The sequence below is a fragment of the Streptomyces sp. NPDC001922 genome, assembly GCF_042891165.1.
Lineage (GTDB): Bacteria > Actinomycetota > Actinomycetes > Streptomycetales > Streptomycetaceae > Streptomyces.
In genome coordinates this window covers 115,344-173,014 of record NZ_JBIASV010000012.1, presented here as the reverse complement: position 1 = coordinate 173,014, position 57,671 = coordinate 115,344, and the positions used below count along the sequence as shown (strand labels likewise).

The 57,671-nt window shown below is 73.1% G+C and carries 44 protein-coding genes and 1 riboswitch (2 of these 45 cut by a window edge); of the genes, 18 read left to right on the top strand and 26 right to left on the bottom strand.

What is annotated here, in order from left to right; translation table 11 throughout:
- The 5 genes in view from ACFYYR_RS23195 to ACFYYR_RS23175 are tightly spaced (at most 55 nt apart) and all read left to right on the top strand, a layout consistent with a single transcriptional unit that may run on beyond the window.
- Nucleotides 1-9,867, top strand: partial view of an amino acid adenylation domain-containing protein gene (locus ACFYYR_RS23195; RefSeq protein WP_388856660.1) — the 3' portion only. It extends 2,409 nt beyond the left edge of the window; the window shows 9,867 of its 12,276 coding nt (coding positions 2,410-12,276); its start codon lies beyond the left edge, outside the window; it ends in the stop codon at nucleotides 9,865-9,867.
- The gene (locus ACFYYR_RS23190) at nucleotides 9,864-11,207 is read left to right on the top strand and encodes a hypothetical protein (protein ID WP_388856657.1); all 1,344 of its coding nucleotides are present in this window, start codon (nucleotides 9,864-9,866) and stop codon (nucleotides 11,205-11,207) included. Before ACFYYR_RS23195 ends, ACFYYR_RS23190 begins: the two co-directional genes overlap by 4 nt.
- Nucleotides 11,208-11,262: 55 nt before the next feature.
- A complete protein-coding gene (locus ACFYYR_RS23185; protein WP_388856654.1) occupies nucleotides 11,263-12,054 on the top strand; it encodes an alpha/beta fold hydrolase in 792 nt (263 codons plus the stop codon).
- A gap of 11 nt (nucleotides 12,055-12,065) precedes the next feature.
- A complete protein-coding gene (locus ACFYYR_RS23180) occupies nucleotides 12,066-12,872 on the top strand; it encodes an alpha/beta hydrolase (protein WP_388856651.1) in 807 nt (268 codons plus the stop codon).
- Nucleotides 12,869-14,197 (top strand): cation:proton antiporter, encoded by a 1,329-nt coding sequence (locus ACFYYR_RS23175; protein WP_388856648.1) that lies wholly within the window; start codon nucleotides 12,869-12,871, stop codon nucleotides 14,195-14,197. The genes ACFYYR_RS23180 and ACFYYR_RS23175 overlap by 4 nt, the downstream gene beginning before the upstream one ends.
- A 344-nt stretch (nucleotides 14,198-14,541) precedes the next feature.
- On the opposite strand, the gene ACFYYR_RS23170 is transcribed toward ACFYYR_RS23175, so the two are convergent.
- Nucleotides 14,542-15,870, bottom strand: a complete 1,329-nt coding sequence (locus ACFYYR_RS23170) for a class I SAM-dependent RNA methyltransferase (RefSeq protein WP_388856645.1) — start codon at nucleotides 15,868-15,870, stop codon at nucleotides 14,542-14,544.
- 199 nt (nucleotides 15,871-16,069) lie between these two features.
- Nucleotides 16,070-18,121, bottom strand: a complete 2,052-nt coding sequence (locus tag ACFYYR_RS23165) for an APC family permease (protein ID WP_388856642.1) — start codon at nucleotides 18,119-18,121, stop codon at nucleotides 16,070-16,072.
- Between the two features lie 338 nt (nucleotides 18,122-18,459).
- Here ACFYYR_RS23165 and ACFYYR_RS23160 point away from each other — a divergent pair, with 338 nt between their 5' ends.
- From ACFYYR_RS23160 to ACFYYR_RS23150, 3 genes are all read left to right on the top strand, one after another.
- The gene (locus ACFYYR_RS23160) at nucleotides 18,460-20,055 is read left to right on the top strand and encodes an SDR family oxidoreductase (RefSeq protein WP_388856634.1); all 1,596 of its coding nucleotides are present in this window, start codon (nucleotides 18,460-18,462) and stop codon (nucleotides 20,053-20,055) included.
- A 112-nt stretch (nucleotides 20,056-20,167) separates the two neighbouring features.
- Nucleotides 20,168-20,836 carry a potassium channel family protein gene (locus ACFYYR_RS23155; protein ID WP_388856631.1) on the top strand — a complete coding sequence of 223 codons (669 nt, stop codon included), beginning with the start codon at nucleotides 20,168-20,170 and terminating at the stop codon, nucleotides 20,834-20,836.
- Nucleotides 20,833-21,510, top strand: coding sequence for a potassium channel family protein (locus ACFYYR_RS23150; protein WP_388856628.1), 678 nt, complete (start codon nucleotides 20,833-20,835; stop codon nucleotides 21,508-21,510). The genes ACFYYR_RS23155 and ACFYYR_RS23150 overlap by 4 nt, the downstream gene beginning before the upstream one ends.
- Before the next feature lie 171 nt (nucleotides 21,511-21,681).
- On the opposite strand, the gene ACFYYR_RS23145 is transcribed toward ACFYYR_RS23150, so the two are convergent.
- The 4 genes from ACFYYR_RS23145 to ACFYYR_RS23130 form a co-directional block, all read right to left on the bottom strand.
- Entirely contained in the window at nucleotides 21,682-22,416 is a 735-nt protein-coding gene (locus ACFYYR_RS23145) for a DUF3159 domain-containing protein (RefSeq protein WP_388856625.1), read from the bottom strand.
- 3 nt (nucleotides 22,417-22,419) lie between these two features.
- Complete coding sequence (locus ACFYYR_RS23140) at nucleotides 22,420-22,818, bottom strand: OB-fold nucleic acid binding domain-containing protein (protein WP_388856622.1); 399 nt, start codon at nucleotides 22,816-22,818, stop codon at nucleotides 22,420-22,422.
- Between the two features lie 32 nt (nucleotides 22,819-22,850).
- Complete coding sequence (locus ACFYYR_RS23135) at nucleotides 22,851-23,615, bottom strand: response regulator (RefSeq protein WP_388856619.1); 765 nt, start codon at nucleotides 23,613-23,615, stop codon at nucleotides 22,851-22,853.
- 164 nt (nucleotides 23,616-23,779) lie between these two features.
- Entirely contained in the window at nucleotides 23,780-26,326 is a 2,547-nt protein-coding gene (locus ACFYYR_RS23130; RefSeq protein ID WP_388856616.1) for a DUF4118 domain-containing protein, read from the bottom strand.
- A gap of 193 nt (nucleotides 26,327-26,519) precedes the next feature.
- On the opposite strand from ACFYYR_RS23130, the gene ACFYYR_RS23125 reads away from it, so the two are divergent.
- Entirely contained in the window at nucleotides 26,520-27,062 is a 543-nt protein-coding gene (locus ACFYYR_RS23125) for a GNAT family N-acetyltransferase (RefSeq protein ID WP_388856613.1), read from the top strand.
- An 81-nt stretch (nucleotides 27,063-27,143) separates the two neighbouring features.
- Here ACFYYR_RS23125 and hemC read toward each other — a convergent pair whose 3' ends face one another.
- The 4 genes from hemC to ACFYYR_RS23105 all read right to left on the bottom strand — a co-directional run bounded on the left by hemC (nucleotide 27,144) and on the right by ACFYYR_RS23105 (nucleotide 30,249).
- The gene (hemC, locus tag ACFYYR_RS23120) at nucleotides 27,144-28,079 is read right to left on the bottom strand and encodes a hydroxymethylbilane synthase (RefSeq protein ID WP_388856610.1); all 936 of its coding nucleotides are present in this window, start codon (nucleotides 28,077-28,079) and stop codon (nucleotides 27,144-27,146) included.
- A gap of 283 nt (nucleotides 28,080-28,362) precedes the next feature.
- The gene (locus ACFYYR_RS23115) at nucleotides 28,363-29,151 is read right to left on the bottom strand and encodes a DUF3710 domain-containing protein (RefSeq protein WP_388856607.1); all 789 of its coding nucleotides are present in this window, start codon (nucleotides 29,149-29,151) and stop codon (nucleotides 28,363-28,365) included.
- 1 nt (nucleotide 29,152) lies between these two features.
- Nucleotides 29,153-29,668, bottom strand: coding sequence for a dUTP diphosphatase (gene dut / locus ACFYYR_RS23110; RefSeq protein WP_351505082.1), 516 nt, complete (start codon nucleotides 29,666-29,668; stop codon nucleotides 29,153-29,155).
- Entirely contained in the window at nucleotides 29,665-30,249 is a 585-nt protein-coding gene (locus tag ACFYYR_RS23105) for a PaaI family thioesterase (RefSeq protein ID WP_388856604.1), read from the bottom strand. Before ACFYYR_RS23105 ends, dut begins: the two co-directional genes overlap by 4 nt.
- Before the next feature lie 59 nt (nucleotides 30,250-30,308).
- Here ACFYYR_RS23105 and ACFYYR_RS23100 point away from each other — a divergent pair, with 59 nt between their 5' ends.
- Nucleotides 30,309-30,752, top strand: coding sequence for a DUF3093 domain-containing protein (locus tag ACFYYR_RS23100; RefSeq protein ID WP_388856601.1), 444 nt, complete (start codon nucleotides 30,309-30,311; stop codon nucleotides 30,750-30,752).
- A gap of 99 nt (nucleotides 30,753-30,851) precedes the next feature.
- On the opposite strand, the gene ACFYYR_RS23095 is transcribed toward ACFYYR_RS23100, so the two are convergent.
- The 4 genes from ACFYYR_RS23095 to ACFYYR_RS23080 all read right to left on the bottom strand — a co-directional run bounded on the left by ACFYYR_RS23095 (nucleotide 30,852) and on the right by ACFYYR_RS23080 (nucleotide 34,290).
- On the bottom strand, nucleotides 30,852-31,694 hold the full coding sequence (locus tag ACFYYR_RS23095) for a hypothetical protein (protein WP_388856598.1): 843 nt from the start codon (nucleotides 31,692-31,694) through the stop codon (nucleotides 30,852-30,854).
- 14 nt (nucleotides 31,695-31,708) lie between these two features.
- Nucleotides 31,709-32,008, bottom strand: a complete 300-nt coding sequence (locus tag ACFYYR_RS23090; RefSeq protein WP_098754027.1) for a DUF4193 domain-containing protein — start codon at nucleotides 32,006-32,008, stop codon at nucleotides 31,709-31,711.
- Between the two features lie 356 nt (nucleotides 32,009-32,364).
- On the bottom strand, nucleotides 32,365-33,633 hold the full coding sequence (locus ACFYYR_RS23085) for a sensor histidine kinase (protein WP_388856595.1): 1,269 nt from the start codon (nucleotides 33,631-33,633) through the stop codon (nucleotides 32,365-32,367).
- Between the two features lie 3 nt (nucleotides 33,634-33,636).
- A complete protein-coding gene (locus ACFYYR_RS23080; RefSeq protein WP_351505072.1) occupies nucleotides 33,637-34,290 on the bottom strand; it encodes a response regulator transcription factor in 654 nt (217 codons plus the stop codon).
- 375 nt (nucleotides 34,291-34,665) lie between these two features.
- Between ACFYYR_RS23080 and ACFYYR_RS23075 the strand changes: the two genes are divergently transcribed.
- Nucleotides 34,666-34,839, top strand: coding sequence for a hypothetical protein (locus tag ACFYYR_RS23075; protein ID WP_351505070.1), 174 nt, complete (start codon nucleotides 34,666-34,668; stop codon nucleotides 34,837-34,839).
- A 233-nt stretch (nucleotides 34,840-35,072) separates the two neighbouring features.
- Here the strand turns inward: ACFYYR_RS23075 and ACFYYR_RS23070 are convergent, their stop codons facing one another.
- Together ACFYYR_RS23070 and ACFYYR_RS23065 are read right to left on the bottom strand one after the other, a co-directional pair.
- Complete coding sequence (locus ACFYYR_RS23070) at nucleotides 35,073-35,873, bottom strand: inositol monophosphatase family protein (RefSeq protein ID WP_388856591.1); 801 nt, start codon at nucleotides 35,871-35,873, stop codon at nucleotides 35,073-35,075.
- Nucleotides 35,870-37,015 (bottom strand): ferrochelatase, encoded by a 1,146-nt coding sequence (locus ACFYYR_RS23065; protein ID WP_388856588.1) that lies wholly within the window; start codon nucleotides 37,013-37,015, stop codon nucleotides 35,870-35,872. Before ACFYYR_RS23065 ends, ACFYYR_RS23070 begins: the two co-directional genes overlap by 4 nt.
- A 108-nt stretch (nucleotides 37,016-37,123) precedes the next feature.
- Here ACFYYR_RS23065 and ACFYYR_RS23060 point away from each other — a divergent pair, with 108 nt between their 5' ends.
- From ACFYYR_RS23060 to sepH, 3 genes are all read left to right on the top strand, one after another.
- A complete protein-coding gene (locus tag ACFYYR_RS23060; protein WP_388856585.1) occupies nucleotides 37,124-38,389 on the top strand; it encodes an MFS transporter in 1,266 nt (421 codons plus the stop codon).
- Nucleotides 38,349-39,668: a D-arabinono-1,4-lactone oxidase gene (locus ACFYYR_RS23055; RefSeq protein WP_388856582.1), complete on the top strand. Its 1,320-nt coding sequence runs from the start codon at nucleotides 38,349-38,351 to the stop codon at nucleotides 39,666-39,668. Before ACFYYR_RS23060 ends, ACFYYR_RS23055 begins: the two co-directional genes overlap by 41 nt.
- Before the next feature lie 478 nt (nucleotides 39,669-40,146).
- Nucleotides 40,147-41,190 carry a septation protein SepH gene (sepH, locus tag ACFYYR_RS23050; protein WP_388856579.1) on the top strand — a complete coding sequence of 348 codons (1,044 nt, stop codon included), beginning with the start codon at nucleotides 40,147-40,149 and terminating at the stop codon, nucleotides 41,188-41,190.
- A 77-nt stretch (nucleotides 41,191-41,267) separates the two neighbouring features.
- Here the strand turns inward: sepH and ACFYYR_RS23045 are convergent, their stop codons facing one another.
- Nucleotides 41,268-42,104 carry a sulfurtransferase gene (locus ACFYYR_RS23045; RefSeq protein ID WP_388856576.1) on the bottom strand — a complete coding sequence of 279 codons (837 nt, stop codon included), beginning with the start codon at nucleotides 42,102-42,104 and terminating at the stop codon, nucleotides 41,268-41,270.
- A gap of 260 nt (nucleotides 42,105-42,364) precedes the next feature.
- On the opposite strand from ACFYYR_RS23045, the gene ACFYYR_RS23040 reads away from it, so the two are divergent.
- On the top strand, nucleotides 42,365-43,129 hold the full coding sequence (locus tag ACFYYR_RS23040; protein ID WP_388856573.1) for a VOC family protein: 765 nt from the start codon (nucleotides 42,365-42,367) through the stop codon (nucleotides 43,127-43,129).
- A gap of 49 nt (nucleotides 43,130-43,178) precedes the next feature.
- Here ACFYYR_RS23040 and ACFYYR_RS23035 read toward each other — a convergent pair whose 3' ends face one another.
- On the bottom strand, nucleotides 43,179-45,881 hold the full coding sequence (locus ACFYYR_RS23035) for a hypothetical protein (RefSeq protein ID WP_388856570.1): 2,703 nt from the start codon (nucleotides 45,879-45,881) through the stop codon (nucleotides 43,179-43,181).
- Nucleotides 45,882-46,333: 452 nt separating this feature from the next.
- Between ACFYYR_RS23035 and ACFYYR_RS23030 the strand changes: the two genes are divergently transcribed.
- Entirely contained in the window at nucleotides 46,334-47,098 is a 765-nt protein-coding gene (locus ACFYYR_RS23030; protein ID WP_388856567.1) for a GNAT family N-acetyltransferase, read from the top strand.
- Between the two features lie 99 nt (nucleotides 47,099-47,197).
- On the opposite strand, the gene ACFYYR_RS23025 is transcribed toward ACFYYR_RS23030, so the two are convergent.
- Nucleotides 47,198-48,352, bottom strand: a complete 1,155-nt coding sequence (locus ACFYYR_RS23025; protein ID WP_388856564.1) for a hypothetical protein — start codon at nucleotides 48,350-48,352, stop codon at nucleotides 47,198-47,200.
- 36 nt (nucleotides 48,353-48,388) lie between these two features.
- On the opposite strand from ACFYYR_RS23025, the gene ACFYYR_RS23020 reads away from it, so the two are divergent.
- On the top strand, nucleotides 48,389-48,880 hold the full coding sequence (locus tag ACFYYR_RS23020) for a MarR family winged helix-turn-helix transcriptional regulator (protein WP_388856561.1): 492 nt from the start codon (nucleotides 48,389-48,391) through the stop codon (nucleotides 48,878-48,880).
- A gap of 82 nt (nucleotides 48,881-48,962) precedes the next feature.
- Here ACFYYR_RS23020 and ACFYYR_RS23015 read toward each other — a convergent pair whose 3' ends face one another.
- The 4 genes from ACFYYR_RS23015 to ACFYYR_RS23000 form a co-directional block, all read right to left on the bottom strand.
- A complete protein-coding gene (locus tag ACFYYR_RS23015) occupies nucleotides 48,963-49,646 on the bottom strand; it encodes a thymidine kinase (RefSeq protein ID WP_388856558.1) in 684 nt (227 codons plus the stop codon).
- Between the two features lie 68 nt (nucleotides 49,647-49,714).
- Complete coding sequence (locus ACFYYR_RS23010) at nucleotides 49,715-50,914, bottom strand: alkaline phosphatase family protein (protein WP_388856555.1); 1,200 nt, start codon at nucleotides 50,912-50,914, stop codon at nucleotides 49,715-49,717.
- A complete protein-coding gene (locus ACFYYR_RS23005) occupies nucleotides 50,914-51,501 on the bottom strand; it encodes a DUF5998 family protein (protein WP_351505042.1) in 588 nt (195 codons plus the stop codon). Before ACFYYR_RS23005 ends, ACFYYR_RS23010 begins: the two co-directional genes overlap by 1 nt.
- A 169-nt stretch (nucleotides 51,502-51,670) precedes the next feature.
- Nucleotides 51,671-54,478 (bottom strand): GNAT family N-acetyltransferase, encoded by a 2,808-nt coding sequence (locus tag ACFYYR_RS23000; protein ID WP_388856551.1) that lies wholly within the window; start codon nucleotides 54,476-54,478, stop codon nucleotides 51,671-51,673.
- Nucleotides 54,479-54,596: 118 nt separating this feature from the next.
- Between ACFYYR_RS23000 and ACFYYR_RS22995 the strand changes: the two genes are divergently transcribed.
- Nucleotides 54,597-54,878 carry an HPr family phosphocarrier protein gene (locus ACFYYR_RS22995; RefSeq protein WP_388856548.1) on the top strand — a complete coding sequence of 94 codons (282 nt, stop codon included), beginning with the start codon at nucleotides 54,597-54,599 and terminating at the stop codon, nucleotides 54,876-54,878.
- A gap of 269 nt (nucleotides 54,879-55,147) precedes the next feature.
- Here ACFYYR_RS22995 and ACFYYR_RS22990 read toward each other — a convergent pair whose 3' ends face one another.
- The 3 genes from ACFYYR_RS22990 to ACFYYR_RS22980 all read right to left on the bottom strand — a co-directional run.
- Nucleotides 55,148-55,855 (bottom strand): GntR family transcriptional regulator, encoded by a 708-nt coding sequence (locus ACFYYR_RS22990; protein ID WP_351505036.1) that lies wholly within the window; start codon nucleotides 55,853-55,855, stop codon nucleotides 55,148-55,150.
- 208 nt (nucleotides 55,856-56,063) lie between these two features.
- Complete coding sequence (locus ACFYYR_RS22985) at nucleotides 56,064-56,858, bottom strand: M23 family metallopeptidase (RefSeq protein ID WP_388856544.1); 795 nt, start codon at nucleotides 56,856-56,858, stop codon at nucleotides 56,064-56,066.
- A 13-nt stretch (nucleotides 56,859-56,871) separates the two neighbouring features.
- Nucleotides 56,872-57,030: riboswitch (cyclic di-AMP (ydaO/yuaA leader) on the bottom strand.
- 327 nt (nucleotides 57,031-57,357) lie between these two features.
- On the bottom strand, nucleotides 57,358-57,671 hold the final stretch of the coding sequence (locus ACFYYR_RS22980; protein ID WP_388856954.1) for a M16 family metallopeptidase. The gene runs 1,054 nt beyond the window's last position; the window shows 314 of its 1,368 coding nt (coding positions 1,055-1,368); the start codon falls outside the window, past its right edge; the stop codon is at nucleotides 57,358-57,360.

Here is a 57,671-nt window from a genome sequence, read left to right as displayed (position 1 = left end):
TGCGGCGCGACCACGGTCATCGCCCAGGCCCAGGAAACCCTGGACGCCAAGGCCCTGAGCGGGCTGATGGAGCGGCATGCGATCACGGTGATGCAGGGCACCCCCGCCACCTGGCAGCTGCTGCTGGACGGAGGCTGGCAGGGCACCCCCACCCTGAGGAAGATCCTCTGCGGCGGTGAGGCGCTGCCCCGCGACCTGGCGGACCGGCTGCTCGCCGCCGGTGCCCCGGGCTCGGTGTGGAACATGTACGGCCCCACCGAGACCACCGTGTGGTCCACGGTCTGGGAGGTGGCTGCCCGGGCCGAGGAGGACGGCATCCTCCTCGGCAGCCCCATCGACCGTACCCAGGTCTACGTGCTCGACGAGCACCTGTCGCCGGTACCGCTCGGCTTCCCCGGAGAACTGTGCATCGGCGGCGCCGGAGTGGCCCGCGGATACCGCAACGACCCTGGGCAGACCCGGCTCCGCTTCGCGGACAACCCCTTCCACCCCGGCACCCTCTACCGCACCGGCGACCTTGCCCGCTTCGCCGAACCCGGCAGGCTGGCGCTGCTCGGACGCAACGACCGCCAGGTCAAACTGCGCGGCCACCGCATCGAGTTGGCCGATGTCGAGGCGGCCGTCAGCCGCCATGAGTCGGTCCGCCGCGCCGTGGTGGTCGGCCGGGACGAGCAACTGGTCGCCTACTGCGTCCGCGACGCTCCGGACGGCGATCCGGTCCGTACCCCTGCGGACCAGAGCGCCGCCCTGGCCGAGTGGGCCACCGCCTGGGACCGCGCCTACGAAGCCGGTACCGACACCGCTCCCTCCGATATTGGCACCGATCCCGCCACCGCCGACGCCACGTTCAACCTCGCGGGCTGGCGCAACAGCTACGACGGCCTCCCCTTCTCCAACGGAGAGATGCGCGACTGGCAGCGGAGTTCCGTCCGGCGGATCCTCTCCCACACACCGGAAAACGTCTTCGAGATCGGCTCCGGCAGCGGCCTGATGCTGTTCAGCCTGGCACAGCACTGCCGCACCTACCATGCCGTGGACGCTTCCGCCGCAGCCGTCGAGATGACCCGGCGGCACCTGGCCTCCCTGCCGCACGTGACCTGCGAGCAGCGCGCCGCCCACGCACTCCCCCAGGTGGCCGACGGCGCCTTCGACACTGTGGTCATCAACTCGGTGGCCCAGTACTTCCCCAGCGCCGACTACCTGACCTCGGTGCTGGAGTGGGCGACCAAAGCGGTCACCAGGGGACGGGTGTTCCTCGGTGACATACGCGACCTGTCGCTGCTGGACGTCTTCCACGCCGACGTGGCGCACTTCCGCGCCGACGGGGAGGCCGGCCGGATCTCCGCCGAGGAACTGGCCCGCCGCACCGAGCGCGGGATGGGCGCCGAGCGCGAACTGGTGCTCAGCCGCGACTACTTCGCCAACCTGCCGCACCTGTTCCCACAGATCACCCGCGTCGACATCACCCTGCGCGACGGTCGCTACGTCAACGAGATGACGCGCTACCGCTATGACGTCACCCTGCACATCGGCGAGGACGCCCAACCCACCACCCCGGCGGCGGAGAAGGACTGGCAGGCCGACGGCCTCGACCTGGCCGCGCTCCGCGCCGAGCTGGGTTCCGTCGCCGACCGCCCGTTCCGCCTCAACGGCATCCCCAACGGGCGGCTGGGCGAGGTGTGCGGCCGGATCGCCGCAGCCCTGGAGAGCACGGGCGCGAGCACCCCGGTGGTGCCCACGTCCTGGATCGACCCTGCCGACCTCGCCGGCCTCGCCCATGAGGCGGGCCTGGAACTGGCTCTGCTGCCCAGCCGCTCCGGCGGCACCTGGCGGTGCGACGCCGTGTTCTGGCGGCCCGGCCAGACCCCCGACCTCAGCCCGCACCCCGCCGAGGCGCCGGCCCGCGACGCCCTCACCGGGTACGCCAACACGCCCGCGGTCGGCGAACCGCCCAGGACCCCACTGCACCGCGTGCTGCGCCCCTGGCTGGCCGAGCGGCTGCCGGAGTACATGGTGCCGGCGTTCATCGTGGAGCTGGACGAGCTCCCGCTGACCCCGAACGGCAAGATCGACGAGAACGCGCTGCCGGACCCCGTGGTGGAGGTCGACGCCTCCGCCAAGCCCGCCACCGAGCTGGAGCGGGACATCATGGCCATCTGGTCGGACGTGCTCGGCCACGACCGGATCGGCGTCAACCAGAACTTCTTCGAGATCGGCGGCAACTCGCTGCGGGTCGTCCGGGTCCAGACGCGGCTGGAGGAGCTGCTGGGACGCCCCGTCTTCGGGGCCAAACTCTTCGAGCACTTCACCGTCAAGACCCTGGCCGCCTACCTGGCCGGCGGCACCACGACCGGCCGGGAGGTCGTGCCCGAACGCCGCCGCGCCGTCCACGACGAGCCCATCGCCATCATCGGCATGGCCTGCCGCCTCCCCGGCGACGCCAACACCCCGGAGGAGTACTGGGAGCTGCTGGAGCGCGGCGGAGACGGGATCGTCGAGGTCCCGAAGGACCGCTGGGACGCCGAGGCCCTGTACAACCCCGACCCGGAGGTGCCCGGCACCTCGTACTGCAGCCGGGGCGGGTTCGTCACCCCCATCGACCTCTTCGACGCCCCCTTCTTCGGCATCTCGCCGCGCGAGGCCCGCTCTCTCGACCCCATGCAGCGCATGGTGCTGGAGACCACCTGGGAGGCGTTCGAACGCGCCGGATACACCATGGACCGGCTGCGCGGCAGCCAGACCGGCGCGTTCGTCGGCGTCGGCAAGAGCTCGGCGTACCACGAATACGGCCTCACCATGGCCGGCGGGCTGACCGACCTGGACGGCTACGTGGGCCCGGGTTCCGCGGGCGGCACCATGTCCGGCCGGGTGTCGTACGTGTTCGGTCTGGAGGGCCCGACCCTCACCCTGGACACGGCGTGCTCCTCCTCCCTGGTCACCACCCACCTGGCCTGCAATGCGCTGCGCAACGGCGAATGCGATCTCGCGGTGTCGGCCGGTGCGAGCCTGATGCTCACCCCCGAACTGCACGTCGAGTTCAGCCGCCTGCGCGGCATGTCGGCGGACGGCCGCTGCCGGTCGTTCTCGTCCGACACCGACGGCACCGGCTGGAGCGAGGGCTCCGCCGCGGTCATCCTCAAGCGGCTTTCCGACGCCCAGCGCGACGGCGACCCCATCCTGGCCGTGCTGCGCGGCACCGCCGTCAACCACGACGGCCACAGCGCCAGCCTGACCACGCCCAGCGGCCCCGCCCAGCAGCGGGTCATCCGCACCGCCCTGGCCGCGTCCGGGCTCCAGCCGGACGACATCGACTACCTGGAGGCGCACGGCACCGGCACCAAGCTGGGCGACCCCATCGAGGGCACCGCGCTCTCGGAGGTCTTCGGCGGCAGCCACTCGGACGGGGAACCGCTGTGGGTCGGTTCGGCCAAGTCCAACCTCGGCCACACCCAGGCCGCCGCCGGTCTGGCCGGCGTGATGAAGGTCGTGCTGGCCATGCGCCACGACACGCTTCCCCAGACCCTGCACGTCGCCGAGCCCACCTCCGCCGTGGACTGGAAGGGCGCCGGTATGGCGCTGGTCCAGGAGCAGCGCCCGTGGCCGGCGAAGGACGTGCCGCGCCGCGCGGGTGTCAGCTCGTTCGGCATCGGCGGCACCAACGCCCACGCGATCGTCGAGGAGCCGCCGCGGCCCGCCGCGCAGGACGCCGAGGAGGGCGCGCCCGCGCCGCTGCCGCCCACGGTGCCGTTCGTGGTGTCCGGCCACACCGACGCCGCCCTGCGCCGGCAGGTGGAGAATCTGCACCTGCACATGGGCATGAACATCCAGGACCGCCTGGGTGATGTGGCCCGCTCCCTGGCGACCACCCGCAGCCACTTCCGCCGCCGGCTGGCGCTCTCCGTCAGGGACAAGGCCGAACTCCTCGACAAGCTGGCCTCCTTCGCCCGCACCGGGGAACTGCCCGCAGAGTCGGTGCGCACCGGCAACCACACCGAGGAACCCCGGACAGCCCTGCTCTTCACCGGCCAGGGCAGCCAGCTTCCCGGCATGGGCAAGGACGTCTATGACGTCCACCCCGTCTTCCGCGAGGCACTGGACGAGGTCGCCGCCCGCTTCACCGAGCTGGAGAGGCCTCTCCTGAAGGTGATGTGGGCCGACTCAGGCAGCGAGGACGCAGCCCTTCTGCACCGCACCGACTTCACCCAGCCCGCCCTGTTCGCCCTGGAGGTGGCGCTGTGGCGGCTGTGGGAGAGCTGGGGTGTGCGGCCGGAGCTGCTGCTCGGCCACAGCATCGGCGAACTCGCCGCCGCCCATGTGGCGGGGATGTTCGACCTGGACGACGCCTGCCGGCTGGTCGCGGCCCGCGGCCGGCTGATGCAGGATCTGCCCGCCCGCGGCGCCATGGTGTCGCTGGAAGCCGGCGGCGAGGAGGCGGAAGCCGCCATCGACGCCCTCGGGCTGCACGGCAAGCTGGACGTCGCCGGACTCAACACGCCCACGCAGACCGTGCTGTCCGGTGACACCGACGCCGTCGAGGCGATCGCCGCCCACTTCGCGGAGCAGGGTCGCAAGGCCAAGCAGCTGACGGTGTCCCACGCCTTCCACTCGCACCACATGGACGGCATGCTCGCCGAGTTCCGGGCCGTGGCGGAGACCGTACGCTTCCGCCCTCCGGTGATCCCCCTCGTCAGCAGCCTCACCGGCGAGCTCGCCGCGCCGGGCGAACTGGAGCAGCCCGGCTACTGGGTCCGCCAGGTGCGCCACGCGGTCCGCTTCAGCGACGGCATGCGCAGCCTGCGCCGCGAGGGCGCGAACACCTTCCTGGAGCTCGGCCCGCGGCCCGTGCTGTCCGGCCTGGGGGCGTCCTGCCTGGCCGACGAGGGACCGGTGTCCTGGGTGCCGTCCTGCACCCCGGGCAAGAACGGCGCCTCGGTCATCCAGCGGGGCCTGGCCGAGCTGCACGTGCGGGGCGTCCCGGTCGACTGGGACGGCTACTTCGCTCCCTTCGGCGGCGGCCGGGTGGCCCTGCCGACGTACGCCTTCCAGCGGGAGCGGTTCTGGTTCGAGCCGCCGCTCTCCCGCGAGGTCGGCGCCGGTCTCAACCCCACCGGCCACGCGCTCCTCGGCGGCGGTGTGGAGATCGCCGGCACCGAGCTGTCGCTGTTCACCAACGTGGTGGCGGCGGACCAGCCGGTATGGGTGCAGGAGCACCGGGTGATGGACGCCGTCCTGATGCCGGGCACGGCGTTCTTCGAGGCCATGCGGGCGGCGGGCGACGCCGCCCACCAGGGCGAGTGGGACCTGTCGGACGTGGTGATCGCCTCGCCGCTGGTGCTCGGCTCCGGGGTGTCGGTGCGGATGCAGGTCACCGTGGGTCCGGCGATCGGTGAGACCCGTCCCGTCCAGGTCTACAGCGCGCCCGAGGGTGAGGACGGCGCCTGGCAGTTGCACGCCGAGGGCCGGATCACGCCCGCGGACGCAACCGGTGCCGGCACCGCGGTGACGGTACCGCCCCGGGGCGCCGAGTCCCTGGACGCGTCCGCCCTCTACCGTGACCTGGACGCCCTCGGCTACGGCTACGGGCCGACCTTCCAGGGCATCAAGGAGGCTTGGCACGTGGGCGGGGAGGTGTGGGCCAGGGCCGCGTTGCCGGAGAGCGCGGAGCAGTCCGCAGTCGGCTACGTCCTGCACCCGGCCCTGCTGGACTCGGCCATGCACTCGCTGCTGCTGACCCAGCGGCTGCTGAACCGGACGGGCGACGACCTCTTCGTTCCGTTCGAGGCCGAGCGCCTGTCGCTGCGGGTGAAGGGCCTGGCGGAGATCTGGGTCCGGGTCGCCGACTTCGAGCTGGGTGACGGCGAGTTCTGGGCCTCGCTCGACATCCACGACAGCGACGGCGCCCATGTCGGCCGGCTGCACCGCCTCCACGCACGGCGGGTGGACCGGGCGGTGCTGCGCCGCCTGGCCGCGACCGGGGTGGACCGCTTCCAGTTCGACGTCACATGGCGCCACATCGACACCGAGAACGTCGAACTGGGCGGCTCCTGGGGCATGATGTCCCCGGCCGGGGACGTGCCGTGGGCGCGGGAGGTCAGGACCCTCCTGGCTCGGGCCGGTATCCAGGTGATCAAGGTCCGGTCGCTGGAGGACGCCGAGGACCTGGACGGCCTGGTCTGCCTGTGGGACTCCGACGCGGAGGTGCCGTCCCAGGCCCACGCGTTCGCCGCCAGGGCACTGGAACAGCTCCAGGAAGCGGTCGGCACGGAGTTCCGCACCCCGCTGGTCTGGGTCACCCGCCACGCGGTGGGCACCGGCGCCGACGACATGGTCTCCGGGCTGGGCGCCGCCCCGCTGTGGGGCCTGATGCGGACCGCCCGCAACGAGCACCCCGAACTGAGCCTGCGCCTGATCGACCTCGGCGAGGAGGAGGCGGACCGCAAGGACCTCCCCGCCGCGTTGATGCTGGAGGCCGAACCGGAGTGCGCGCTGCGCCACGGCGAGGTGCTGGTGCCGCAGCTGCTGCGGGTGGGCTCGGCCCAGGATCTGGAGATCCCGGCCGATGGCCGCTGGCAACTGGAGATCGCCGCCAAGGGCCGCCTGGACGAGCCGCTTACGGTCAAGTCCCTGCCGGAACGGGCCCTCGCACCCGGCGAGATCCGCGCCGAGGTGAGGGCCGCCGGGGTGAACTTCCTCGACGTGCTCAACGCCCTGGGCATGGTGGAGATCCCCGCGTTCGGCCTGGAGTTCGCCGGCGTGGTCACCGAGGTCGGCGGCAGCGTCGACCAGGTGAAGGTGGGCGACGCCGTGCTGGGCCTGGCCCGCGGCTCCTTCGCCTCCGAGGTCGTCGCGGACGCGCGCCAGGTGGTGCGTATGCCGGAGCACCTCGGCTTCGAGGAGGCCGCCACCATCCCGATGACCTTCCTCACCGCCTGGTACGGCCTGCACGAACTGGGCGCCCTGCAACCGGGCGAGCGGGTGCTGATTCACGCCGCGGCCGGTGGCGTGGGCATGGCGGCGGTGCAACTGGCGCGGCTCCACGGCGCCGAGGTCTACGGCACCGCCAGCGAGCCCAAGTGGCCCGCGCTGCGGGAGCTCGGTCTGGACGATGCCCATCTCGCTTCCTCGCGCGACCTGGGCTTCGTGGAGCACTTCGGCAAGAGCGCTCCCGGCGGCGAGTCCGGCGGAACCTTCGACGTGGTGCTGAACTCCCTGGCCACCGAGTTCATCGACGCTGGCCTGGGCATGCTGGGCAGCGGCGGACGGTTCCTTGAGATGGGCAAGATCGATGTGCGCGAGCAAGCCGCCATTGACCAGAGCCACCCGGGCGTGAGTTACACCGTCTACAACCTGCCCGAGGCGGGGCCGGACCTCATCCAGCGGATGCTGGTCTCCATCGCCGAGCTGTTCACGCAGGGCAAGCTGGCGCCGCTGCCACTGCGGGCCTTTCCCATGACCCACACCTCCGACGGCCTGCGCTTCATCGCCCAGGCGCGGCACGTGGGCAAGGTGGTGCTGGTCCCGGCCACGCAGCGGCAGTTCGTCCGGCCGGACGGCGCGGTGCTCGTCTCGGGTGGCGCCGGCGACCTCGGCCGGCGCGTGGCCAGGTGGCTGGCCGGTACCCACGGCGTACGCGACCTGGTGCTCGCCTCCCGCCGCGGGATGGAGACCCCCGGCGCGCAGTCCCTGGTGGACGAGCTCGCCGAGCTGGGCGCCACGGCCACCGTGGTGGCCTGCGACACGGCCGATCGCGACGACGTCGCCGCGGTGATGGCCCTGTTCGGTGAGAAGCGCCCGCTGCGCGGCGTGGTCCACGCGGCAGGTGTGCTGGACGACGGCGCCCTGACGGCCCTGACGCCGGAGCGGTTCGACGCGGTCTTCCTGCCCAAGGTGGACGGCCTGTGGCATCTCCACGAGCTGACCCAGGACATGGAGCTGGACTTCTTCATGATGTTCTCCTCCATCGCGAGCGTCATGGGAGCACCCGGCCAGGGCAACTACGCCGCCGCCAACGCCTTCCTGGACGCGCTCGCCCACCTGCGCCGGGCCAAGGGCCTGCCGGCCACCTCGGTGGCCTTCGGCCCATGGGAGGGCGACGGCATGGCCGCCGGGCTCAGCGAGTTCGACCGGGCCCGCTTCGCCCAGCTCGGCCTGGACCGGCTGGCACCGGACGAGGGCCTGGAGCTCTTCGAGCTCGCCGTCGGGAGCGGCCGCGCGCTGACGATGGCCGCCGCGCTGGACCTGAACCGCGTGCAGCACTACTTCGAGAACCGCGGCGGCATACCGCCGCTGTTCCGCGCGCTGCTCAGCGGCAACGCCGACGGACGCTCCCGGGCCGGCGGCGGAACGGACCTGCGCAAGCTGCTGGGCGAGGCCGCGCCGGAGGAGTACCCGGCCGTGGTGCTGGGGGTGGTCCGCGAGGAGGTGGCGAAGACCCTGGGCTTCGCCTCGCCGGAGGCCGTGGACGTCGGTGTGTCGCTCCAGGACATCGGCATCGACTCGCTGACCGCGGTGCTGATGCGCAACCAGCTCGTGGACCTGACCGGACTCGCCCTGCCCGCGAAGATCGCCTTCGATCACCCCAACCTCATCTCGCTGGGCGACTTCCTGCTGGCGAAGCTGCTGGAGGCGGGGCTGGACGCGGCGCCCGGGACCGCCACGGGCACAGCGGCCGGCGAGGCGGCCGAGGTGGCCGAGGTGGCCGATGCCGCGGACGTGTCCACGGCCCGGAAGGGCTGCCTGCACCCTGACCTCCGCTTCGGCAACGCCACCGCGGCGCCGGTACGCCCGGAGGCGGTCTTCGTCACCGGCGCCACCGGATTCGTCGGCGCCCACCTGCTGCACGAGATGCTCGCGTCCGAGGTGGTCGCCTACTGCCTGGTGCGGGCGGACGACGCCCGCCAGGCCATGGAGCGCCTGGTCGCCACCCTCGACGGCTACGGCCTGTGGAAGGAGGAGTTCGCGCCGCTGCTGAACCCGGTGGTGGGCGACCTCGCCCAACCGCTGTTCGGCATGGACGAGGAGGGCTTCGACGAACTGGCCGACCAGGTGGACGCCATCTGCCACTCCGGTGCCCTGGTGGACTGGATGCGGCCGCTGGAGGACTACACCGGCCCCAACGTGGTCGGTACGCACGAGGCGCTGCGCCTGGCCTCGCGCGGCCGCGGCAAGGCGTTCCACTTCGTCTCCACCTTCGCCACGCTGCCCAAGTACCTGGGGTACGAGGTCACCGAGGACGACCGGGAGTACGGCTACCTGACCTCCAAGTGGCAGGCGGAGCAGATGGTGGCCGCCGCCCGCTGGCGCGGCGCGAAAGCGTCGACGTACCGGCTGCCGTTCGTGGGCGCCTCGACCCGCACCGGGCACTTCCGGCTCGACCGCGGTGACTTCCTGCACAACGTGATCACCGGCAGCCTCGAGATGGGGAGCTTCCCGTCGCTGGCGGCAGACCTCACGGCGGTGCTGCCGGTCGACTACCTGTGCCGGACGATCGCCGAGGCGATGACCAGTGACCTGGCGCGCATCGGCAGGGACTACGACTTCGTCAACTCCGGGGCCCCCTCCTTCGACCGCTTCTTCGAGATGGCCGGTGCTGCCTGCGGCGGGGAGGAGATCGTGCCCTTCGACGAATGGCGCCGGCGGGCGCTGGCGTTCGCCGCCGGGCATCCGGCAAGCCCCCTGGCCCGGATCGCCGCCCTGGTGGACGGCCTGACGGCGGAGGGCCTGGCGGACATGTTCGCCGCGCTCCCCGTGGGAGGCGCCGTCTTCGGCGCGGAGGACTACCCGTCCCCGCCCATAGACGAGGACTTCGTCCGCACCTATGTGGACCGCATCAGCACTTCGGACCGAGCGGAGAACACGACCTCATGAGCGACGCGACCCAGGCGGCAGACGTGACGGTGGACGACGAAGCCACGGTCACCGGCACCTACCAGAAGACCGGCACCTTCCTGCACTCCACGGCGGCGGTGCACGCCGAGCAGTTGTCCCCGGTGCTGGACAAGTACCAGGTGGACAAGGGGGAGATGGAGTCCCGGCTGCCTCCGCACCGGGCGCTGAACCCGAGCTGCTTCCACCCCGAGGCACACCCCACCGAGGTCGTCCGGATGAACCTGGACGACGACCTGGCGGACCACCTGGCACGCCAGCTGCGGTGCCAGGCGGTGATCCAGGAGAGCTTCGCCGCCGCCTCGATCGGCAGTTACTTCCCGGTCTCCACCATGTTCGAGAACTGCGTGCTGTTCGTTCCCTCGGCGAAGCGCTTCTACGACCTGAACCAGGACATCGTCCAGGAGCACTTCCCCGAGGTGGAGACCGCGGTGGTGAACGCCTTCATCGTGCCGGCCGAGAAGCGGCCGTACGGCACGCACGCGGCCAGCTCGATCGCCCTTCAGATCCCGTCTCTGGTGAAAAAGCAACTCGGCTTCCCCACCGAGTACCGCAGCTTCCACACCGCGCTGACCCCGACACCGCTGAGCCGGCAGCCCTTCGTGATCTTCGAGGAGGCCGAGCTGGAGGCCCCGAACCTCCATTTCGTCTACGAGAAGATGCTGGAGTGCGGGCTGGAGGGCGAGGAGAAGGACGCCGTCGACAAGGCGCTCTACCTCTTCCTGGAAGGGAAGCTGTCCGAGATCGACCTGCCCTCGGTGCGGGACTTCCTCATGGCGATGTACTGGGCGAAGACGTACGCCGACAAGCCGTCTCCCGGCTACTACTGCGACAGCCGGGTGGGCGACGCGCTGGTCTTTGACAACTACCGGGCACACGCCGACAGCACCCTGCCCCGGACCACCAAGGACCGCCTCACCATCGACCTGCGCTGCTTCAACAAGGTGCACTACCCGAAGGGGATGACCAGCGGCCTGGACTTCATCGTCGATCCGGACGAGCGCGCCCACCAGACCAGGCGCAAGTGGGCGTCGATCGAGTTCCTCCTCGCCACGCTCGGCTACGAGAGCGTCGACGAGTTCCTGCGCCTGGTGTTCGGCGGGACCCGGAGCGCGGCGGACATCGATCCGTTCGGCCTGATGACCGACCTCCAGTTCGGCATCTACAACAAGTCCGAGTACCACCTGCTGGACCAGAACCTCGACGACCACTACGAGCGGGTCGAGGCCCTGTACGACCGCATCGTGAAGGAGGGGGAGTACGTCCTGCCGGAGCGAGCCAGGCAGTGCCTCGCGGCGCTGAGCGAACAGCCCGGCAGCTGAGGTCCGGGAAGGACGCGGTCGAAGTGAGCCACCGACACCGATTGAGGAATGCGCTGTGAGCCGAACCGAATCCGTGGACGACCTCGTGGAGCGCTTCTACACGGTCGTGAAGCTGCCGCACGATCCGTTCGCGAAGGCGTTCCTCAATCGGTGCCGTTCGCACACCGTCAAGGTGAACGGCCGCTTCTACAAGTACTTCCAGAGCGGCAGCGGCCCGACCGTCCTCCTCGTCCACGGCCTGAACACCAATCTGGGCAGCATGGTGGCCATCGCCGAGGAACTCCTCGCGCAGGGTTACCGGGTGGTGCTGTTCGACGTGCCCCCGCACGGGGAGGCACTGGGCACCACGGTCGATCCCACCGAGATCCGCGCCCTGCTGCGTGCCCTGTACGACAGGCTCACCGGCCTGCACGCGGTGGTCTGCCACTCCATGGGCGGCCTGTGGGCCCTCACCGCGTGGCACGCCGGGGTGGCCGCCCGGACCGTGGTCTCGATCTCCTCCCCGCCCGCCAAGATGTTTCTGGTCGAGAGGTTCGCCGAGATGAACGCTCTCGACGACGACCGGGTCCGGGGGCTGGTCGGGGAGATCGAGAGAAGGTTCGGCAAGGCGGTGTGGGACGAGTATTCGGCGCTTGGGGCCGCCCAGGCAATCGACGTTCCCGGGCTGGTCATCCACGGCACGGCCGACGACTACGTGCCGCCTGTGCACGCCGGGGAACTGCACGCGAGCTGGCGGAACTCCACCGTGGAACTCGTCAAGGGCGCCGGCCACTTCGACATCGTGGAATCACCCGAGGTCCGGAAGATCATCTCCGCGCACCTGCGGAGTGTGGAAGAAACAAGGTAAGGGGCGATCAATTGAGCACCGACATCACCGAAAAGCTGCGCCGGCTGGCCTTCACGCCGATGCGGACGCAGCCTCCGAACTCCACCCGGCCGATTCTGGAACTGGCTGCCAAGGAGGTCGAGGTCGTCGACGGCGACAAGGTGGTCCACTACCTCTGGGGCGAGGGCGAGCGGCGGATTCTGCTGGTCCACGGCTGGGCCGGCAACGCCGGGCACCTGACCGTCCTGGCGGACGCGCTCGTCCAGGCGGGCTGCGAGGTGGTCGTCGCGGACCTCCCCGGCCACGGCGAGTCGGAGGGCGCGGAGTCCTCCGTCATCCACTTCGCCAAGGCGGTCGAGGCGGCCGACGAGCGGTTCGGCCCCTTCCACGCCGTCGTCGCCCACTCGCTGGGCGCCGCGGCCACGACCTACGCCATGTCGCGCGGGGTCACGCTGAAGCGGGCCGTGTTCGTCAACCCCATCAGCAGCTACACCAGTCTTTGGCGCCGCTCCGGCGAGGTGATGCAGGTATCGCCGGAGGCCATCGGACTGGTCCGCTCGCGTTCGGAGGAGTGGCTCGGCATCTCCTTCGACGCCATCGAACCGGCTCTCGCGGCACGGGACTTCACCAGCCGGTTGCTCGTCGTCCACGACGAGATCGACCCGGAGTCGCCAATCGCCGACAGCGAGGCGCTGGTGACGGCCTGGGGCCAGGCCGAGCTGATGCGGGTGCGGGACCTTGGCCACACCAAGGTGCTGCGCGACGACGCCGTGGTCCGCCGTGTCGTCGGCTTCCTGACGGCGGACGGTGCGACGGTCGATGGAGCGGCCGGCCGGTGACGCTCCCCTTGGCCGCGCACGCGACCGCCGTACTCGGCGCCTTCCTGGTCGTCGGACTCCTGGGGCGCCGGCTCGCCCGCCGGATCGGGCAGCCCGGCGTCGTCGGCGAGATAGCGTTCGGCATGCTGCTCGGGCCGGCGGTGCTCGGCTTGGCCTGGCCGAAGGCGCAGTCCGTCCTGTTACCGGACGGCGTGCTGGGGCCGCTGCGCGACCTCGGGCACGCCGGACTGGTGCTGTTCCTTGTGGGCGTCGCCCACGAACTGCGGCTGGACGCGTCCCGCCTGCGGGACAGGGCCATCGGCTGGACGGCGCTGGGCACCCTCGTGCCCTCCCTGGTGGCCGGCGCGGCGTTCGGCGGCTGGCTCGTCTGGTACGACCGGCCCTCCTTGCGGGGGACCGCGCCCACCCTGGCCTTCGTGCTGCTGCTGGCGACCACCATGGCGGTCTCGGCGGTGCCCGTGCTCGCCAGGATTCTCGCCGACCGCGGCCTGACCACCACCCGCGCCGGACGGCTCTCGCTGACGTCGGCGGCCCTCGTCGACGCCGTCGCCTGGCTGCTGCTGGCCGTTGTGATCGGCATCGCCCAACCCGGCTCGGGCGGCGTCGCGACCGCGGCCACCGTGCTGGTGGTCGGAGCGCTCGCGGCCACTCTGGGCCGCCGCCTGCTGAAGACCCCTCAGGCCGAGCGACTCTGCGCCCGGTGGCCCTGGCCGGCGGCCGTCGTCCTGGGCGTCTGCGTGCTCCTGGCGGCGGACGTGGCCGAGGCCCGCGGGCTCACCGCGATCTTCGGCGCGTTCGTGGTGGGGCTGATGATCCCGCCCGACTCGCCGCACTGGGACGCACCGGTCCGCTGGGTGTCCACGCTGGGCCTGTGGCTGGTGCCGGTCTTCTTCATCGCCACCGGGCTGAAGATATGGACGGACTCGGGCGGCATCCTCTGGCTGGTGACGATCCTGGCGACGGTCCTGGCCGTGCTCTCCAAGATCGGCGGCGGTTACGCGGTCTCCCGCCTGGGCGGGGAGGGGCGCGTCGAGGCACTTCGCGTCGGCGTCATGCTCAACACCCGGGGGCTCACCGAGATCGTCCTGCTCCAGGCCGGGTACAGCGCCGGAGTGCTCACCTCCGGCCTGTATCTGGCGCTGCTGGTGATGGCGGTCGTCACCACCTCAATGACCGGCCCGCTCCTGTCGCTGATCGACCGCCACCAGGGAGCGGACGCGCCGCCGGCGCCCCACAAAGGCGGGCAGGCCGCGGCCACACCGGGGAAAAGACCCGGTCAGGTGCCCTTTTCGGAAGGCTCAACGAGTGTGACGCACCCGACGTGATGGGGCATCGGAAACCAGGCCAGGAGGGCCCACACCGTCAGGCCAATTCACGGGGCAGCGAGCCTGAGGCAGCTCAGCTGGGCGAATGCCCTTCTCAGCTCCCAAGCGGTTCACCACGGCCCTTTCCGCCAGTCCTCACGCGGCGCGTGACCGTCCGTCTCTCAGCTGCGGAAACAGCCCCGGTCACGCCAAGCGGAGCTCTGCGGACGAATGGCGAAAAGCAGCGGAAGCGCACTCACAGCCATGGTGCGCCGGCGGCGCCCCTTCGAACCGTGGCTCTCCGACCATGACCCGGGGGTGTCACAGGGGCGGAAGGCACTGACGCGCACGCTCAAAACCGCAGGTCAGGCGCCTTTTGCCATCGGCTTCAGAATCGCCACGCACTCCACATGGTGCGTCATCGGAAACAGATCGAACGCCCGCAGCGACACCGGCTCATACCCCTCGCTCCGGAAGTACCCCAAGTCCCGGGCCAGGGCCGCCGGGTCGCACGCGACGTACGCGATGCGGCGGGCGCCCAGGCCGGCCAGGTGGGCGACCGTCTGCTTGCCCGCGCCCGCGCGCGGGGGGTCCAGGACGATCAGGTCCGCTTCGGTGATGCGGGTGCGCGGGAGGATCTGGTCGACCTTGCCGTGTTCGATGCGGACGCGGTCCAGGTCCTCGAGGTTGTGGCGGGCGTCCTCGGCGGCGCGCTTGCCGGACTCGATGCCCAGCACCGCGCCCTGGTCGCCGACCCGTTCGGCCAGGGCGCCGGCGAACAGGCCGACGCCGCAGTACAGGTCGAGCGCCATCTCGCCCTTGCGCGGCATCAGGCCCTGCATCACCGCTTCGACCAGCAGGTCGGCGGCCTTCGGGTGGACCTGCCAGAAGCCGCCGGAGCCGACGCGCCAGGTGCGGCCGGCAGCGCGTTCGCGGACGAAGGGGCGCCCGTGCACGCGGTGCACGCCCTTGTCCTTCTCGTCCACCCGCATCACCGATACGGGCTTGTCCAGCTCGACGATGGGCAGCCGTCCGCCCGGCGCCGGAGTGAGAATCACCTGGCGGTCGTGCGAACCGGTGGCCGCGATGGCTTCGACGCCCGCGATCTGCGGCCACTCCCGCTTCTCCACGCCCAGTTCGCTGACGCCGGGCGCCGCGATCATGCAGTGGTCGACCGGCTGCACCTCGTGCGAGCGGTGCTTGCGCAGCCCCGCCCGGCCCTCGGCGTCCACCGCGTACTGCACCCGGGTCCGCCACTGGGGAACCTCGCCGCGGGCCACCTTGTCGCCGGGCGCCGGTTCGACCGTGCCGTCCCAGCCCGCCTCCTCGGGGGTGAGCCCGGCGAGCCGGCTCAACTGCTCGGTGATGACGGCGACCTTCAGCCGGCGCTGCGCGCCCGGGGCGGCGTGCTGCCAGTCGCAGCCGCCGCACTGGCCGGGTCCGGCGTACGGGCAGGGTGCCTCGACCCGGTCCGGGGATGCCTCCAGCACCTGCACCGCGTCGGCGCGCAGGAACCGCGAGTCCTCCTGTCCCTCGGTGACGCGGGCCACGACCCGCTCGCCCGGCAGCGTGTGCCGGACGAAGAGGACCCGGCCCCCCGGCGTCCGGGCGATGCAGTGCCCGCCGTGGGCGACGGGGCCGACCTCGACCTCGTACTCCTCGCCGATCAGCGACTCGGTGGCTGGGTTCGTCACGGGGGAAGGTGCTCCTGAGCTGGTGGGATGCGGGCCCCGGGAAGAGCCGGGACGGTTGGCTGTGGACCGCAGCCGTCCAGTCTACGGCCCTTCGGCCCGCCGGCCTCACCCGGTCGACCGGCGGGCGGAAACCCGCTCGGCCGGATCCCCCTCGGTCCTCAGCCGATCGGCCCCGGTCCCGGACCGGCTCGGCCCGAGCTCACTTCCGCCCGGCCTTCTCCTTGTCCCGTTCGCTGGTGACCGGTCCGCGCCGCACCGAACCCGGCGCGTTCCACTCCGCGCGCTTGCGGGCCCGGAGCTTGGCCGCCTCCGAGGACTCCAGCTGGTACGGCACCGAGGTCACCATGACGCCCGGGGTGAAGAGCAGCCGGCCCTTGAGCCGCAACGCGCTCTGGTTGTGCAGCAGGTGCTCGTACCAGTGGCCGACGACGTACTCCGGGATGAAGATGCTGACCGCGGTGCGCGGGCTCTCCCGGCGGAGCCGCTTGACGTAGTCGACGACCGGGCGGGTGATCTCCCGGTACGGGGAGTCGAGGACCTTCAGCGGGACGGCGATGCCGCGCCGCTCCCACTCCTCCCGCAGCGCCTTCGTCTCCTCGGGGTCGACGTTGATGGTGAGCGCCTCCAGCTTGTCCGAGCGCATCAGCTTGGCGTACGCGAGGGCGCGCAGCGTGGGCTTGTGCAGCTTGGAGACGAGCACGATGGAGTGCACCCGGGAGGGGCGGCCGGCGTCGTCGCCGGGCTCGTCCGGGGCGGCGATCTCCGCGGCGACCCGGTCGTAGTGGCGGCGGATCGCGGTCATCGTCACGTAGAAGATCACCATGCCGAGCAGGGCGACCCAGGCGCCGTGGGTGAACTTGGTGAGCAGCACGACGACCAGCACCAGGCCGGTGAAGAAGGCGCCGAAGGTGTTGATCGCGCGGGAGCGGATCATGTGGCGGCGCTTGGCCGGGTCGGTCTCGGTGACCAGGTGCCGGTTCCAGTGCCGCACCATGCCGGTCTGGCTCAGGGTGAAGGAGACGAACACACCGACGATGTACAGCTGGATCAGCCGGGTCGAGTCGGCGCCGTAGATCCAGACCAGCAGCACCGCGGCACCGGCGAGCAGCACGATGCCGTTGGAGAAGGCGAGCCGGTCACCGCGGGTGTGCAGCTGCCGCGGCAGGTAGCGGTCCTGGGCGAGGATCGAGCCGAGCAGCGGGAAGCCGTTGTACGCGGTGTTGGCGGCCAGGAACAGCACCAGCGCGGTGGCCGCGGCGAGCAGCACGAACATGAACGTGCCGTCGCCGAAGACGGCCGCGGCGACCTGCGAGATGACGGGGTTCTGGGTGTAGCCGGAGCCGACCGGGGTGCCGTTGCGCAGCAGGTCGGTGGCCGGGTTCTCGGCCATCTTCACGTCGGTGGCCATGGCCAGGCCGATGATGCCGCAGAACATGGTGACGGCCAGGGCGCCCATGAGCAGCAGCGTCGTGGCGGCGTTCTTGCTCTTCGGCTTGCGGAAGGCGGGCACACCGTTGCTGATCGCCTCGACGCCGGTGAGCGCCGCACAGCCGGAGGAGAAGGCCCGCAGCAGCAGGAAGAGCAGGGCGACGCCGCCGATTCCGGCGTGCTCGGCCTTGATCTCGTAGTCGGCGGTGGGGGCGTTCATGTCCTCGCCGAGGACGAACCCGCGGAACGCGCCCCACGCGATCATCAGGAAGACGCCCGCCACGAAGACGTAGGTGGGGATGGCGAAGAGCTTCCCGGACTCCTTGACCCCGCGCAGGTTCATCAGGGTCAGCAGCACGATCATGCCGACGGCGCAGAGGGTCTTGTGCTCGACGAAGAAGGGGATCGCGGAACCGAGGTTCTCCACGCCGGAGGAGATGGACACCGCGACGGTCAGGACGTAGTCGACCAGCAGGGCGCTGGCGACGGTCAGCCCGGCGCGGGGGCCGAGGTTGGTGTTGGCGACCTCGTAGTCGCCGCCGCCGCTCGGATAGGCGTGCACGTTCTGCCGGTACGAGGCGACGACCGTGAACATCAGCACGACGACCGCGACGGCGATCCAGGGACTGAAGCTGTACGCCGACACACCCGCAACGGAGAGTACGAGCAGCACCTCGCCCGGTGCATAGGCCACGGACGACAGCGGGTCGGACGCGAAGACCGGGAGCGCGATGCGCTTGGGGAGCAGGGTTTCACCCAGCCTGTCGCTGCGCAGCGCCCGGCCGATCAGGATCCGTTTGGGTAGGTCGGTCAGTTTGGACACGCAGAGGATCGTAAGCGTTCGGTCTGACGCGTGCCCACCCGCGTCCCGGCGAACCACCGGCCGGGTCGCGGTGAACCACCGACCGCGTCCGGTGGGCGACGTTGCGCGTCCGGTGACGGGCGGTCCGGGACCCGACGCGTCGCCCCCGGCGGCCGGTGAACGACCGCCTCCGCGCGGGGGCGCGCCCCGTTCCGGTGGCCCCGCACCGCAGGCGGAACCGCACGCCACGGAGAGCCGCCCCCACCACGAGGAGCGGCCCGCCCGCGCCCCCGTCGCACCACCCGCGCCCCCCGGCGCTTCGTTCGCTCCCGGCGGGCAACGGGCGCAGCATGGATGACATGGCGGACTCCCCTGCCGATCGCGCCGTCGATCGTTCCCGCGGCCCCTCCGAAGACGGCCACTCCGAGACGGATGGCCCGCTCTCCTCCGACCGGCCCCTGCGCTGCCTGGTGACCGGGGCGACGGGCTACATCGGAGGCCGGCTCGTGCCCGAACTGCTGGACGCGGGCCACACGGTCCGCTGTCTGGCCCGCTCGCCCGGGAAGCTGCGCGACCACCCCTGGTCGGGGCAGGCCGAGGTGGTGCACGGCGATGTGACGGACGCCGGGTCCGTGCGGTCCGCCCTGACGGACGTCGATGTCGCCTACTACCTGGTCCACGCGCTGGGGACGGGGCGCGGCTTCGAGCGGACCGACCGGGAGGCGGCCCGGACCTTCGGGGAGCAGGCCCGGGCGGCGGGCGTCCGGCGGATCGTCTACCTCGGCGGACTCACCCCGGAAGGGGTCCCGGAGGCGGAGCTGTCACCGCATCTGCGGTCCCGCGCCGAGGTGGGCCGGGTGCTGATGGAGTCCGGGGTGCCGACGGCGGTGCTGCGGGCCGCGGTGATCATCGGTTCCGGATCGGCCTCGTTCGAGATGCTGCGCTATCTGACCGAGCGGCTGCCGTTGATGGTCACACCGAGCTGGGTGGACACCCGGATCCAGCCGGTCGCCGTCCGGGACGTGCTCCGCTACCTGGTGGGCTGTGCGCGGCTGCCGCCGGAGGTGAACCGGACGTTCGACATCGGCGGGCCGGACCGGCTGACGTACCGGGAGATGATGCAGCGGTACGCCGCGGTGTCCGGGCTGCGGCGGCGGCTGATCCTGCCCGTTCCGGTGCTCACCCCCCGGCTGTCCGGGCTGTGGGTGGGGCTGGTGACGCCGGTACCGGGGTCCATCGCCCGGCCGCTGGCCGAGTCGCTGCGGCACGAGGTGCTCTGCACCGAGCACGCCATCGCCCGCTGGGTGCCCGACCCGCCGGAGGGCCTGGCCGGGGTCGACCGGGCGCTGCGGCTGGCGCTGCAGCGCATCCGGGAGGCGGACGTCGCCACCCGCTGGTCCTCCGCCTCGGTGCCGGGGGCGCCGAGCGATCCGCTGCCCACCGACCCGGACTGGGCGGGCGGCAGCCTCTACAGCGACCGGCGGGAACGGGCGGTGGCCGCACCGCCGGAGGCCCTGTGGCGGGTGGTGGAGGGCATCGGCGGGGAGAACGGCTGGTACTCGTTCCCGCTCGCCTGGGCCGTCCGCGGCTGGCTGGACCGGCTGGTCGGCGGCGTGGGGCTGCGGCGCGGCCGGCGGGACGCGCAGCGGCTGCGGGTCGGCGACTCACTGGACTTCTGGCGGGTGGAGGAGCTGGAGCCGGGCCGGCTGCTGCGCCTGCGGGCGGAGATGCGGCTGCCCGGCATGGCCTGGCTGGAAATGACGATCGACCGGGACGGTCCGGGCGGCAGCGTGCTCCGGCAGCGGGCCGTCTTCCACCCCCGCGGTCTGGCCGGTCACGCGTACTGGTGGAGCGTGTCGCCGTTCCACGCCGTGGTGTTCGGCGGAATGGCCCGGAACATCGCGACGGCCGCGGAGAGCAACCGTGAGGGGCTCGGATCCGGTCATGACGGGTAGCGTTACCGGCGACGGTTCTGACGAGCAGCTGGCCCCGATGTGGGCGCGGAAGGATGATGGACGATGTTTGCGCAGGTCACAGCGCTAGGGGAAGGTGCAAGGTAGAGACCTCATGCACATCGTGATCATGGGCTGCGGGCGGGTGGGTTCCGCCCTCGCGCAGACTCTTGAGCAGCAGGGCCACACCGTCGCGGTCGTGGACCAGGACCCCACCGCGTTCCGGCGCCTCGGCTCCGGGTTCGGCGGACGCCGGGTGACCGGTGTCGGCTTCGACCAGGACACCCTGCGGGAAGCGGGCATCGAGGAGGCCGGCGCGTTCGCCGCCGTGAGCAGCGGCGACAACTCCAACATCATCGCGGCCCGGGTGGCGCGCGAGATGTTCGGCGTCGAGAACGTCGCGGCCCGCATCTACGACCCGCGCCGGGCCGAGGTCTACCAGCGTCTCGGCATCCCGACGGTGGCCACGGTCCGCTGGACCGCGGACCAGATGCTGCGACGGCTGCTGCCGTCCGGCGCCGAGCCGCTGTGGCGGGACCCCAGCGGAGCGGTGCAGCTCGCCGAGGTGCACGCCTCCCCGGCCTGGGTGGGCCACAAGGTGAGCAAGCTGCAGGAGGAGACCGGGGTCCGGGTCGCCTTCCTCACCCGGCTGGGTGAGGCCATGCTGCCGACCTCGCAGACGGTGCTGCAGGAGGGCGACCTCGTGCACGCCATGCTGCGCAGCGACGAGGTCGAGAAGGTCGAGGCGGCGTTCGCCGAGGGGCCCGAGGAGGAGCACCGATGAGGGTCGCCATTGCGGGCGCGGGCGCCGTGGGCCGCTCGATCGCCGGTGAGCTGCTGGAGAACGGGCACGAGGTGCTCCTGATCGACAAGGCGCCGACCGCCATCTCGGTGGAGCGGGTGCCGCAGGCCGAGTGGCTGCTCGCCGACGCCTGCGAGATCACCTCGCTGGACGAGGCCGCGCTGCAGCGCTGCAACGTGGTCATCGCGGCGACCGGCGACGACAAGGTGAACCTGGTCGTCTCGCTGCTCGCGAAGACGGAGTACGGGGTGCCCCGGGTGGTGGCCCGGGTGAACAACCCGAAGAACGAATGGCTGTTCAACGAGTCCTGGGGCGTCGACGTCGCGGTCTCCACGCCGCGCCTGATGTCGGCGCTGGTCGAGGAGGCGGTGAGCGTCGGCGACCTGGTCCGGCTGCTGCGCTTCAGCCACGGCGACGCCAACCTGGTGGAGCTGACGCTGCCGCCGGAGTCCGCGCTGGCCGGGACCCGGGTGGGCGACGTGGACTGGCCCGAGGACACCTCGCTGGTCACGATCATCCGCGGGAACCGGGTGCTCACGCCGAACCCCGAGGACGCCCTGGAGGCCGGTGACGAGCTGCTGTTCGTCGCGGCGCAGGCGCGCGAGGAACAGCTGGAGGACCTCCTCTCGGCACGGCGGCAGCCCGCCGAGGGCTGAGGCAGCCGGCCGAAGGCCGGGACCCGGCGGCACGAGCCGTCGGGGTCCGGCGACGTTCGGAACGACAGCGGCCCGGAACGACAGCGGCCCCGAACGACAGCGGCGGGGCCCGGAACACCTTCTCACTGAGGTGTTCCGGGCCCCGCCGTCCGTTCGTCCGGCGACCCGGGGTCAGTCCGCCGCGGCGGCCCGGGCGCGCTCCTTCTCCGCGGCCTCCTCCGCCTCCATCTCGGCGAACACGTCGATCGGCGGCGGCGCCTTGGCCAGGAAGATCCAGGTGAGGTAGACCGCCAGCAGGAACGGCGGGATGCCGAGGGCGACCTTGACCCAGCCGAGCTGGGTGGCGTCCCCCCACCAGTAGAGCGGGAAGAGGATCGCCGACTTGGCGAGCAGGATCAGGCCCCAGGCGTAGCTGGCCTTGGTGTAGGCCCGCTTACGGCCCGGGTTGCGTTTGCGCCAGGAGAGGTTCTCCTTGAACACCGGTCCGAGGATCAGCCCCAGCAGCGGGTAGCCGATCATCGCGGTGACCAGGTACGCCACCGCGAGGCCGAGGGTGTAGAGCATGCCCGGCAGGTAGAAGTTCTTGGCGTCGCCCGACATCATCGCGAACACGGCGCCGAAGGCGACCCCGAAGACACCGCTGAAGGCGTGCTTGAGGGTGTCCCGCCGGGCCAGCCGCGCGATGCCGAGCAGCAGCGAGAGCCCGAGCGCGGCGATGGCCGAGATGTGGATGTCCCGGTTGACGGTGTAGATCGCCACGAACACCAGGCCCGGCACGGTGGTCTCCACCATGCCGCGTACCCCGCCGAACGCCTCGAAAAGGGCCGCCTCGGTGACGGCCTTGGACTCGGGGTCCTGATCAGTGGCCCCGGGGTCCTGATCGGTCTGCTTGTCCGGAGTGGTCACCGGCTACTCCTGTCCGAGCGGTCGGAGTTCGTACTTCGGATTGAAGAGCACCCGGCGGCCGTGGCTCATCGAGATGCGGCCCGAGGCAATGAGCTTGCGCCCCGGCTCTATGCCGACGATGGACCGGCGGCCGAGCCAGACGACGTCGAGCGCGTCGGAGCCGTCGAAGAGCTCGGCCTCCAGGGCGGGCACACCGGCCCGGGGGCGCAGGGTGACGGTCCGCAGGGTCCCGGCGACCTTCACGATCTGCCGGTCGTCGCAGTCGGAGATCCGGGTGCAGCCCTCGGCGCGGGCGTCCTGCCGCAGCTCGTCGGCGTGCAGCTCCTCCTGGGTGGAGGACAGCCGGTCGAGCATCCGGCGGAATCGGCCGGGTGGCCTCTCGGATCGGGGAACAGCACTCATACGGGAAGCGTACCGGGGCCGGGCCCGGCGGATCACTGCTCGAAGCGGTATCCCATGCCGGGTTCGGTGACGAAGTGCTTCGGGTGCGAGGGGTCGGCCTCCAGTTTGCGGCGGAGCTGTGCCATGTAGACCCGGAGGTAGTTGGTCTCGGTGCCGTACGCGGGCCCCCAGACCTCCTGGAGGAGCTGCTTCTGCCCGACGAGCCGGCCGGGCTGCCGGACGAGGACCTCCAGCAGGTGCCACTCGGTGGGCGTCAGCCGGACGTCCCGGCCGTCCCGGCGGACCCGCTTGGCGGCCAGGTCGACGGTGAAGGTGTCCGTCTCGACCAGGGCGGTGTCCGCGGCGGGCCCGGTGGGCTCGGCGCGGCGCACGGCGGCCCGCAGCCGGGCCAGCAGCTCGTCCATGCCGAAGGGCTTGGTGACGTAGTCGTCGGCCCCGGCGTCCAGGGCCGCCACCTTCTCGTCGGAGGTCTGCCGCGCGGAGAGCACCAGCACCGGCACCCGGGTCCAGCCGCGCAGCCCCCGGATCACCTCGATGCCGTCCATGTCGGGCAGGCCGAGGTCGAGGACGACCACGTCGGGCCGGCGGGAGGCGGCGAGCCGGAGCGCGGTCGCCCCGTCCGGTGCGGCGTCCACCTCGTACGCACGGGCCCGGAGGTTGATCACGAGCGCGCGGACGATCTGCGGGTCGTCCTCGACCACGAGCACCCGCCGCCGGGCGCGGGGCGGCCCGTCGTGCGTCGCGGTGGTCGGCCCGTCGTGCGTCGCGGTGGTCGGGTCGCCCCCGTGCTGTGCCATGGCCGTCGCCTCTCTGCCGTGGACCGTCCTCGGACGGGCCCCTGTCCCCGCCTGCTGCCTCTCCTGCGCCGGTGTCCCGGGCCCCGGCGCCCGCCCGGTCTTCCGCACCGGCCTCTCCCGGGTCTCCCGGGCCGCGGTCCCGGGCGCGGGGCGCTCCCGCGCCGTCATGGAGCGGCCCCGGCCGGCAGCTCCGCGGGGGCCGCCGGGCGGCCGGGAGCGGCCCGCAGGGCCAGCACCATCGTCATCCCGCCGCCGGGGGTGTCCTCGGCGGCCAGCGTGCCGCCCATGGCCTCGGCGAAGCCGCGGGCCACCGCGAGACCGAGGCCGACCCCGGCGCCGCGCGGCGCGTCCCCGTACCGCTGAAAGGGCTCGAAGATGCGGTCCTTGCCGGTGTCCGGCACGCCCGGGCCGCGGTCCACCACCCGCAGCTCGACCCGCTCCCCGAGCGCGCTCGCGGCGACCAGGACGGGCCGGCCGGGCGGGCCGTACTTGACCGCGTTCTCCACCAGGTTGGCCACGCTGCGCTCCAGCAGCCCGGGGTCCACGTGGACCATGGGCAGGTCCTCGGGGATGTCGAGGACGACGCTGCCGTCCGGCACCCCGCCGAGGGCCATGGGCACGACCTCGTCCAGATCGGCCTCGCGGATCAGCGGGCTGACGGTGCCGGTCTGCAGCCGGGACATGTCGAGGAGGTTGCCGACCAGGTGGTCGAGCCGGTCCGCGCCCTCCTCGACCCCGGCGAGCAGCTCGGCCTCGTCCTCCGCGGACCAGGCCACGTCCTCCGAGCGCAGCGAGCTGACCGCTGCCTTGATGGCGGCGAGCGGGGTGCGCAGGTCGTGCGAGACGGCGGCGAGCAGCGCGGTGCGGATGCGGTTGCCCTCGTCCAGCTCCCGGGCCCGCTCCGCCTCGCCGAGCAGCCGCTGACGGTCCAGGACGACGGCGGCCTGGGCGGCGAAGGCGGCGAGCACCCGGCGGTCCGCCGCCGGCAGGACCCGGCCGCTGAGCACCAGCGCCATGTGGTCGCCGACGGGCACGTCCACCTCCGCGTCCTCGGGCCGCACCGGCGGCGGACCGTCGCCGACGCCGGCCACGCGCGTCCACGGCTCGGTCCCGCCGGCCCGTTCGAACAGGGCCACGGCGTCCATGCCGAAGGTCTCGCGGACCCGCTCCAGCAGGGCCTCCAGGCTGCTCTCGCCCCGGAGCACGCTGCCGGCCAGATAGGACAGGATCTCGGATTCGGCGCGCAGCCGGGCGGCCTGGTGGGTGCGCCGCGCGGCCTGGTCGACGACCGAGGCGACCGACGCGGCCACCGCGAAGAAGATCACGATGGCCACCAGGTTCTCCGGGGCGGAGATCGTCCAGGTGTGCCGGGGCGGGGTGAAGTAGTAGTTGAGCAGCAGCGATCCGGCCGCCGCCGAGGCCAGTGCCGGCAGCAGCCCGCCGAGCAGCGCCGCGCCCACGGTCAGCGACAGGAACAGCAGCATGTCGGTGGCGAGCCCCGGGCCGGTCGGCAGCCCGGTCAGCAGCAGGCTCAGCAGCGCGGGACCGGCCACACCGACCAGCCAGCCGCCGACGATCCGGGAGCGGCCGAGGCGGGCACCGCGGGCGGCGGGCAGCCCGCGCCCCCGGGCGGCCCGGTCGTGGGTGACGATGTGCACGTCGAGGTCGGGGCCCGAGTCACGGGCGACGGTCGCGCCGACGCCGGGCCCGAGGACGTACTGCCACGCCTTGCGGCGGCTGGAGCCCAGCACGATCTGCGTGGCGTTGACGCCGCGGGCGAATTCGAGCAGGGCTTCCGGGACGTCGTCGCCGACGACGTGGTGGTAGGTGCCGCCGAGGTCCTCGACGAGGGTGCGCTGGGTCTCCAGCTCCTTGGGGGAGGCCGAGGTGAGCCCGTCGCTCCGGGAGACGTAGACGGCCAGCACCTCGCCGCCGGCCCCCTTCGCCGCCAGTCGCGCCGCGCGGCGGATGAGGGTGCTGCCCTCGGGGCCGCCGGTGAGCCCGACGACGATGCGCTCCCGGGCCTGCCAGGTGGAGCGGATGCGGTGCTCGCTGCGGTACTGGCGGAGGTACTCGTCGGCCCGGTCCGCGGTCCACAGCAGCGCCAGCTCCCGCAGCGCGGTCAGGTTGCCCGGCCGGAAGTAGTTGGACAGGGCCGCGTCCACGGTGCCGGAGCCGTAGATGTTGCCGTGCGCCATGCGGCGGCGCAGGGCGTGCGGCGACATGTCGGCCAGTTCGATCTCGTCGGCGCGGCGCACCACCTCGTCCGGGACGGTCTCGCGCTGCCGCACCCCCGTTATGGACTCGACCACGTCCCCGAGCGACTCCAGGTGCTGGATGTTGACGGTGGAGATCACGTCGATGCCGGCCCGCAGCAGCTCCTCCACGTCCTGCCAGCGCTTGGTGTTGCCCGGCCCCGGCATGTTGGTGTGGGCCAGTTCGTCCACGAGGACCACCGCCGGCCGCCGCCGCAGCACCGCCCCGAGGTCCAGCTCGGTGAAGACGCGGCCGCGGTACTCCCGCTCCCGCCGCGGGATCTGCTCCAGGCCGTGCAGCAACGCCTCGGTGCGGGGGCGGCCGTGGTGCTCCACGAGGCCGACCACGACGTCCGTGCCGCGCCCGGCGCGCCGGTGCGCCTCCGCGAGCATGGCGTACGTCTTCCCGACGCCCGGTGCCGCGCCGAGATGGATCCTGAGCTTGCCGCGTCCCATGGCTCCACTGTCTGCGTCGGCGACGATCGGTCCGTGCCGTCGACTGTAGAGCGACAGCGGGGGATGAACCGGACCGGATGCCGCGATGGCACCCGGTATTGACGCAACCCTGACGCGGACCGCCCGGCACCCGCCCGACCAGCCCCGATCCGCTCCGCAAGATCAGTAGTACCGGAGGCCGCCGGCTGCAAGGATGATCGCCATGACAGAGGTACGGACGGCCCACAGCGCCGACCTGGACGCGGACGCACGCAAGGCGATACGGATGCTGCTGGATGCCGCGTTCGAGGGCGATTTCTCCGATGTGGACTGGGACCACGCGCTGGGCGGCGTGCACGTCCTGGTGCGGGAGGACGGCGAGCTGATCGCGCACGGCGCCGTGGTGCAGCGGCGGCTGCTGCACGCCGGCCGGGCCCTGCGCACCGGCTACGTGGAGGGCGTCGCGGTCCGTGCCGACCGGCGCGGGCAGGGCCACGGCGCCCGGGTGATGGCGGAGCTGGAGCGGGTGATCCGCGGCGGGTACGCCCTGGGCGCGCTCTCCGCCGCGGACGACGCCGCCGGGTTCTACGCGGCCCGCGGCTGGCAGGCCTGGCAGGGCCGGACCTGTGTGCTCACGCCGTCCGGCATGGAGCGCACCCCGGAGGACGACGGCAGCACCTACGTGCTCCCGGCGGGGGCGGCCCCCGGCCTCACCGGGGTGCTGGTGTGCGACTGGCGGGACGGCGCCGTCTGGTAGCCCGCGGAAGCAGAGCCCCGGCGGTCCGGGCGGTCGCCGCCCGGGGCCCGCTCACCGGCCCCGGTGCGGCAGGGCGGCCGCTCAGTGCGGAATGGTGTCGATCAGCTCCCGGGCCCCCTGCCGCAGCAGCGCCACGGCCACCGAGGTGCCGAGGGTGGCGGGGTCGAGCGGACCGGCCCACTCGTGCGCGTCCAGCACGGTCTTGCCGTCCGGGGAGAACGCCCGGGCGCGCAGCGAGAGCCGCCCGTCCCGCTCGGCCCGCGCGTACCCGGCGATCGGCGAGTTGCAGTGGCCCTGGAGGACGTGGAGGAACATCCGCTCCGCGGTGGTCTCGCGCCAGGTGCCGTGGTGCCCGAGCCCGGAGACCGCGTCGATGGTCGCGGTGTCCTCCTCCCGGCACTGCAGGCCGAGGACCCCGGCGCCGATCGGCGGGCACATCGCCTCGACCGACAGGATCTCGGTGATCCGGGAGGTCAGCCCGATCCGCTCCAGCCCGGAGACGGCGAGCAGCAGCGCGTCGGCCGCGCCCGCCTCCATCTTCTCCAGCCGCCGGTTGGCGTTGCCGCGCATCGGCACGCACTCCAGGTGCGGGTGGGAGACGGCGAGCTGGGCGACCCGGCGCACCGACGAGGTGCCGATCCGGGTCCCCGCCGGAAGCTGATCCAGCGTCAGCCCGCCGGGGTGCACCAGCGCGTCGCGGATGTCGTCGCGCTCGAGGTAGGCCGCGAAGACCGTTCCGGCCGGCAGCGGCCGGTCCGCGGGCACGTCCTTCATGCAGTGCACCGCGAGGTCCGCCTCACCGGCGAGCAGCGCGGCGTCGACCTCCTTGGTGAAGGCCCCCTTGCCGCCGAGCTTCGACAGATCGCCCATCCACCGGTCCCCGGAGGTGGTGACGGGGACGACCTCGGTGCGCATTCCGGGGTGCAGCTGGGCCAGTTCGGCGCGGACGCGCTCCACCTGGGCCAGGGCCATCGGTGAGGAACGCGAGACGATACGGATCAGTTCGGCGGACGGCATGCGGACACGATAGAGCGTCAGCTCCGCTCCCCCGGCACCGGCCGGGGGCCCAGTGCCGGGGGAGCGTCCGCCGACGCGCGGAAGGGCAGGGCTCCGGGGCATGTCCTGCCCCCCGTGGTCCGCTCGGGACCGGTCGCCCGGCCCGGACGGAGCGTTACCCGACCGGGTGACCCAGCGGTCGGTCCGGGCCACTGGCGCGACGGGCGGGCACAGGCCGCGCATACGCAGGCGGGCCGGCCCCGGGGACTCCCGGAACCGGCCCGCACCACGCGCGCATGCCGGGTCAGCGCACCTCGGTGATCTCGGGGCCGCGGGTGAGCCGGTCGACGCCGCCCGCGAACCGCGAGCTCTCGTCGGCCTGCTCCTGCTGCACGCCCTCGGGCACCATCTGCGCGTCGTTCGGCAGCTTGAGCACGATCGGGTCGCGGGGCGCCATCGGCGCGTCACCGCGCACCACGACCGAGTCCTTGAAGACCTGCTCCAGCAGACCGGCCGCCTCCGGCTGCACCGCGCCCTGACCGGAGATCACACCGCGCAGGAACCAGCGCGGTCCGTCGACCCCGATGAAGCGCACCATCTGCACGCCGTTGGTGCCGTCCGGCAGCTGGACCGGGACCTGGGCGCGCAGCTCCCAGCCGAGCGGGCCCTCGACCTCGTCGACCACACCGCCCTGCTGGGTGATGCCGGTGGCGATCTCCTCGCGCACCTCGCCCCAGATGCCTTCCTTCTTGGGTGCGGCGAACGCCTGCAGCTGGACCGCACTGTCGCGCACCACGACGGTCGCGGCGACGATCGCGTCACCGGCGACCTCGACCCGCAGCTCCATGCCCTCGACCCCGGGTACGAGGATGCCGCCGAGATCCACTCGCCCCTCGGCGGGGTCCCGCACCTCCGAGATGTCCCAGGGGCCGTCCGGGCGCGGTGCCGGCGGCAGGCTCACCCGGCGCTGCCCGGTGTCCTCCGCGGCGTCGTCCGGCTCGAACTCGTCCGAGCCCACGCCGTCGGCCGGGCCGCCGGCTGTGCCCGCAGCATTCCTGGCGTCTGCGCTTTCCTTGCGACGACGTCCGAACACGTCACTGTCCTTCCCGGTCGGTTACGACCGCTGCGAAATCATGTCCCCCGACAGGGCCGCCCACCGCGGCATGGCCGCCGGTGGAGCCGAAGCCCCCTCCGGCCCGCGCGGAGCCGGGAAGTTCCGCGACCTCATGGAAGCGCACCTTCTCGACCTGCTGGACAACCAGTTGGGCGATGCGGTCGAAACGCTCGAACCGCACGCTCTCGCGCGGGTCCAGATTGACCACGATCACCTTGATCTCTCCACGGTACCCGGCATCGACCGTCCCGGGCGCATTCACCAGGGCGACGCCGCAGCGGGCGGCCAGGCCGGAACGCGGATGGACGAAGGCGGCGTACCCGTCCGGCAGGGCGATCGACACCCCGGTCGGCAGCACGGCCCGCTCACCGGGGGCCAGCTCGGCCGCCTCGGTGGTGACGAGGTCGGCGCCGGCGTCCCCGGGGTGGCCGTAGGCGGGGAGCGGGACCTCGGCGTCCAGGCGCCGGATCAGGACATCGACAGGGAGACGGCTCACGGATTCACCTCGAACGCACGTGCGACCTTGGTCTGGTCGGGATCCTCGAGCGCGGCCTTGATCTCGGCGGGCCGGCCGTGCTCGATGAAGTGGTCCACCTTCACCTCGATGAAGAGGGCGTCGGCCCGCACCGCGACGGGCCCCTCGGGGCCGCCGATCCGGCCGACCGCCGACGAGTAGATCTTCCGGCCCGCCACCGCGGTGACGTGCGCGTCGAGGTACAGCACCGTGTCCACCGGCACCGGCCGGACGAAGTCGGTCTCCAGCCGCCCGGTCACCGCGATCACCCGCAGCAGCCAGTTCAGCGAGCCCAGGGTCTCGTCCAGGGCCGTCGCCAGCACACCGCCGTGCGCCAGCCCCGGGGCGCCCTGGTGGGCGGGCTTCACCGTGAAATCGGCGGTGACGCTCACCCCCTGCCCGGCACGCGCCGCCAGATGCAGGCCGTGCGGCTGGCTCCCGCCGCAGCCGAAGCACTGGTCGTAGTGGGCTCCGAGGAGCTCTCCGGGGGCAGGGGCGTCGGGGTGCCGTACCGGCGGTTGGGCGTCGGCCGGCGGCCTCAGCGATGCAGTTGGTCCACTCACGAGTGCTGACCCTACCCGCGCGCGCCTGCGGACAGCGGTGCCGTGCCAAGCTTGTGCCCATGCAGTCCTTCGACGAACGCCTCACCGCCCCCCGATCGTGGTGGCTCGTCGCCACGCTGGCGGGGGTCTCCCTGGGGCTCATCCTGCTCCCCTTCGGCATCCTGCCGATGCTGGGCGGGGTGATCGGCGGTACGGCGCTCGCCATGGCCGCGGTGAGCTCGTACGGCTCGGCCCGGATCCGGGTCGTGGCGGGCTCACTGGTCGCCGGAGACGCGCGCATTCCGGTCGAGGCCCTGGGAGCCGCCGAGGTGCTGAACGCCGACGAGGCGGCCGCCTGGCGCAGCTACAAGGCCGATCCGCGGGCCTTCATGGTGCTGCGCAGCTACATTCCCACCGCACTGCGGGTGGAGATCACGGATCCGGCGGACCCCACGCCGTACGTCTATCTGTCGACCCGGGACCCGGAGGGGCTGGCCGCGGCGCTCTCGGCCGTCCGCGCCTGACGCCGCGTTCCGGCGGGCCGGGTGCCCGAGCCGACGCACGGAGCATGCCCGCGTGGAATGCGCCGAGCCCCAACGGCTCGGGCGTCGAGCTCCGGGGGCTCAGGCGTCCCGGTCCGGCCGCCGCGGGGCGCCGGGCTCCGGTTCGGGGCGCGGGTCGGGGTGCGGGTGCTGGAGCGCCTTGGGGCTGCCCAGCTCGTCGACGCCCTCGGCCTCCCAGGAGGGGCCCGGTGCGGGCAGCCGGCTCCAGGGGACCTGCCGGGTGCGGAGGTCCTTGCGGATCTTCTCGGCGAGCCGCTTGGTGCTGCGCCGGTTCATCATCGCGCCGACCGTGGCCCCGACCATGAACGGAATCAGGTTGGGCATGTTGCGCACGGTCCGCTTGAGGATCTGCTGCCGCAGCTCCCGCCGCATCTGACCGCCGAGGGCGACGTTGAGGCTCGACGGCTTGGACACGTCGACGCCGCGCTCCTCGGCCCAGGAGGTGAGGTAGGCGGTGGCCCGCTGGGTGCGGCTTCCGGCGACCGGCAGGCCGTACACCTCGTGCAGCTCGGCGATGAGTTTGATCTCCACCGAGGCGACGCCGACCACCTCGGTCGCGAGCTCGGCCGGCATGGCGGGCGGCACCGGCAGCATCGCGGCCGCGCCCACACCCGCACCGACGGCGGCCGAGCCGCGGGTGGCGGACGTCACCAGCCGGTCGGCGATCTGCTCCGGGCCCATGCCCGGGTACTGGCGGCGGAGCGTGGCCAGATCGCGGACGGGGATCCGTGGCGCGATCTCGATGATCCGGTCGACGACCACCGAGAGGCCCATGCGGACCCCGCGACCGCCCAGCCGCACACCGCGGCCCGCCGCTGCTGCGAGCGAGGCCGCCCGGCCTCGCTCGTCGCGTGCGTCCGCGGGCCCGTCGGGGCCCGTGTGGGGCGGGGTGGAGCCAGTCACGGCCCGTCCCGGTCTCAGGCCGCGCAGTCGCGGCAGATCGGCTGGCCGTTCTTCTCGGCGGCCAGCTGGCTCCGGTGGTGCACGAGGAAACAGCTCATGCAGGTGAACTCGTCGGCCTGGCGGGGCAGCACCCGCACGGACAGCTCCTCGTTGGAGAGGTCCGCACCCGGCAGCTCGAGGCCCTCGGCCTGCTCGAACTCGTCGACGTCGACGCTGGACGTCGACTTGTCGTTCCGCCGGGCCTTCAGCTCCTCGATGCTGTCCTCGTTGAGTTCGTCATCGGTCTTGCGTGGAGTGTCGTAGTCCGTTGCCATGTCGCTCTCCCCCTCTGGGTGTCTGCGGTGTCTCAGCGCACGTAACGCGTGAGAGGCCGGACTTGTGCCCGACCCGAGGCGGAGATTTTGCCTCACATCAAGGTCTGTTACTCAATCGACACCCAACCGCACCCCTGAAGAGGTGATCGGGTTGGATGGCGATCGGGACCGTACACGGTCCGAATGTCGCACTCACGGGCGCCACCCCGTGTACTTCCCGTGATCAGGGGCCCGGGAAACCCGGATTTTCCCGGCTTTCCGGCGACCTTTGCGACCACGGAGCGTAGATGGCCCGAAATTCGCGCATGTGATCGATCACACACGAATCCACCAGCGACGGAGCCCGGGAATTCCGCTCACGGCGAACGGGATTCCGGGTCCCGGACGGGCAGCGTGACGCGCATCACCAGCCCCCCTCCCTCGCGGGGCTCCGCCGTGATCCGGCCACCGTGCGCCCGCGCCACCGACCGGACGATCGACAGCCCGAGCCCGACGCCCTTGTCGCTCCCGGTCCGCTCGGTCCGCAGCCTGCGGAACGGCTCGAAGATGCTGTCCACCTCGTAGGCCGGGACCACCGGACCGGTGTTGGAGACGGTCAGCACCGCCTGCCCCGGCAGGGCCTCGGTGGTGACCTCGATCCAGCCGTCCGCCGTGTTGTACCGCGCGGCATTCTGCACCAGGTTCAGCGCGACCCGCTCCAGCAGGACGCCGTTGCCCTGGACGATCACCGGCGCCCGCTCGCCGCGCAGCAGGAGCCCCTTGGCCTCGGCCTCGGCGCGGATCTGCTCGATGGCCCGCAGGGCGACCTCGGCGAGGTCCACCGGCTTGCGGTCGACGAGCTCGTTCTCGCTGCGCGCCAGCAGCAGGAGCCCCTCCACCAGCTGCTCGCTGCGCTCATTGGTGGCCAGCAGCGTCTTGCCCAGCTGGGTCAGCTCCGGCGGCGCCTCCGGGTCGGAGAGCTGCACCTCCAGCAGGGTGCGGTTGATCGCCAGTGGGGTGCGCAGCTCGTGCGAGGCGTTGGCCACGAACCGTCTCTGCGCGTCGAAGGCGCGGGCGAGCCGGTCCAGCATCTCGTCGAAGGTGTCGGCCAGCTCCTTCAACTCGTCGTCCGGGCCCTCCAGTTCGATCCGGCGGGAGAGCTCGGAGCCGACGACCAGCTGGGCGGTGCGGGTGATCCGGCCCAGCGGCGAGAGGACCCGGCCGGCCATGGCGTAGCCGAAGGCGAAGGCGAGGACGCTCAGGCCCAGCAGGGCGAGCAGCGAGCGGCTCAGCAGGTCGTCGAGCGCCGCATGCCGCTGCTGGTCCATGCAGGCGTCGAGGACGACATTGGCCTCGCTCGCCGACATCCCCGCACGGAGACCGCGACAGGCGTTGCTGGTCAGCGCCACCTTGCTCTCCGGGAGGAGCTTGAACAGCGGCTCGGTGCCCACGTTCAGCGCCTGCGCGGCCAGCAGATAGATGATCGAGAGCAGCAGGATGCCCGCGATCAGGAACATGCCGCCGTAGAGCAGGGTGAGCCGTATCCGGATCGTCGGGCGCAGCCAGGGGAAGGGGCGGGGCGGCTGGTGCGGGGGGTCCCAGGTGGGCCGCGGCGGGGCGGCCGGGGGCGCGGGTGTCTGTGCCATCGGTCAGATCCGGTATCCGGAGCCGGGCACCGTGACGATCACCGCGGGCTCGCCGAGCTTGCGGCGGAGCGTCATCACGGTGACCCGGACGACGTTGGTGAACGGGTCGGTGTTCTCGTCCCAGGCCTTCTCCAGGAGCTGCTCGGCCGACACCACGGTTCCCTCGCTGCGCATGAGCACCTCGAGCACCGCGAACTCCTTGGGTGCCAGCTGCACCTCCTTGCCGTCGCGGAACACCTCGCGCCGGTTCGGGTCCAGCTTGATCCCGGCGCGTTCCAGGACCGGGGGCAGCGCGACGGTCGTGCGGCGGCCCAGGGCCCGCACCCGGGCGATGAGCTCGCTGAACGCGAAGGGCTTGGGGAGGTAGTCGTCCGCGCCGATCTCCAGGCCCTCCACGCGATCGCTGACGTCGCCGGAGGCCGTCAGCATCAGCACGCGGGTGGGCAGCCCGAGCTCGACGACCTTGCGGCACACGTCGTCACCGTGGACCTGCGGCAGATCGCGGTCGAGGACGAGGACGTCGTAGTCGTTGACCTCGATCCGCTCCAGCGCGGCGGCCCCGTCGTACACGACGTCGACGGCCATGGCCTCCCGGCGCAGTCCGGTGGCCACCGCATCGGCGAGCAGTTGCTCGTCCTCGACGACGAGTACACGCACGGTGCAATTCCTTCCCTACGGGCCTGTGGGCAGGCCTGATGTCCTCGGGTGAGCCCCTCCATCCTGCCCCGAAGTCTCGTAAACCGGCGGTAAGAGGTCCGTGCGCGAGGAGCGCCCCACGAGGTCGCGCGGTCCTGGGGGTCCGGACGGCGGCCGGGGGCACAAAGCACGGCGGACCACGGCTGGAAGGGAAAATTCAGGAATCTCGGGGTGTTGAGGTTTCTCCGCCCCGAGGGAGGGGGAGGACGATTGCACACCCGAGATCACGCCGTGTCGAGCGGTACGCCGCGGTCTGCTGTCCCCGCAGGACCCACGATGTGTGATCACCCGCCGTCGGCACACCCCCGTGCCATCGACCCACGACGAGGGGGCGCAATGGACGCGTTCACCGCAGGAATTCTGCAGCGTATACGAACCACCGAGTCCGATCTGACGCGCGCTCGCGAGTCGGGCGACGACTTCCTCGCCGAGGTGGAGCAGTCCGAGCTGGACGACCTGCACCGCCTGGCCGCCGATCATGGTGTGGAGATCAACGCTCTCAGCGCCTGACACCGAACCGTCTCACTGCGACAGGGCCCCGGAACCGCTCGGTTCCGGGGCCCTGTCGTTTGCCTCGCGCTCTGCCGTGTGCCTCGCGCTCTGCCGTGTGCTGTGCGCTCTGCCGTGGCTGTGCGCTCTGCCCTGCGCCGAGCGCTCCGTCGCGGGCGGCGGGCCGCGCGGAGGGCAGGGCGCACGGGCCCCGGACGGCGCCGTGCGGCCCGTTCAGCGGGCCCCGGCCCCCGTCAGTCGTGCCAGGCGCCGAGCTCCTCCAGCAGCGCCTGGAGGGGCTCGAAGACCCCGGGAGCGGCGGCGACCGCGAGTTCCCCGGTCAGCTTCTCCCCGGGGCGTCCGCCGGTGAGCGCGCCCGCCTCCCGGGCGATCAGCTCGCCCGCCGCGTAGTCCCACGGGTTGATCCCGCGCTCGTAGTAGCCGTTGAGGCGGCCGGCGGCCACATCGCAGAGGTCGATCGCGGCGGCGCCGCCGCGGCGGATGTCCCGGACCCGGGTGAGCAGCCGGTGCACCACCTCCGCCTGGCCCGCCTTGCGCTCGGTGCGGTAGCCGAAGCCGGTGGCGATCAGGGCCTCCGCCAGCCGGGGTGCGGTGCGGCACTCCAGGGGCCGGTCGCCGAGGTACGCACCGCCGCCGCGGACCGCCCGGAACGTTTCGCCACGCATCGGGACCGCCACCACGCCGACGGCCGTCTCGCCGTCGATCTCCGCGGCGATGCTCACCGCCCACGAGGGCAGCCCGTACAGGTAGTTGACCGTGCCGTCGATGGGGTCGATCACCCAGCGGACGCCGCTGGTGCCCTCGGTGCTGGATCCCTCCTCGCCGAGGAAGCCGTCGTGCGGCCGCGCCTGCGCCAGGAAGCCGGTGATCAGCTTCTCGGAGGCGATGTCCATCTCGGTGACCACGTCGATCGCGCTGGACTTGGTGGCGGCGACGCCGAGGTCCTCGGGACGGCCGTCGCGGAGCAGCGTGCCCGCGCGGCGGGCGGCCTCCAGGGCGAGTGCGAGAAGTTCGTCCGTGAGCTGGTGGTTCACCGGGCCCCCTGCAGTGGCTGGTACGGGCTGTCCGCGCCGGCGGCGGCCGGGCGCGGGGTGCGGCCGGGGCAGCAGCCCACGGGGCACAGATCGTGGCTGGGGCCGAGGGCGCCCAGCGCGCAGCGCTCCACCGAGCGCCCCTGCTCCGTCGCCGCGCGCTCCAGGACCAGCTCGCGGACCGCCTCGACGAACCGCGGGTCGGCGCCGACGGTTCCGGCGCGGGAGACCGGCAGCCCCAGTTCGGCGGCCTTGGCCGCGGCCTCGGTGTCGAGGTCGTACTTCACCTCCATGTGGTCGGAGACGAAGCCGATCGGGACCATCACCGCCGCCGGCGCCCCCGCGCCGTGCAGCTCCTCCAGGTGGTCGCAGATGTCCGGTTCCAGCCAGGGGATGTGCGGGGCGCCGCTGCGCGACTGGTAGACGAGCCGCCACGGGTGCTCGGTGCCCGTCTCCCGGGCCACGGCCTCGGCGATCTGCCGGGCCACGTCCAGGTGCTGGGCGACGTACGCCCCGCCGTCGCCGTGCCCGGACGCCGGGCCCGAGGTGTCGGCGGCGGCGGTCGGGACGGAGTGCGTGGTGAAGGCGAGGTGGGCCCCCGCGCGCACCTCCTCCGGCAGTTCGGCGAGCGCCGCGAGGGTCCGGTCCACCATGGGCCGGACGAAGCCGGGGTGGTTGAAGTACAGCCGCAGCTTGTCCACCTGCGGCAGCGGCAGGCCCTCGGCCTCCAGCGCGGCCAGCGCGTCGGCCAGGTTCTCCCGGTACTGACGGCAGCCGGAGTACGAGGCGTACGCGCTGGTGGCGAGGACGAGGATGCGGCGCCGGCCCTCGGTCACCATCTCCCGCAGGGTGTCCGTCAGACAGGGCGCCCAGTTGCGGTTGCCCCAGTGGACGGGCAGGCCGAGCCCGTGCTCCGCGAAGTCCTTGCGCAGGGCTTCCAGCAGCTCCCGGTTCTGCGCGTTGATCGGGCTGACCCCGCCGAAGAGGAAGTAGTGCCGGCCCACCTCCTTCAGCCGCTCGCGGGGGATGCCGCGGCCGCGGGTGACGTTCTCCAGGAACGGCACGACGTCGTCCGGCCCCTCCGGGCCGCCGAAGGACAGGAGCAGCAGGGCGTCATAGGGGGCATGGGCCGGATGTGCGGGCATGCTCCCGATCCTGCCACCCGCCGGCGGCGGCCGGAAAACGGGCGGCGGCCGCGGCCGTCCGCCCGTAATCTGTTCGGGCCCCGACATTCCTTACCGCGGAGTGACCCGTTGCCCAGCCCCTATCGCGCGATCTTCGCCGCACCCGGTGCGAAGGGGTTCTCGGCCGCGGGGTTCCTGGGGCGGATGCCGATGTCGATGATGGGCGTCGGCGTGGTCACGATGATCTCCCAGCTGACCGGCCGCTACGGGCTGGCGGGCGCGCTCTCGGCCACCCTCGCGCTCTCGATGGCGGTGCTCGGCCCGCAGATGTCCCGGCTGGTCGACCGGCACGGTCAGCGCCGGGTGCTGCGCCCGACCGCCCTGGTCTCGGCCGGCGCCGTCGCCGGACTCCTGGTCTGCGCCCAGCAGGGCGCGCCGGACTGGCTGCTGTTCGTGTTCGCCGCGGGCGCCGGGTGCGTGCCCGGCCTCGGGTCGATGGTCCGCGCCCGCTGGGCGGCGCTGCACCGGGACGCGCCGCGCGCCCTGCACACGGCGTACGCCTGGGAGTCGATCGTCGACGAGGTCTGCTTCATCCTCGGCCCGATCGTCTCGATCGGCCTGTCCACCGCCTGGTTCCCGGCGGCGGGTCCGCTGCTGGCGCTGGTGTTCCTGGTCACCGGCATCCTCTGGTTCACCGCCCAGCGGGCCACCGAGCCGGTGCCCGCGCCCCGCGAGGAGCACACCCCGGGCTCCGCGCTCCGCTCGCCCGGCCTGCGGGTGCTGGTGGCCGCCCTGGTCGCGACCGGCGTCGTCTTCGGCGCGGTGGACGTGGTGACGGTGGCATTCGCCGAGGAGGAGGGGCACAAGGCGGCGGCGAGTGTGGTGCTCGCGGTCTTCGCCCTGGGGTCCTGCCTGGCGGGCGCGGTCTTCGGGCTGCTGCACCCGACGGGACCGGCCGCCCGCCGGTGGCTGCTGGGTTTCCTCACGATGGCCGTGAGTATGATCCCTCTGCTACTGGCCGGGAACCTGGTGTTGCTGGCCGGGGCGCTCTTCGTCGCGGGCCTGTCCGTCGCTCCCACGATGGTGACCACCATGGGCCTCGTCGAGCAGCACGTACCGCGCGCCAAGCTGACCGAGGGCATCACCTGGACGACCACCGGGATCACGGTCGGGGTGGCGCTCGGCTCGTCGGCCGCGGGATGGGTGGTCGACAGCGCCGGTGCCGACGCCGGATACGCGGTACCGGCGGCGGCCGGAGCGTCCGCGGCCGCCATCGCGCTCCTGGGATACCGCCGGCTCCGGCCGGCCGCCGAGCGGACGGGGACGCCCCGTCCGCGGGGAAGGGGAGGGTCCAGTGCGAACGACGACGATCGAGAACGGCACAGCCTGGCGTAACTGGGCGGGGAACGTCACCGCCCGGCCGGTCCGGACCCCGGCACCGGCCTCCGCCGACGAGGTGGCGCGGATCGTGACGGCCGCCGCCGCGGAGGGCCTGACGGTGAAACCGGCCGGCACCGGCCACTCCTTCACCGCCGCCGCCGCGACCGACGGGGTGCTCATACGCCCCGACCGGCTCACCGGCATCCGGCGGATCGACCGCGCGGCCGGGACCGTGACGGCCGCCGCGGGCACCTCGCTGCGGCACCTCAACGAAACACTCGCCGCGCAGGGCCTCTCGCTCACCAATATGGGTGACATCATGGCGCAGACCGTGGCGGGTGCCGTCAGCACCGGCACCCATGGCACCGGCCGGGACTCCGCCTCGATCGCCGCCCAGATCACGGCGCTCGAACTGGTCACCGCGGACGGTTCGGTGCTCACCTGCTCCGCCGAGGAGCACCCCGAGATCTTCGCGGCGGCCCGGATCGGGCTGGGCGCCCTCGGCGTCGTCACGGCCGTCACCTTCGCGGTGGAGCCGCTGTTCCTGATCACCGCCCGTGAGGAACCCATGGGTTTCGAGCAGGTTATGGCGGAGTTCGATCAACACGTGGCCGAGAACGAGCACTTCGAGTTCTACTGGTTTCCGCACACCGCGAACTGCAACACCAAGCGGAACAACCGCAGCGCCGGTCCGGCCCGCCCGCCGGGGCGGGTCAGCGGCTGGGTCGAGGACGAGCTGCTCTCCAACGGGGTGTTCCAGGCGGCCTGTTCGGTGGGCCGGGCGGTGCCCGCGCTCATCCCCGGCATCGCCCGGGTGGCCAGCCGCGCACTGTCGGCCCGCACCTACACCGACATCCCGTACAAGGTGTTCACCACTCCCCGCCGGGTGCGGTTCGTCGAGATGGAGTACGCGCTGCCGCGGGAGGCCGCGATGCCGGCGCTGCACGAGGTGAAGGCGATGACCGAGCGCTCCCCGCTGCGGATCAGCTTCCCGGTGGAGGTCCGCACCGCCCCCGCCGACGACATCACGCTGTCCACCGCCTCGGGCCGGGACACCGCCTACATCGCCGTGCACCTGTACCGGGGCACTCCGCACCAGGCGTACTTCACCGCCGTGGAGCGGATCATGACGGCCCACGGCGGCCGGCCGCACTGGGGCAAGCTGCACAGCCGTGACGCCGGATATCTGGAGGGCGTCTACCCCCGGTTCGGTGAATTCACCGCGCTGCGCGACCGGCTGGACCCCGGGCGGGTCTTCGGCAACGCGTATCTGCGGCGCGTGCTCGGAGAGTGACGGCCGCGGGGCGGCCGGCACCCGGGCCACCTGCCGCTTCCGCCCCGCCCTCGCCGGCGCCGAGCCACCCCGCCACCAAGCGGATTGTCGGGCTCCGATTGAATGGATGCCGTGAACATCCCCGTCCCCGATTCGACGCCGTGGCAGCCAACTCCCCCACCCGGCCAGAAGTTCGGCCGCGCGGCGGGTCCACCTGCATGGTCCGAATGGAGTACTGTGGCCAGCCCTGGCTCCGGTTCCTCGTCCGGCCGCCCGGACCTACCGGAGGGGGCCGGAGGCGGCACTCGACCCGGCGGAGCCGCGGAAGGACACGGGTAACGGCGCACAACGGAACGGCACGGTCACGGAGAGTGGCGAATCGGTAACCGTGTCATAACGGCGGATTCGGGCGCATGCCCGACACGCCGGGAAACACGGCAATGTTGTGGCAGGCTGCACCCGGGCAGGCCACACTCGTCCAGCGGAAGCAGCGACGCACGTGACGTCGGCAGGCACCACCCGGGAGGTCCCCATGCCCGAACTGCGTGTCGTGGCCGTCAGCAACGACGGCACACGGCTGGTGCTGAAGGCTGCGGACAGCACGGAGTACACCCTTCCGATCGACGAACGTCTGCGCGCGGCCGTGCGCAACGACCGGGCCCGGCTGGGCCAGATCGAGATCGAGGTCGAGAGCCACCTCCGCCCCCGCGACATCCAGGCCCGGATACGGGCCGGTGCCTCCGCCGAGGAGGTCGCGCAGCTCGCCGGCATCTCCGTCGACCGCGTCCGGCGCTTCGAGGGCCCGGTGCTGGCCGAGCGCGCGTTCATGGCCGAGCGGGCCCGCAAGACGCCCGTCCGGCGGCCCGGCGAGAACACCGGACCGCAGCTCGGCGAGGCGGTGGCGGAGCGACTGCTGCTGCGCGGCGCCGACCGCGACACGGTGCAGTGGGACTCCTGGCGGCGGGACGACGGCACCTGGGAGGTGCTGCTCGCCTACGAGGTCGCGGGCGAACCGCACTCGGCGAGCTGGACCTACGACCCGCCGCGCCGGCTGGTGCAGGCCGTGGACGACGAGGCCCGGGCGCTGATCGGGGAGACCGACGACACCCCGGAGCCCAGCTTCCCGTTCATTCCGCGGATCGCCCGTCTGCCGCGGGACCGGCCGCTGGACCGCACGCAGCCCGCTCCCTCCGCGGAGCCGGAGGAGAGCGGTGAGCGGGACTCGCTGACCAGTCTGCTGGAGGCGGTGCCGAGCTTCCGGGGCGACATGGTCGTGCCGGAGCCGGTGGCGTCCCCGCTGGCCGACGAGGAGGACGAGGAGGAGCCGGAGACCACGGCCGAACCGGCGACGCCCGCCGCGGCCGGTGCCGGATCGGCGTACGCGGACGTGCTGATGCCGCGTGCGGTGGCGGGCCACCGCGACCGGCTGACCGGCACGACGGACCGGCAGGCCGAGGCGGACGGCGTGCGGCCGGGCCGCCGGGCCGCGGTGCCCAGCTGGGACGAGATCGTCTTCGGCACCCGCCGCAAGAAGCAGGAATAGCAGGAACGCAGGTGCCCGAGGGGGCCGTGGCCACGGACGTCACCGTGGCCACGGCCCCCTTGGCGCGCCGGCGCGCGTCAGCCGGGTTCGTGGCCGGTGGCCACCGGACGCTGCGCGTCCGCGGTCCACTCGCTCCACGAGCCCACGTACAGCGCGGCCGGAAGGCCCGCCACCGCCAGGGCGAGCACCTGGTGCGCGGCCGAGACCCCGGAGCCGCAGTAGACGCCGACCTGTGCGCCGCTGTCCGCGCCCAACGCGTCGAAGCGCTTGCGCAGTTCGGCCGCGGGCAGGAAGCGGCCGTCCGCCGCGACGTTCTCCATCGTGGGGGCCGACACCGCCCCGGGGATGTGCCCGGCGACCGGGTCGATCGGCTCCACCTCGCCGCGGTAGCGCTCCGCGGCCCGGGCGTCGAGCAGCACGCCCGACCGCGCGAGGGCCGCCGCGTCGTCGGCGTCGAGGAGCGGCAGCGCTCCCGGCTCCGGGGTGAACGTCCCCTCCGCGGGCACCGGTACGTCCGTGGAGAGCGGCCGCCCCTCGGCGCTCCAGTGGGCGAATCCGCCGTCCAGCACCCGGACGTCGGGGTGGCCGGACCAGCGCAGCATCCACCATGTCCGGGCCGCGGCCCAGCCCTTGCCGCCGTCGTAGACCACGACCGGGCGGTCCGCGCCGACCCCGGCCCGGCGCATCGCACCGGCGAAGACCGCGAGTTCGGGCAGCGGGTGGCGGCCGTTCTTCCCCGGGGGGCCGGCGAGTTCGGTCTCCAGGTCGATGTAGACCGCGCCGGGCAGGTGCCCGGCCTCGTAGACGGGGCGTCCGGGCGGGCCGCCCATCTCGTAACGGACGTCGAGCAGCACGGGCGGGCGCGGGCCGGCGGTCTCCCGCTCCAGGGCGGATGCGGTGATGATGGCATTCATGGTTCCCATCCTTGCGTAGCGGCGGCTGCGCCGGATGCTGCCGGGAGAACCGGCACACGGCGGAGGGGCACCGGAAGGTTCTCCCGGGGAAACGGATGCCGCGTGGCAAAACGGTCACCGGTCCGGACCGGCCCGGCCGTCGCGGCGCGGCCCCGGCGTGCCGTGTCGGAAGCGGTGCCAGCATCTGATGGGGCGTCCGCCCGGACGGCGCACGCCCGGATCCCGCACGACCACCACGATGGTCCGAGGAGAGAATGCCCATGACCGAGGCCGAGACCCACCACAGACCGGGTACGCCTTGCTGGGTGAGCCTGATGGTGCACAGCCTGACCGCCACCCAGGACTTCTACAGCTCCCTGTTCGGCTGGACGTTCAGCCCGGGGCCCCCGCAACTCGGGCCGTATGCACAGGCCCTGCTCGGCGGCCGGGTGGTCGCCGGGATCGGGGTGCTGCCCCCGGACCGGGAGTTGCCCGTCGCCTGGACGACGTATCTGGCCACCGAGGACACCCATGCGACCGCCTACCGGATCCGGTGCTGCGGCGGCACCGTGGGCGTCGGGCCGCTGGACGCGGGCGCCGCGGGCCGGCTGGTGATCGCCGCGGACCCGACGGGCGCGGTGTTCGGTGCCTGGCAGAGCAGGGAGCACCGGGGGACGGAGGCGGCCGGCGATCCCGGCACCCCGGTCCGGAGCGAGCTGTTCACCCGGGAGTCCGGGACAGCGGCCAAGTTCTACGCGGCGGTCTTCGGGTTCGAGCCGGCGGCGGACGGGCCGGACCGCCACGCGCTGCTGCTGGACGGCCGGCCCGTCGCCGCGGTGCACGGCCTGGGGGCGGCCCTGCCGCGCGAACGCGGCCCGTACTGGATGACGTCGTTCGCGGTCGCGGACGCCGACGCGGCGGCCCGGCGGGTGACCGAGCTCGGCGGCCGGGTGGTCCGGCCGCCGGGCGACGGCGCGGCCGGGAGGTCGGCGGAGGTCGCCGACCCGGAGGGCGCCGTCTTCACCGTGCTGGCGGCGCGTTCGTAGCTCACCGGTGGCGCGAGGCGGCCGGAGCGCGCGACCCGCGCCCCGGCCGTCAGTCGTCCGGCATCTGCGGCACCGCGCAGTTGCGCTGCGGCACCCGGCCCTCGGGCCAGCCCACGCCCTCGAAGGTGAGCCGGGTGGAGGCCGGGTCCAGCCGGACCACGAACGTGGCCTTGTCGTACGGATTGCCGGCGTTGGTCAGGCAGATCCAGCCGCTGGCGCCCTGCACCCGGGAGGCGAGGTTCAGATGGGCGAAGTCCTGCTTGATCCGCTCCCGGGGCGGGACCTCCGTCTTGCTGATCGCGGCCGCCTTGGCGAGCCCCTCGGCGGCGGTGAGGACCACGTCGTGGGTGGTGATCGTGCGGCCGTCGTCGAGCTGCACCGGGCCGATGTTGCCCGCCGCGGCGATGTCCGCGCGCAGGGCTTTCATGGCGTCCTGGGGCTCGGCGAGGTAGCGGGGCAGGTCCTCGCGGCGCGGCTTCGAGCCGTGCCGCGCGGCCTTCTCCCGCCACCGCCGGGCCTCGACGTCCCAGGCGTCGGGGTGGGCGGGCGCCGTGTACCGGACGGACACCGAGGGCTTGCCCACGCCGGCGTCCCCGCGGAGCAGTGCGCGCTCGTCCCGGTCCAGCCGCTGCCCCAGGGTCGTCGCGTCGGAGCCGGTGATCACGGTGTAGGACTTCTTGCCGGTGCAGTAGGTGCCGGCCAGCTTCTTGACGAACAGCTCCAGGTGGAAGGCGCGTCCGGCGAAGTACACCACGCGGGCGTTGGACTGGCAGATGTTGCGGGCGAAGTCCTCGAACTCGTTGGGCGTGACGCCCGCCTTCTCGCGTCCGGGCGAGGCGAACGTCATGTCCTGCACCCCGGCCCCGCCACCCTGCCGACGGCCGCCCCGGGCCTCGGTGAAGGTCGTCCAGAGCGACGCGTTGTAGCTGTCGTTCGGCCGGGTGTCGGCGACCAGCGCGGTGTGGGCCCCGGCCAGCTCCGGGTCGAAGTCGAGCAGGGCGCGGGCCTGGTCCCGGCTGGTGGGCACGGCCCGGACCAGCCCCGGGTAGGGGTCCTCGTCCCGGCCCCGGCCCTCGGGGTTGGCGAAGTCGCCCGCGGTGACGACGCTGGCGACGACGGGGATGCCCAGCCGGTTCGTCACATGGGACATGGCGTCCCGGGTGGCCCGCAGGCTGAGGTTGAAGCCCGCGATCACCCGCAGGCCGGGCTCGGTCGCCACGAGCCGGTCCACCGTGTGCCGCCACAGCCGGTAGCTGCGGCCCGGGTTGGCCAGGACCAGCCGGACGGGAGGCTTGGCCCCGTCGGCGGCGTTCGCCCTCAGCTGGGCCAGGTGGGCGCCCTGCACCTCGCTCAGGATCTGCTTCCGGACGGCCGCGTTGCTCGACTCCAGGGGGATCAGCAGGGCCACCGTCGCGTGCTTCGTACCGGCGATCCGCCGGTTCTCCGCCTCGATCCGGGCGGAGACCTCGGCCATCCCCTCGGCGTCCGGCATGAAGACCCCGGTGCCGTCCGAGACGCCCACGCAGTCCTTGCCGTGCACCTGCAGCCCCTCGCCGCAGCTCTCGGGGCCGTCCGGCCCGAGCAGGAGGGAACCGCCCCGGCCCAGCCCCGCGAGCACGGCCAGCACGAGGCCGGCGACGGTGACCGGCCCCAGCCGGCCGTAGCGCCGTGCGGCCGTCGGCGCGCCCGGGTGTCCGGCGGCCCGGCCGGGGCCCGTGGTGACCTGGAGGAGCCGTCCGGGCAGTGGTACGTCCCGGCCCAGCCGCCGCTCCTCGGCGGCCGTCTCCCGGGCGTGGAACAGGGCCGGTACGGCGTGCCGCAGCCCGCTCGCGGGGACCGGCTCGTTCGGCACTTGCGGGGAGGGGGCGGCGCCCGGCGCCGAGGTGGCCACCACCACGGGGTACACCCGCAGAGCGCGGGAGCGGCCGTCGTACGCGGTGAGCAGGGTGTCCCGGACGGCCCGCCGGTCGGGGGCGGTGTCCACGTCCGGCAGCAGGATCACCGGGCGGCGGGCCCGGTTGAGCCGGCGGAAGAGGCCGTAGTGCGCGTCGATGTCCGCGAGCAGCGCCTCGACCAGCAGCAGCCGCTTGTCGGCCGGCGCGGTGCCGCGCCGCTTGTGCAGTTCCCGGAACACCTCGCGCGAGGTGCGCAGTTCCAGGGCGCCGAACCGCTTCCGCCGGTACCAGCGGACGGTGCGGTAGTGCGGGAACCGCAGGGCGTCGACGGCCCAGCCGCCCAGCGACACCAGCCAGTTCACCTGCTGCGGGGCGTTCTCCGGCCGGGGCAGCCCCTGGAAGCGCCGGCGTAACTCCGTGAGGACGTGCCGGCGCTCCTTGGCGATGGCCTGCCGGACCATGTGCGCCAGCTCGTCGACCTGCTCGGCCTCGGTGTGGCCGGGTACCGGCTCCCAGACGTAGAGCGCGGCGAAGGCGGCGGCGAAGCGGGGGAACACCAGGGGCAGCCGGTAGGCCGGACGGCCGTCGTAACCGCAGCCCTGGGCCACCGCGAGCAGCGCGGCGGCCAGCTCCTTCTCCCCCGCGTTCTCGGCGGGAACGCCGCCCGGGCTGTTGACCGGAAGCACGCCCCGGTAGCGGGAGTGGTACTGCTCGGGCCAGGGCCGCACCGTGCTCTCCGGGCCTTCGAGCTGAAGGACCAGGGCTCCGCCGGACCGCCGGGAGAACCGGAGTCCCCGCCGTCGCAGCCGGTCCCGGATCACCAGTTGTGCCAGCGCGGCGTCCAGTTGCTCGTCCATACGCGACTCCCCGTCCCCCAACGGCGCCCGCCCCGGGTCCGGCGCCGGACCTGGGGAGCACTATAGAGACATACATCACGCGAATCGCCGGAACTTCGGGGTTTCCAGGACAACCCTCGGTGGTCCGAGGACCACGGTCCGGTGCTCGCGGCCGGGACGTGCTGCGGCGCGGAGCCCGGCCGTGGCGGGGCACCGGGAACCGTCCGGGCCGCCGTCCCGGCGGCTCCCCCGGTGTCCCCGCGACCGCCTCCGGTACAACGCCCGGTAACGGGCCGGAGGCCCCTCCTCCGGATTTGCTCCGGGCCAGGGGCGGTGTGCCACAGTAGGCCGTCCCGCTCGGCCGGGCGCGCCCGCGCGCCGCCGCCGGGGCTCCCCCATACCCAGAACAGCGGATCCGGCCGTGCCCGCGCGCGCCCGGCTCCGCCGTGCCCCTACGTCCTTGGTCAGGAGCGATGCAGGCAACGACTCTTGTTCCCCGGTCCACGGATTTGTTCGACCAGGGCCTGGAGCTCCAGGCCGGTTCCGCGCTGTTGCGGTTCGGTGCCGCCCGGCAGCGGCCGGACGGGCGGATCAGCTGGTCCGGCCACGGCGCGGCCGCCTGGCTCGACGATGCCCGGGGGCACGTGTGGAGCGTCGGCGAACCGGATGCCGCCGCCGGGCTGGTGCTGCGCGCCGCCCATGAGCTGCCCGACCGGGTGCGGGAGTTCACCGGGCCCCGGGGCACCGACCGGCTGGTCGGCCGCCATCTCGCGGTGACCGACGTCATCGAGTGGATCTTCCGCTGGACCGTGGAGGAACCGGCCGTCCACCCGGCCGAGCACCGGGTGGTCGAGCTCGACGAGAGCCACCACGACGAGCTGCTGGCCTTCCTCAACGAGCACAGCCCCGCGCACTCGACCGGCCCCGGCTCCTCGGACGTCCGGCTGTGGGCCGGCATCCGCGAGGCCGACGGACGGCTGGTGGCCTGCGGCGCCATGAGCAGCCTGCGGGACAGCGGTGCCCCGCTCATGGCGTCCGTCGCGACCGACGCCGGGGTGCGCGGCCAGGGCCTCGGTGCGGCGCTGACCTCGTGGCTGACCCGCTGCGCCGTGCGCCGGGACGGCTTCTGCACCCTGTGGCAGCTCGCCGACAACGCCCCGGCCGACCGCCTCTACAACCGCCTCGGCTACCGCAACGAGGACCCCTGCGTGGCCGCGCGCCTGGTCACCCCGTACTGACCGGGGGCGCCGACGGGGTGGATCCGCCGCCGGGCCACGGCCGCATGATGCGGCGGCGGCCCGGTACGGTAACGCCCCGCGGCCCCGGTTCCGCCGGGGCTACGGCGTACCGGGCCGTACTCCGCCGACCCCACCGCCGGCGTCCAGCGGGGTGATGCGCCGCTGTGCGGCGAAGGCGGCGGCCGGGTAGCGCGGGTCCGGCCGCAGGGCGTATTCGCGCAGACATGCCTCGGTGAACTTGATGACGTGCTCGTCGCCGTGCTCGGCCGCCCGCGCCCCCAGTTCGGCGATCGGGGGCGGCTCCGGCACCTCCGAACGCCAGGCGGCCGTGCCCTCCCCGCGCCGGTCGGTGGTGAAGGCGAGCAGGAAGGCGGCCTGCACCTGCCACAGCCGGGCCAGGGTGGGCCCGTGCAGTTCGTACGGCAGGTGCGGCAGCACGATGCGCGCCGCGGCCGGCGCCGTGACACCGTGGACCAGCGGCACCGGGTACACCTCGGGATGGCCGAGATAGACGTCGGCGAACTGCAGCGTCATCTCGCCGAGCAGTCGTGGGGCGTGCTCCGCGGCTGGCCACTCCAGCGCCTCGTGGTACCCCGGAAGGCCGGAGAGGCCGTCCAGCCGGGCGCGGGCGGTGCCCGGTCCCAACCCGCCCTCCTCCGGTACCCGGGGCAGCTCCGCCACGGCGGCGGACAGCTCGCGGTGGCCGGTGAGCCGGGGGCTGCCGGGCAGCACGGTGTGGCGGGCGGCCCAGTACGCCAGCCCGCGCGCCAGCTCGTCCCGCTGCAGCCGGGTCGGCCGGCCGGACGCGGAGAGGGCGCGGACCGCGTGGGCGGTGCGGATGAGGCCGTGGGTCAGTCCGGCGAACAGCCCCGGAAGCAGCCGGGGCCACCAGCGGACGAGGACGTCCCGCCAGTGCGCTTCGGCCAGTTCGCGGGTGAAGAGCCGCTCCCAGTCACCGGCCCGGCGGAAGTCCCCGAGCGCCGGACGCCAGGAGGACTCGTCCGCGGGGTCCAGGGCGAAGCGGGCGGCCGGGGGTTCGTGGTGCTCCATGGCGCGGCGGTAGCGCCCCACCCAGCGCGCTACCTCGTCCTCCTGCCCGAGCAGGGCGAGCGCCTCGGCCCCCATCGGGCCGTGGTTGGCGAGGTCGACCCCCTGCCCCCGCTCGTAGCCGAGGTCGTCCATCCGTTCCAGGGCATCGTTGACGGCATCGCTGTAGCTGATCGACGGCATGCGCAGCACCCTTCGAAGATTCAAACAGTTTGGATATCCAAACCATCTACACTGCGTAGTATGCGCCAGGAGTCCAGTGAGCGGAAGGCGGTCCGGAGACCGACCGCCGAGGAGATCGAAGTCGTGGGTCTCGTCCCGCTGTTGGAGCCCTTCTACCGCGGCGCCGTCGTCCGGGACCTCATGCCGGAGGCGCTCCGCGACGCGATGGAGACCCACCGGCTGACGCCGCGTCACGGCGCCGTGCTGCCCCATCTGCTGGCCGGCCCGCCGCTGACCGTCGGCGACATCGCCCGCCGGCTCCATGTGTCGCTGCCCACCGCCAGCGAGCTGGTCGGCGGGCTGAGCCGGGCCGGGATCGTGGTCCGGGGCGAGGACCCGGCGAACCGCCGCCGGGTGCTGGTGTCCCTGGCCGAGGAGTACCGCCCGGCGCTGGAGACCTTCATCGTCCGGCGGGTCGAGCCGCTGCTGCGGGCCCTGGAGGGGCTGTCGCCCGTGGAGCGGGCGGGATTCCTCGCGGGGCTGACGGCCTGGGTCCGCGAGGTGCAGAGCTAGGGCGTGGCCCGACGGAAACGCAGGGCGTCCACCGTGGGGCCGCCCGAGGGCCGGAACGGGCAGGCGCCTGACGGGGCGTGTCCTACCGCCGGCCGGCGTCCACCGCGTCCACCGCGTCCACCGCGTCCACCGGCAGCACATCCGGGGAGAGCGCGGCCGCCCGCGCGGCGGCGGAGGTCGTCCGGCGCCGGTGGTGGCGGCGGCACAGCACCTCGTAACCCACCTCGTCCTCCCCGTGGTTGACGTCGCCGATCACCACCTGCGCGCCCTCCACGACCATCCGGCCGCCCACGGTACGGGCGTTGTGCGTGGCCCGGGCACCGCACCAGCACAGCGACTCGACCTGGAGGACCTCGATGCGGTCGGCGAGCTCCACCAGCCGCTGCGAACCCGGGAAGAGCTTGCTGCGGAAGTCGGTGGTGATCCCGAAGGCGAACACGTCGAGTTCGAGGTCGTCGACGACCCGGGCGAGCTGGTCTATCTGCTCGGGCTCCAGGAACTGCGCCTCGTCCGCGATGACGTAGTCCGCCCGGCCGCCGGCCGAGAGGTGGCCGACGAGATGGGCGTAGAAGTCGAACCCGGTCCCGGCCTCGACCGCGTCCGTCACCAGCCCGAGGCGGGAGGAGAGCTTGCCCTCGCCGGCCCGGTCGTCCCGGGTGAAGATCATGCCCTTCAGGCCCCGCGCCGAGCGGTTGTGCTCGATCTGCAGAGCGAGGGTGCTCTTTCCGCAGTCCATGGTTCCGGAGAAGAACACCAGCTCGGGCATGGGAGTGGCAGGGCCTTTCGGGTGGTGCGCGGGAGCGGGCGGACGGCGGGCGGGGCCCGCGGGAGGGATCAGGTACGGACTTCGAGGAGCGGCACGAGCTGTTCCACGGCCGTCATCGAGCCGTGCAGGCCGACCATGGCCGATTCGTTCGGCTCGGTCTCCGAGGCCACGATGGCGACGTCGTCGCAGGCCGCGGCGACCACGTCGCCGATCCGGCCGCGGACCCGCTCGTCGACGTGCGGGCCGAACCACCCGGCGTCGATGGCCTCTTCGCGGGTCGCCACCCACATCCGGTCCCCCACCACCTCGCGCCAGACGGCGGCCACGTCGCCGGCCGCGCCGGGCACGGCGTAGAGGTGCCGGGCACGGCCCTCACCGCCGAGCACGGCGACTCCGGCGCGCAGCTCCCAGTCCTCGTCGAAGTCGATCCGGGAGTCCGGGTCGAACGGGAGGTCGATCATGCCGTGGTCGGCGGTGACGTAGAGGACGGAACGCGGGGGCAGTTGCTCGGCGAGCCGCTGCGCGAGCCGGTCCACGTACATGAGCTGGCCGCGCCAGGCGTCGGAGTCCACCCCGAAGCGGTGCCCCTTGCCGTCGACCTCGCTGTAGTACGTGTAGACCAGCGAGCGGTCCGCGGCGCCGAGCTGGGCCGCGGCGAAGTCCATCCGGTCCTCACCGGTGAGCCGCCCGTGGAAGGTGCCGCCGCTCAGCGCGATCTTCGTCAGCGGGGTGTGCTGGAAGTCCGGCGCCGAGACCTGGCACGTGTGCACTCCGGCGGCGTCGGCGAGTTGGAAGACCGTCGGGTACGGCTGCCAGAGGTGCGGGTCGGTCCAGGGCCGCCAGCGCAGCTGGTTCATCAGGGCGCCGGTGTCCGGATCCAGCACGGTGTACCCCGGCAGTCCGTGCTCACCGGGCGGCAGACCGGTGCCGACGGAGGCCAGCGACGTCGCCGTGGTGGACGGGAAGCCGGCGGCTATCGGGGCTCCGGTGCCGCCGCGGGAGCTCGCCAGCAGGCTCGTCAGGAAGGGCGCCTCGTCGGGGTGCGCCTTCAGCAGCTCCCAGCCGAGACCGTCGACGAGGAAGACGCAGACCCGGTCGGCGGGCTCCAGCGCCAGCCCGGCGGCCAGCCCCGGAACGCCCTGGCCGGCGGCGAGGGTGGGCAGCAGCTCCGCGAGCGTGCCGCTGCCGTAGTCGGGGACGGGGGCGGTGCGCGGGTCGAGGGGCGCGGGCTCCGGCCAGGCGGAGCCGGCGGTGGCGGGCTGGACCATCAGCGGCCGGACGCCACGGTGGCCTCGGACAGGGCCTGGGCGAACGCCAGGGTCTGCCGCACCGAGTCGGGGCCGTCACCGGCCTCGCTGACCCGGAGGCTGAGGTCGTCCGCGGTGGAGGAGCCGGTGTAGCCGTGGTCCGCCTCGCAGTTGGGGTCGCCGCAGGCCGCGGGCTCGAGGTCGAGCCGGCTGACGGCGCCCCAGCCGATGGTGAGCACCACCTCGCGGGGCAGGGCTCCCGGAGTGTAGGACTCCGGGTTGGCCACGACCCGGCTCAGCACGACCGAGGAGATCCGGTCGATCCGGACGGACTCGGTGGAGGTGGTGGCGTACGGCGACGGGGACGTGCCGTCGGCGGCCTGCTCGTCGGTGTGGCTGACGATGAAGCGGGTGCCCGTGAGGACGAGCACCGTCACATGGCGGCGGACCTCGTTCGCGTCGAAGGTGGTCTCCTGGTGGACCAGGTACGACGTGACCGGCTCACCGCCCACGGCGGCCTCCACCGCCTCGGCCACGAGGGCCGGGTAGTAGCCGCTGCGCTCGATCGCCGCGCGCAGCCCCTGGGTCGTCGTACCGGTCTTCGCCATGGCCCCCATCCTAAGGGGCGAACGGGGCACCGGGCCCTCCCCCTGCCGGGCGGCGGACGGCCCGGCGCCGGGCCGGTGTCCGCTCGCTCCCGGCGGGCGGACACCCCGTGGGCGCGGGGGCCGGTGGTCCCGGGCGTTACGGAGCGGGGGCGGGCGGCCTGCGGTACCGCTAGTACGCGGGGAGGCGGCGCGGGCCGAGGTCCGGGGAGGCCGGGCGCGGGGCGAGCCGCACCGAGGCGCCGAGCACGGTGAGCCCGTGCGGGGCGACCACCACCGGCTCCAGATCGACGGCCACGACCTCGGGGTGGTCGTCCACCAGCCGGGAGACCCGCAGCAGGAGCTCCTCCAGCGCGTCGGTGTCCACCGGCTGGGAGCCCCGCCAGCCGAAGAGGAGAGGGGCGGTCCGGATGGACCGGATGAGCTCGGCGGCGTCCCGGTCGGTGACCGGGACGAGCCGGTGGGCGGTGTCGCCGAGCAGCTCCGAGGGGGCTCCGGCGAGCCCGAAGGAGAGCACGGCACCGGCGGACGGGTCGATGGCGGCCCGGACGACCGTGTCCACCCCGCGCGGGGCCATGGCCTGCACGACGGGCCAGAGCTCCTCGGCCTTGCCGAGGGAGTCGGTCAGCTCCTGGTGGGCCCGGCGGAGCTCCTTCTCGCTGGTGAGGTCCAGCCGGACTCCCCCGAGGTCGGCGCGGTGCCGCAGGTGCGGGGCGGTGGTCTTGAGGGCCACCGGGTAACCGAGGCGGGCGGCGGCAGCGGCGGCGGTGTCCGGGTCGGGGGCGGGCAGGGTGCGCCGCACGGCGATGCCGTACCGGGCGAGCAGCCGTTCCGCGTCGGCGGGGCCCAGGGGCGTGCTGCGGGGCATCGCCGCGCCGCCGGGCCGCTCGGCGGCGGCCGGGCCGTCCGCCCCGCTGCCGAGCAGCAGATCGATGTCGGACCCGGCCTCCGCCTCCTGGATGTCGTCGTACTCCGGCACCCGGCCGGTCTCGGCGGCCTGCCGCCGCCACTGGGCGTACCGGACGGCCTCGGCGAGGGCCCGGACGGCCCGCTCCGCGGCGGGGTAGGCGGGGATGCGGGCGCCGTCCGGCTCGCCCTCGGGCGGTCCGTCCAGCGGCGCCCCGAGCGCGCCGACGAGTTCGTCGATCTCCAGGTGGACCACGGTCACCGGCTTGCGGACGGGGCTCGCGGCGACCGCCTCGCGCAGCGCGGCGGCCAGCGCCCGGCCGCCGTACCCGCCGTCCGGCGGGCCGTCGTCGCCGACCCAGGGGATGGCGGTGACCACGACCGCGTCGCAGAGGTCGTCGGCCAGCGCCGCGGAGAGCGCGGCGCGGAAGTCGTCCGGGGTGGCGCCCGTGGTGAGGTCGCGCGGCGGGAGCGGGCGGAGCCGCTCGGTCAGACAGGCGTCGTAGGTGAGCAGGCCCAGCGACTCGGAGTTGCCCAGGATCGCGACCCGGGGGCCGTCGGGCAGCGGCTGCCCGGCGAGCAGCAGCCCGGCGTCGGCCAGTTCGGTGACCGTGTCGACCCGGATCACCCCGGCCTGCCGGAGCAGCGCGGAGACGGTGGCGTCCGGGATCCGGGTGGTGGGCACGGCGTGGCCGGTGGGCGCACTGCCGCTGTGCCGGGCGCCCTTGACGACGACCACGGGCTTGACCATGGCCGTGCGCCGGGCGAGCCGGGTGAACTTCCGCGGGTTGCCGATGGACTCCAGGTACATCAGCGCCACATCGGTGTTCGGGTCGTCGTGCCAGTACTGGAGGAAGTCGTTGCCGGAGACGTCGGCCCGGTTGCCGGAGGAGACGAAGGTGGAGATCCCGACGTGCCCGCCGCCGCGCCGGTGCAGGCCGGAGAGGAGGGCGATGCCGATCGCGCCGGACTGGGTGAAGAGGCCGAGCCGCCCCGCGGGGGGAAGCTCGGGCGAGAGGGAGGCGTTGAGGCGTACCCCGGGGTCGGTGTTGAGCACGCCGAAGGCGTTGGGCCCGATGATCCGCATCCCGTACGAGCGTGCCTGCCGCACGAGTTCGCGCTGCCGGTCGCGGCCTTCCGGCCCGCTCTCCGCGTAGCCGGAGGAGACGACCACCAGCCCCTGCACGCCGTGCTCGCCGCAGTCGGCGACCACCGCCGGCACGTGCTCGGCGGGCACCGCGACGACGGCGAGGTCCACCGGCTCGTCGATGTCCTTCACCGAGCGGCAGGCGGGGACCCCCTCCAGCTCCGTGGTGCCGTCCGGGAAGGCGTGGTTGACCGCGTAGACGCGGCCGGTGAAGCCCCCGTCGAGGAGATTGCGCAGCACCGAGCGCCCGACGCCGCCGGGCCGCCGCCCGGTTCCGATGACCGCGACCGAGCCCGGACCGAGCAGCCGCTGCACGGAGCGGGCCTCGGCCCGCTGCTCCCGGCCGCGCTGCACGGCGAGCGACCGGTCGGTGGGTTCGAGACCGAACTCGAGCCGCACCACCCCGTCCTCGAAGCTGCGCTTCTGGGTGTACCCGGCGTCGGTGAACACCTTGATCATCTTGGTGTTGGCGGGCAGCACCTCGGCGGCGAAGCGGCGAATGCCGCGCTCGCGGGCGACCGCGGCGATGTGCTCCAGGAGCGCGGAGGCCACGCCCCGGCCCTGGTGGGCGTCCTGGACGAGGAAGGCGACCTCGGCCTCGTCGGCGGGGACGGACGCCGCCATGCCCCGCTCGTCGATCCGGTCGTACCGCACGGTGGCGATGAATTCGCCGCCCACCGTCGCCGCCAGGCCGACCCGGTCCACGTAGTCGTGGTGGGTGAACCGGCGCACATCGCGATCGGAGAGCCGGGGGTACGGTGCGAAGAAGCGGTAGTACTTCGACTCGTCCGAGACCTGCTCGTAGAAGCTCACCAGGCGCTGGGCGTCATCGGGAGTGATGGGCCGGATCTGGGCGGTGCCGCCGTCACGCAGCACGACGTCGGCTTCCCAGTGGGTCGGGTAGGCGTGCTCCGACGGCAGTTCCATGGCCCAAGCCTACGGGCGCAGGGCCGCGGGGAGCACCGGAAGTGCCGTGAGAGACTGGCCGCGTCTGGTCTAGACAACTGTCCCATCTGAAGACCGCCACGACCCGAAGGGCAACACCATGGTTGAGCGCCGCGTCACTGTCGGCTGGGCCGAGGGCCTGCATGCCCGGCCTGCTTCGATCTTCGTTCGCGCGGCGAACGCCTCCGGCGTCCCCGTGACGATCGCCAAGCCCGAGGGCACCCCGGTCAACGCCGCTTCGATGCTGGCCGTGCTGGGACTGGGTGCCCAGGGCGGCGAGGAGATCGTCCTCTCCTCCGAGGCCGACGGTGCCGAGGCCGCTCTGGACCGGCTGGCGAAGCTGGTCGCCGAGGGGCTGGAGGAGCTCCCGGAGACCGTCTGAGGGGTCCTTGCACCAGGTCCGCCCCGGTGGGCGGCCCTGCGGGTGTCCGGCGCGCGGCCGCCGCGGGAAGGGACACCGTGCAGACCGCCGACGTGCGGGCCGCCACTGTGCGGACCGCCGGGGACATGCGTGCACGGCCGGGCCGTGGTGAACCTCTCGGAGGGGCGCCGCGGCCCGGCCCTTTTCCGTCCCCGTCCCGATTCCCGTTCCCCTTCCCGTCCGACGGGAATGCGCGGACCGAATTCCCGCCCGCCGGTACCGGAATTCTGTTAATTCCCCGCGCTCAGCGTGTTGACGGGTTGTTTCGGATTTCTCACCGGAAAGGGCCGGCGCAGTCGGTAGGCCGCCAGGGAACGTTCGGCGTGCGCGGCCATCAGCGCGCGGGCCCGGTCCGCGTCACGCCGCGCCACCGCGTCGGTGACCGCCCCGTACTCCTGCCAGGACTCGGCCCTGCGGACCGGCGGATGGGCCGCGTACACCCAGGTGACCTTGCGGCGGACCTGGGTGAGCAGCGAGGCCAGGCTGGGGCTGCCGGACGCCTGGGCGAGGGTCTCGTGGAACCAGTCGCCGAGCGGCCGCAGATCCGCGGTGTGCCCCCGGCGGGCCCGCTCCTGGCCCAGCCGGACCAGTCCGCGCAACACCTTGAGGTGGGCCTCGGTGCGGCGCTGTGCGGCACGGGCGGCGCCCAGCGGTTCCAGCAGCACCCGCATGTCGAGGAGGTCGGCCGCCTCCTGCGCGGTGGGCTCGGCGACACAGGCACCGGCGTGCCGGCGCGTGGTCACGAACCCCTCGGACTCCAGCGTGCGCAGGGCCTCCCGCACGGGCACCCGGGAGACGCCGTACCGGCGGGCCAGCACCTCCTCGGTGAGCCGGCTGCCGGGCGGGTGCGCACCGGAGACGATGTCGTCCCGGATCGCCTGGCACACCGCGTGCGCCGGAATTCCTTTGCCGGCCGTCGGCAGCGTATTGCCGTTCACCGTCGCCCCCGCATCGCCCGACCTCCTGTGAAAGGTGAAGGGCGAAGCACAATTCGGCGCCGCCCCGTTCAGGAACTCTATGGCAATGCGGAGGCGTTTCCGATGCGTACCGCCGGACCGGCGTTGTCTTTCGGACAGGCCGGACCGGCGAACTCCGCTGGACGTGCCGGACCGGCGTTGCCGTGCGGCCCGGCGGCGGCCCGAGGCCTCAGAGGCTGAGGCCGTGCGACCGGAGGTAGGCGACCGGGTCCATGTCCGAGCCGTAGTCGGGAGAGGTACGGGCCTCGAAGTGCAGGTGCGGGCCCGTGGTGTTGCCGGTGTTGCCGGACAGGCCGATCTGCTTCCCCGGGGTGACCGTCTCGCCCACGGAGACACCGATGGAGGACAGGTGGCCGTACTGGGTGTACGTACCGTCCTTCATCTTGATCACCACGTTGTTGCCGTAGGCGCCGCCCCAGCCCGCCTCGACGACCTCGCCCGCGCCGACGGCGTGGACGGAGGTGCCGGTGGACGCGTGGAAGTCGATGCCGGTGTGGCTGCCGGAGGACCAGGCGCCGCCGGAGGCCTGATAGCCGGTGGAGACGCTGCTGCCCTCAACGGGGAGGACGAAGGTGTTGAGACGCTTGCGCTCGGCCTCGCGGGCGGCCCGCTCCTTGGCCTCGCGCGCCTTCTCGGCCTTGGCGGCGGCCTCGCGCCGCGCCTCGGCGGCCCGCTTCTTCGCCTCGGCCTCGGCCTTGGCCTTGGCGGCGGCCGCGTCGGCGGCCTCCTGCTGGGCCTCCGCCTGGGCGTCGATCGTGTCGGCGAGGGTGTCCCCGGCGACGATCGCCTGGCGCAGCCCGGTCTCCTCGGGCGCCGGGGTCTCCCCGGGCGCGGCGAGCGCGGGCGTGGCGACCGAGGTGACGGCGCCTGCGGCGGTGAGCGCGGCTATGCCTGCGATGTTCGCGCCGGAGCGGGCCATGCGGCTCGGACGGCGGTGTTTCCCGGTGGCACGGGTGAACGCCATGGGGCGGCGTGCTCCTTTCCTTCCTTCTCGCCTACCGGGTTAGCTGACGGGTTCGGAGCAGGAAGGTCTCCTACGGACCCCTCCGGAGAGGCGTCCGATTCACCCCAGGGACTGCGCACGGGTCCCCGGCTCCCCTGGCTCGCGCCGTACGGGGACTCGGCGATGACTGTCCGGTGCCGCGGGTGCGGCCGGTGTCCGACCGAACAGCCGCACCGACGCTAAACGGGACATCTTTCAATCGCCAAAGAAATGCCGATCTTTGTTGCACACACCACAGGAGAACACTCGCCCTCACCTACAAAACGGGCATACGACCGAACCCCGGTGCCGTACCCGGCACCGGGGTTCGCTGTCGTGTCACGGTCCGCCGGAACGGACCGACGCGGCGTCAGCCGGCCCCGGGGACAAGCCCCTTGGGGCGGCGTCGCCGCAACGGGCCCGGCGGACCGCCGGGTTGGGCACGCACCCTCCCCGCTCACCGCCTCCGGGCCGGGTCGGCTCAGCCGCCGACCACCTTCACCTCGCCGATGCCGAGCGCCCGCACCGGCTCCTCGATCTGCGAGGCGTCGCCCACGAGCACGGTGACCAGCCGGTCCACCGGGAAGGCGCTGACGGCCGCCGCCGTCGCCTCCACGGTGCCGGTCTCGGCGAGCCGGGCGTAGAGCTGTGCCTGGTAGTCGTCCGGCAGGTGCTGCTCGACCTGGTCGGCGAGAGTGCCGGCGACGGCCGCGGCCGTCTCGTACTTCAGCGGCGCGACCCCGACGAGGTTCTGCACGGCGACGTCCCGCTCGGCGTCGGTCAGGCCCTCGGCCG

Coding starts and splice junctions, on each gene's coding strand:
- ACFYYR_RS22995 (WP_388856548.1), top strand. CDS start 54,597: ATGGTTGAGCGCCGCGTCACTGTCGGCTGGGCCGAGGGCCTGCATGCC.
- ACFYYR_RS23155 (WP_388856631.1), top strand. CDS start 20,168: ATGCACATCGTGATCATGGGCTGCGGGCGGGTGGGTTCCGCCCTCGCG.
- ACFYYR_RS22985 (WP_388856544.1), bottom strand. CDS start 56,858: ATGGCGTTCACCCGTGCCACCGGGAAACACCGCCGTCCGAGCCGCATG.
- ACFYYR_RS23045 (WP_388856576.1), bottom strand. CDS start 42,104: ATGAATGCCATCATCACCGCATCCGCCCTGGAGCGGGAGACCGCCGGC.
- ACFYYR_RS23190 (WP_388856657.1), top strand. CDS start 9,864: ATGAGCGACGCGACCCAGGCGGCAGACGTGACGGTGGACGACGAAGCC.
- ACFYYR_RS23135 (WP_388856619.1), bottom strand. CDS start 23,615: ATGGCACAGCACGGGGGCGACCCGACCACCGCGACGCACGACGGGCCG.
- ACFYYR_RS23160 (WP_388856634.1), top strand. CDS start 18,460: ATGGCGGACTCCCCTGCCGATCGCGCCGTCGATCGTTCCCGCGGCCCC.
- ACFYYR_RS23090 (WP_098754027.1), bottom strand. CDS start 32,008: ATGGCAACGGACTACGACACTCCACGCAAGACCGATGACGAACTCAAC.
- ACFYYR_RS23150 (WP_388856628.1), top strand. CDS start 20,833: ATGAGGGTCGCCATTGCGGGCGCGGGCGCCGTGGGCCGCTCGATCGCC.
- ACFYYR_RS23010 (WP_388856555.1), bottom strand. CDS start 50,914: ATGGTCCAGCCCGCCACCGCCGGCTCCGCCTGGCCGGAGCCCGCGCCC.
- ACFYYR_RS23140 (WP_388856622.1), bottom strand. CDS start 22,818: ATGAGTGCTGTTCCCCGATCCGAGAGGCCACCCGGCCGATTCCGCCGG.
- ACFYYR_RS23100 (WP_388856601.1), top strand. CDS start 30,309: ATGCAGTCCTTCGACGAACGCCTCACCGCCCCCCGATCGTGGTGGCTC.
- ACFYYR_RS23020 (WP_388856561.1), top strand. CDS start 48,389: ATGCGCCAGGAGTCCAGTGAGCGGAAGGCGGTCCGGAGACCGACCGCC.
- ACFYYR_RS23130 (WP_388856616.1), bottom strand. CDS start 26,326: ATGGGACGCGGCAAGCTCAGGATCCATCTCGGCGCGGCACCGGGCGTC.
- ACFYYR_RS23065 (WP_388856588.1), bottom strand. CDS start 37,015: ATGCCCGCACATCCGGCCCATGCCCCCTATGACGCCCTGCTGCTCCTG.
- ACFYYR_RS23000 (WP_388856551.1), bottom strand. CDS start 54,478: ATGGAACTGCCGTCGGAGCACGCCTACCCGACCCACTGGGAAGCCGAC.
- ACFYYR_RS23035 (WP_388856570.1), bottom strand. CDS start 45,881: ATGGACGAGCAACTGGACGCCGCGCTGGCACAACTGGTGATCCGGGAC.
- hemC (WP_388856610.1), bottom strand. CDS start 28,079: ATGCCGTCCGCCGAACTGATCCGTATCGTCTCGCGTTCCTCACCGATG.
- ACFYYR_RS23040 (WP_388856573.1), top strand. CDS start 42,365: ATGACCGAGGCCGAGACCCACCACAGACCGGGTACGCCTTGCTGGGTG.
- ACFYYR_RS23015 (WP_388856558.1), bottom strand. CDS start 49,646: ATGCCCGAGCTGGTGTTCTTCTCCGGAACCATGGACTGCGGAAAGAGC.
- ACFYYR_RS23030 (WP_388856567.1), top strand. CDS start 46,334: ATGCAGGCAACGACTCTTGTTCCCCGGTCCACGGATTTGTTCGACCAG.
- ACFYYR_RS23005 (WP_351505042.1), bottom strand. CDS start 51,501: ATGGCGAAGACCGGTACGACGACCCAGGGGCTGCGCGCGGCGATCGAG.
- ACFYYR_RS23085 (WP_388856595.1), bottom strand. CDS start 33,633: ATGGCACAGACACCCGCGCCCCCGGCCGCCCCGCCGCGGCCCACCTGG.
- ACFYYR_RS23075 (WP_351505070.1), top strand. CDS start 34,666: ATGGACGCGTTCACCGCAGGAATTCTGCAGCGTATACGAACCACCGAG.
- ACFYYR_RS23125 (WP_388856613.1), top strand. CDS start 26,520: ATGATCGCCATGACAGAGGTACGGACGGCCCACAGCGCCGACCTGGAC.